Source organism: Kribbella sp. NPDC020701, assembly GCF_055562215.1.
In genome coordinates this window covers 415,443-472,060 of sequence record NZ_JBVHFT010000002.1, presented here as the reverse complement: position 1 = coordinate 472,060, position 56,618 = coordinate 415,443, and the positions used below count along the sequence as shown (strand labels likewise).

Here is a 56,618-nt window from a genome sequence, read left to right as displayed (position 1 = left end):
TCCACATGACGCCACCCTCGAGCAGGCCGAGCAGCAGCAGGGAGCCGCCGACCGCGAGCAGGACCGCGCCGCTGTAGTCGATCTGGTGGCTGGTCTTCTGGACGACGTTCTCCTGGAAGCGGCGGACCAGCACCCAGGCGGCCGCCATCCCGAGCGGGATGTTCACGAAGAAGATCCAGCGCCAGGAGATGTAGTCGGAGAACACGCCGCCCAGCGTCGGGCCGACGAACGACGAGATGCCCCAGACGCTGGCGATGTAGCCCTGCACCTTGGCCCGCTCCGCGACCGTGTAGATGTCGCCGACGATCGTCATCCCGATCGGCTGGATCGCACCCGCGCCGAGTCCCTGGACCAGCCGGAACGCGATCAGCGCCGGCATGCTCCACGCGAACCCGCACAGCACCGAGCCGAGGATGAACAGCCCGACGCCGAGCAGCATGATCGGCTTCCGGCCGCGCAGGTCGGCGAGCTTGCCGTAGATCGGTACCGAGACCGCCTGGGCCAGCAGGTAGATCGAGAACAGCCAGGGGAACTGGGTGAACCCGCCGAGGTCGTCAACGATCGACGGTACGGCGGTGGCCAGGATGGTGGCGTCGATCGCGACCAGCCCGATACTCAGCATCACCGCGAGCAGGATCGGCCCTCGCTCCGACCGGAGCCCCACACTCGCCCGGTCGATCCGCTCAGTCGTCATATCAGTGATCAATGTATGTGATCTGACAACAATTCCCCCAGCCCGCGATCCACCAGGCGGACCACCGCCACCTCCCGGGACCGGACACCCCTTCTGGTGGGCTTGGACAGGTTATTGCTTGTTCGCGCCCGCCACTTCCTGTTCAAGGTCCCGGCAGGTGGCCGGTTGTCCACGCTCCCGGGAGGTGGCCGGTTGTCCACAGTCCGGCAGGGTGGCCGGGTGTCCACGGTCCCGGCAGGGTGCCCGGTTGTCCACGGTCCCGGCAGGGTGCCCGGTTGTCCACGGTCCCGGCAGGGTGGCCGGGTGTCCACGGTCCCGGGAGGTGGCCCGGTCAGCGGGGCGCGCGCAGGCGGGCACGATGGGCTAGGGGACCACTACGCTCCGGGGGTGAGGATTCGGGATGGGATGGTGCGGGCCGTCGTGCTCGTGGTGACCGTGTCGCTCACCCTGGTGTTGCTGCCGATCGCCATCAACGTCGGCACCGGCGGCACAGCGCCGGCGTTCCTCGAGCCGTACGCCGGCTGGACCTGGCCGCTGATCGGACTCCTCTGGCTCGTCGCGATCGTCACCGCCCTCTTCGAGTTCCGCAGCCGTCGCCTGCCGACCGTCTCCGGCCGAAGTGCCGACCAGCCGCGCAACCGGCCGAATGCCCTGGCCCGCATCGACCGCTACCTGTCCCAGCGTCACGCCGGCTCGCTCGCGTCGCGCACCCGCATCGCGCTCGCCCTCGACGAACGCCCGGAAGCGGTGATGCGCCCGTACGACCTGCTCGTGCAACCGCTCGACAGCACTCCGCGCCAAGTGCCCGACGAGACCGACATCGCCGCCGTTTTCGACGAACTCCAGGACTCCATGCTGATCCTGGGCGCACCAGGTGCCGGCAAGACCACTCTGCTGCTGGAGCTCGCCCGCAACCTGTCCGAGCAGGCACACGCCGACGAGAGCAAGCCGATCCCCGTCCTCGTCGACCTGGCCGGCTGGACCGCTCAACCGTCCCGCAAAGATGACGACGATCCGGCCGACAGTCCCATCCTGGCCGGCTTCGTCGGTTGGCTCCTGTTCGAGCTGAGCACTCGTTACGGCATCCCCGCCGCCGTCGGTCGCATCTGGCTGCGCCGCGGCCGCCTCGCTCTCCTCCTCGACGGCCTCGACGAGATCGCCAAGCCGAACCGCTCCAAGCTCGCACCCGTCCTCGAAGAGCTCCGCCGTCGCTATCTGATCGGCAAGCTCGCAGTCACCTGCCGAACCCAGGACTACGAGCTCCTCCCCGACCAGCTCAGCCTGTACGGCGCTGTGCACATCAGACCGCTCACCAGACAGCAGGTGCTCGACTACTTCGCCGCAGTCGGACCAGAGCTGGACGGAGCCCGCGCAGCGATCGAGCAGGACGATGCCCTCTGGGACCTGGTCAACTCACCGCTGATGCTGAACGTGATGGTCCTCGCTTACCGAGGCCGAGCCCCGGAGGAGCTTGTCGCCGGTGGCGTCGCGGACCTGCGCCGCGAACTGTTCGACACCTACATCTGCGAGGTCCTGGCCCGGGACCGCTCGACCGCTCGCCAGTACGACACCAAGACCGCGGTTCGCCGCCTGTGGTGCCTCGCGTGGTGGACCCGCAGTCGCGCCGGCGACCGGACCGTCGTACCCAGGTGGCTCACCCCGAACGGCTGGTACGGACTGCCGCTGCATGAGGTCGACGACCTCGCGCACACGGTCTGCCTACCCGCACTCTTCGCTGCCCTCGCCGCGGGCATGACCCTCGTGGCACTTGCGCAGTACGGCGTACTCGCCGGACTGGCCGTGGCCGGAGCCGCACTGCTCCTGGTCCACCTACGGCCGCATCCCTGGCAGAAGCTCGACGGTCCCAGACCGGAGTGGGTGCCGCTCCTGGCAATCACCTTTCTCGCAGGTACGGCGACCACCGTCATCCTCACGGTCGCCGCGCTGGGTCTGGTCGAGCTACTCCCGGCCTGGTTAGCGCTCGGTATCGAGGCGGCCGCGATCGCGGCGTCGTACGTAGTCGAACTGATCGTCTTCCATGACAACCGGCGCCGGCTGCTGCTCGCGGTCCGGATGGTCGTGGTCGTCGCCGCCAGTTGGCTGACGCTCAGCCTCGGTGACGAGCGTGGCAGCTTCGCAGCCGGGCTCGCGATCGGACTGCTCGTTGCTCAAGGCATCCGGATGGTGAAGTCGCTGCCGACCGACCATCTGGTGAGCTCCACGACCGGACAGGGCTGGCGGATGGACCCGTGGGTTCTGGGCGGCAGCGCGGCCGCATTCCTGGCGGCACTGGCTCTCGGCGCGGACCTGGCCTCACCCAAGCTCGAAGCGGTCGCCGGCGTGATCGTCGGTGCCGTCGCCGCGAAGGCCTGGCGACGTCGGCCGCCGGTGTTCGCCGGCCCCATGTCCCGGCTGCTCCACGACTTCCTGCTGCGCTGGACCGGCTACCTGCCTTGGCGCCGCCGGGCGTTCCTCCGGTACGCCGCCGACCGGTATGTGCTCGCCCGCACCGGGCGTGGTGAGTACTCCTTCATCCACCTGCTCGTCCGCGACCACCTGGCCGAATGCTCACCCGATCACCTGGCCGCGAAGGTCGACCGCCGCATCGCCGAGCGCGCAGCGAGTCGAGAAGGCACCGCACTGCGTCGAGCGTGAGGTCACTCCGGGGCGGGGTCGGTCAGGGCGTAGGCGATCAGGCTGCTGGTCAACGCCAGTGCGATGAGTGGGCTGAGCGCGAGGCGCAGGGAGGTGTGTTCGGCGATCGTGCCGAGGATGGGCGTGGCGACGCCGCCGATGCTCACGGCGAGGCCGAGTGTCATCCCGCCGGCGGTGCCGACGCGGCCGGGCAGGAAGTCCTGGCCGAGCGTGACGTGCAGCGAGAACGGGATCGACATCGCGATCGCGGTGACGGCGAGGAAGCCGAAGAACGCCGGCCCGGGCACGAACACCAGACCTGCGATAGCGGGTACGGCGACGGCGTACGACGTGCGCAGTGTCCGGACCCGCCCGTGGCGGGTGGCGAACCGGCCGCCGAGCAACGTGCCGAACGCACCGGCCGCGAAGAGGACGAACAGCGCCACCCCGCCGGTCGTGGTCCCGCCGCCGACCCGCTGACCGGCGTACAGGGCGATGAAGGTGCCGAGGCCGACGAAGACGATCGACCGGCAGACCATGATCGCCGACAACCGGAGGAACGACGACCAGTCGTCGGCGCCGGCCGCCGGAGGTTGGTTGCTGGAGGCAACCAGGCGGGCGTACCGAAGTGCGAGCCGGGTGATCGCTGCCCCGACGAGCGCGGGGACGATGAGCAGCGGTGTCAGCGACAGCCCGCCGGTCGCGATGATCGGCGTGACCAGCACGGGCGCCAGCGCGAACCCGACGTTCCCGCCGACCGAGAACCAGCTCATCCCGGCATGGCTGCCGCCGCTCACCGCGCGCGCCATCCGCGCGGCCTCCGGGTGGTACGCCGCCACGCCGAGCCCGGACAGCGCCGCGGCCAGCCAACTGAGCCAGTACGTCGGCCCGACCCCGAGCAGCGCGATGCCCAGCCCCGCGGTCGTCATCGCGACCGGGATCAGCCAGGTCAGCGGCCGCCGATCGGTCAGTACGCCGAACACCGGCTGGACCACCGAGGACAGCAAGGTCGCGGCCAAGGTGATCCCGGACACCGCGACGTACCCGAGCCCGCGCTCGGCGACCAGGAACGGCACCAGCGCCGGCACACAGCCTTGGTACACATCCACGCACGCGTGCCCGATCGCCATCAGCCCGATCGGTCGAAGTCTCCGCACACCGTCGATCGTCGCGGCCGGTCGGGCTGTCCGGCTTCCGATAAAATGCCAACGTATGCCGGAAACCCGCCAACGTCCCGCGAACACCGGCTTCCAGCCGATCCCGGCCGGAGGCGGCATCGAGGCGCACTGGCACGACCGGCACCAGATCGTGTACGCCGGTCGCGGCGTCCTCTCCGTCACCACCGACGCCGGCAGCTGGATAGCCCCCGCAACCCGAGCGATCTGGGTCCCCGCCGGCACCCTCCACCAACACCGCGCCTACGGCGAAACCGCCCTACACACCGTCGGCCTGACCGAAAACCCCCTCAACCTGAACACCCCGTCAGCCCTCGTGGTCAGCCCGCTCCTCAGAGAGCTGATCCTCACCTGCACATCAGGTGAAGACGGGGACCGAGGAGACGAGGACGAGCACCGCGTCGGCGAGGCGGGCGCCGCCGAGCGGCGGCGGCTGCACGCCGTGCTGCTCGATCAGTTGCGGCGGTCGCCTCAGCGGCCTACGTATTTGCCGACACCCAACGACCCACGGCTGGCCTCCGTCTGCGACCTTCTACGCGACGACCCTGCGGACACCAGGACTCTGACAGTGCTCGGCCGTGAGGTTGGGGCGAGTGAGCGCACCCTGAGCCGCCTGTGCAAAGCGGACCTCGGCATGACCTTCCCCCAATGGCGCACGCAGCTCAGACTTCACCACGCGCTGCGGCTACTGGCCGAGGGACACCAAGTGACCCGGGTAGCTCACCAATGCGGCTGGGCGTCGACCAGTGCGTTCATCGACACCTTCCGGCGGGCCTTCGGTCACACACCCGGCTCCCGCAGGGCCTGATCGAGGATGCGGCTCCACTGCCGCACGATGCCCCGCCGACGCGCACTGTCATCCGTCAGCAGGTCAGCCAGCCCCAGCCCACGCGCCATATCCAGCACGCCCTGCACCGTCTCCCGTACTCCAGGCGTCTGCTCACTCACCTCGAGCACCTCCAGCAGCGCCCGGTGCGCTTGACGTCCCACATGCGCTTCGAGCCGGACGATCTGCTTCCGCAGCGCCTCCTCGGTCGACGCCGCGACCCACAGGTGCAACGCGGCCCGGAACAACGGCCCGGTATACACGTCCGCCAGCATCCCGACGATCGCCTCAGTCCGCCCAGGCCCGATCGGCAACCGTCCAGCCTGCGCACGGATCTCCGCCAGCCGCACCTCGGTCATGTACTCGACCGCCGCCGCGAACAGATCCGCCCGTGTCGGGAAGTGATGCTGAGCCGCACCCCGCGACACCCCGGCCCGGGTCGCCACGACACTCACCGTCGTCGCGGCGTACCCGACCTCGGCCAGCGACTCGACCGCCGCCTCGAGCAACCGCTGCCGGGTCGCCCGACTACGGTCCTGCTGAGGTGCCTTGAGGCCGTGAGCGAGCGCAGCGAGTTCACCCATCGAACACCTCACTCACGGGCGGACTCGCGGGCTCGCAGCTCACGCCGGAGGATCTTGCCCGACGCGGCCTTCGGCACAGCGTCGATGAATTCCACCTGCCGCACCTTCTTGTACGGCGCCACCCGCGCGGCGACGTACTCCATCACGTCCTCAGCGGTCAGCGAGGCACCCGGCATCGGCACCACGAACGCCTTCGGCACCTCGTTGCCCTCGGCATTCACGCCGATGACCGCCGCGTCCGCGATCCGGTCGTCGGTCAGCAGCACCGCCTCCAGCTCGGCCGGCGGCACCTGGTAGCCGTGGTACTTGATCAGTTCCTTCACGCGGTCGACGACGTACAGGTAGCCGCGCTCGTCGACCCGGCCGATGTCGCCGGTGTGCAACCAGCTGTCCGGGTCGACGGTCGCGTCGGTCTCGGCCGGGCGGCCCAGGTAGCCCTTCATCACCTGCGGGCCGCGGATCCAGATCTCCCCGGTCTCCTCGTCGCCGACATCGTTGCCATCGGCACCGACCAGGCGCATCTCGGTCGATGGGAAGAGCTTGCCGACAGCACCCGCCGGCGGGTCCACGTCATCCTGCGGTACGGCGTGCGTACCCGGCGACAGCTCCGTCATCCCGTACGCCTGCAGCACCGCGTGCAGCCCGAGCCGCTTCGCGCACGCCTCGGCCAGGTCACCGTCCAGCGGGGCCGCCGCCGACGTCACGTGCTTCAGCGCGGACAGGTCGACCCCGTCCACGGCCGGGTGCTTCGCCAGCGCCAGTACCACTGGCGGGGCGACGAACGCCCGGGTGATCTTCTGCTCGTCGAGCGTGGTGAGGAACTGCTGCAGGTCGAACTTCGGCAGCACCACCACGGTCGCGCCGAGCCGCAGCGGCAGGTTCATCAGTACCGACAGGCCGTAGATGTGAAAGAACGGCAGGATCGCGATGATCCGCTCATCCTGCCCGAGCGTGATCATCACCTCGGCCTGCGAGATGTTGGTCGCGATGTTCCGGTGCGTCAGCATCACGCCCTTGGCCGCGCCGGTGGTCCCGCTGGAGTACGGGAGTACGGCGACGTCCTCGGCCGGATCGATCGTGACCTCCGGCTCGGGACCGGTCGACGCGAGCAGTTCCAGCACCGAGCGGTAGCCCTCGGCCTGGTCGCAGACGAAGATCTCGGTGACGTCGGTGCCCTCGACGGCCGCGGTCGCGACCGGCAGGAACAGCGAGATCGTCACCAGCAGCTTCGCTTTCGAATCGGCCAGTTGCTTGTGCAGCTCGCCGGCGGTGTAGAGCGCGTTCACCGTGGTGACCGTCGCGCCGGCGCGGGTGGCGCCGTAGAAGACCGCCGGATAGAGGATCGTGTTCGGGCTGTGCAGCGCGATCACGTCGCCGTGCCGGATGCCGAGCTCGGCGAGCCCGGCCGCGATCCGGCGGGTCATGCCGTCCAGCTGGGCGTAGCTGATCTCCTTCCCCGTCACACCGTCGACCATGGCCGGCCGGTCGCCGTACTCCTGGGCCCGGCCCAGCACGGCGTCGTGGATCGGTACGTCGAGGATCTCGACGGGCGGGAACTGGCTGGTGATGATCATTGGCCTTCACCCTCTCTGCGCTGGTGGCAGGAACTTTGGCCTACTGGGGAGTATTTGTGGAAGACCTCAGTACGACTTGGGCAGTCCGAGGCTGTGCTGGGCGACGAAGTTCAGGATCATCTCCCGGCTCACCGGCGCGATCCGGGTCGCCCGCGCGGCCGCGACCAGGGAGGCGACCCCGTACTCCTTCGTCATTCCGTTGCCGCCGAGCGACTGGACCGCCTGGTCGGTGGCCCGGACCGCCACTTCGCCGGCCGCGTACTTCGCCATGTTCGCGGCTTCACCCGCGGCCAGGTCATCGCCCGTGTCGTAGAGCGCGGCGGCCTTCTGCATCATCAGCCTGGCCAGTTCGAGCTCGATCTTGATCTGCGCGAGCGGGTGCGCGATGCCTTGATGGGCGCCGATCGGCGTCTTCCAGACCTGACGATCCTTGACGTAGGCGGTCGCCTTGCCGAGTGCGTGCCGCGCGATCCCGACCGCGAATGCGGACGCCATGATCCGCTCCGGGTTGAGCCCGGCGAACAGCTGCATCAGCGCCGCGTCCTCGGACCCGACGAGCGCTTCGCGCGGCAGTTGAACGTCGTCCAGGAACAGAGCGAACTGCTTGTCCGGGCTGATCAGGTCCATCTCGATCTGCTGGTACTCCACTCCGGGAGCGTCCACGGGGACGATGAACAGGGCCGGCTTGAGCTTGCCGGTCCGCGCGTCCTCGGACCGGCCGACCACGAGCACCGCCTGCGCGACGTCGAGCCCGGAGATGAAGACCTTCCGCCCGGTCAGCGACCAGCCTTCCTCGGTCCGCCGGGCGGTCGTGGTGATCTCGTGCGAGTTCGAGCCGGCGTCAGGCTCGGTGATCGCGAACGCCATGATCGTCGTACCGTCGGCGAGGCCTGGCAGCCAGCGCTGCTTCTGCTCGTCGGTGCCGAAGCGGGCGATCACGGTGCCGCAGATCGACGGCGAGACCACCATCATCAGCAACGGGCAGCCGGCCGCACCGAGCTCCTCGAGCACGATCGACAGGTCGGCCATGCCGCCGCCTCCGCCGCCGTACTCCTCGGGAAGGTTCACGCCGAGGTAGCCGAGCTTGCCGGCCTCCAGCCAGAGCTCAGTCGTATGCCCGCCGCTGCGTGCCTGCTGGTTGAACCAGTCGTAGCCGTACTTCTTGCCCAGTTCGCCCACGGCCTTCCGCAGCGCCTGGCGTTCCTCAGACTCGATGAAGCTCATGCTTCCTCCCCAACGACCGCCAGTACGGCGCCGACCTCGACCTGTTGACCTGCTTCGACCCTGAGCTCACTGAGCACACCGTCGGCCGGCGCGGCGATGGTGTGCTCCATCTTCATCGCCTCCAGCCACAGCAACGGCTGCCCCTGTTCGACCACGTCACCGACCTGTACGCCGACTCGGATAACGATCCCCGGCATCGGAGCGAGCAACGACCCCGCCGAAACCTGCTGCGCCGGATCCGTGAACCGCTCCACCGGGGTGAGGCTGACGCTCCCGAGCGACGAGTCCACACACACCAGTCCGTCGTACGCCGCCACCTCGAAGGTTCGCCGTACGCCGCCAACCTCGAGCACCACGCGATCCGGTGCACTGTCGACCAACTGCACGTTGCCTTCAGCAACCAACCCGTCCCGGGTCAGCCGATACTCGACGTCGTACGTCGTCACCCCGGCCCGGTAGTTTTTCCGCTGCGGCTGAGACGCGAGGTTCCGCCACCCACTCGGCACCCGCACCCGGGCCTCCACCTGCCGCCCAGCCGCATCCGCCAACGCCGCCGCCAGCGCGGAGAGCCTCGCCGTGGCGTCGTCCGCGAGCGGTTCGGCGAGCGTGCTCAGCCCGTGCCGGTCGAAGAACGCGGTGTCCGTGTCACCGGCGAGGAACGCGGGATGTTGGAGGATCCGGACCAGCAGATCCCGGTTGGTCAGCACGCCGTGGATGCGAGCCCGCTGGAGCTCCGCCGCCAGCTTCCGCGCCACCGCGCGCCGATCCGGTCCGGCGACAATCACCTTGGCCAGCATCGCGTCGTAGTACGGCGAAACGTCAGCCCCGTCCTCAACCCCAGAGTCCACCCGCACTCGAACCGGTCCCCCGCCCCCCACCCGCTCGCTTTGCGGAACATTCCGGTCGCCAGGCGCAAACTTTGTTCCGGAAACCAGCCCGAAGCTGTGGAGGCGACCGGTCTGGGGGCGCCAATCGTTCGCGGGGTCCTCGGCATACAGCCGGACCTCGATGGCGTGACCACGTGTTGGAGGTGGCTCGGGCGGCAGTTGCTCGCCGGCCGCGACCGCGAACTGGCGCTCTACCAGGTCGAGGCCGGTGGTCTCTTCCGTGACGGGGTGTTCGACCTGGAGGCGTGTGTTCATCTCCAGGAAGTAGAAGTTGCCGGCCCCGTCCGCGAGGAACTCGACCGTGCCGGCGCCGACGTAGTTGATCGCGGCGGCTGCCTTCCGCGCGGCGTCGAACAACGCGGCCCGCATGGACGGGATGCGCTCGACGAGCGGGGACGGCGCCTCCTCGATCACCTTCTGGTGGCGGCGCTGGATGGAGCACTCGCGTTCGCCGACGGCCCAGATCGTGCCGTGCTCGTCGGCCATGATCTGCACCTCGACGTGCCGTCCGGCCGCGAGGTACCGCTCGCAGAAGACCGTCCCGTCGCCGAAGGCGGACAACGCCTCGGCGGAGGCTGCCTCGATCTCAGCGGGCAGATCCTCCAGGCGCGCGACCACCCGCATCCCGCGCCCACCCCCACCGGCCGACGCCTTCACCAGCACCGGCAGGTCCTCCGCCGAAACCTCCGCCGGCGTGAGCTCGGCGAGCACCGGCACCCCGGCGGCCGACATCAGCTTCTTCGCCTCGATCTTCGACCCCATCGAGGAGATCGCGTCCACCGGCGGCCCGATCCAGGTCAGCCCCGCGTCGATCACGGCTTGCGCGAACCCGGCGTTCTCCGACAGGAATCCATAGCCGGGATGCACGGCGTCCGCACCGGCACGCAGAGCCGCTTCAACGATCAGTTCACCACGGAGGTAGGTCTCGCCGGGCGTGTTCCCGGGCAGATGTACGGCCGCGTCCGCCTCAGCCACATGGGGCGATCCCGCGTCGGCGGTCGAGTGAATGGCGACAGTGGAGAGTCCAAGCGAGCGGGCGGTACGAAAGACCCGCCGAGCGATCTCGCCCCGGTTCGCCACCAGCACTGAGGTAAGCACGGACATCACATCCTGAAGACGCCGAAGGATGTCGTGCCTTCGACCGGGGCGGAGTGGATGGCGGACAGGCAGATGCCCAGGACTGTTCGAGTGTCTCGGGGATCGATGACGCCGTCGTCGTACAAGCGGCCGGAGAGGAACATCGGCAGCGACTCGGCCTCGATCTGGCCCTCGACGTACGCGCGCATCTGGGCGTCGGCGTTCTCGTCGTACGGCTGGCCTTTCGCCTCCGCGGCAGCGCGAGCGACGATCGACAGCACCCCGGCGAGCTGCTGCGGTCCCATCACCGCCGACTTCGCCGACGGCCACGCGAACAGGAACCGGGGATCGAAGGCACGACCACACATCCCGTAGTGCCCGGCGCCGTACGACGCTCCCATCAGCACCGAGATGTGCGGCACCCGAGAGTTGGAGACCGCGTTGATCATCTGCGCGCCGTGCTTGATGATCCCGCGCTGCTCGTACTCCTGCCCGACCATGTAGCCGGTGGTGTTGTGCAGGAAGATCAGCGGCGTGTTCGCCCGGTTCGCCAGCTGGATGAACTGGGCCGCCTTCTGCGACTCCTCGCTGAACAGCACGCCACGTGCGTTCGCCAGAATGCCGACCGGGTACCCATGCAGCGAGGCCCACCCGGTCGCCAGCGACGATCCGTACAGCGGCTTGAACTCGTCGAACACCGACCCGTCCACCACCCGGGCGATCACGTCCCGCGGATCGAACGGGATCTTCAGGTCCCCGGGCACGATGTCGAGCAGCTCATCGGAGTCGTAGAGAGGTTCGTCGTACGACGAAGCCGGCGACGGACCCAGCTTGCGCCAGTTCAGCCGCGACACGGTCTGCCGCCCGAGCCGGATCGCGTCCTGCTCGTCCACCGCGAAGTAGTCCGCGAGCCCGGACGTACGGGCGTGCATCGAAGCACCACCGAGGGACTCGTCGTCGGCGTCCTCGCCGGTCGCCATCTTCACCAGCGGCGGACCGGCCAGGAACACCTTCGCGCCACCGTCGACCATCACCACGTAGTCGCTCATGCCCGGGATGTACGCGCCACCCGCGGTCGAGTTGCCGAACACCAGCGCGATCGTCGGGATCCCCTCGGCCGACATCCGGGTGAGATCGCGGAACATCGCGCCGCCGGGGATGAAGATCTCCTTCTGCGTCGGCAGATCCGCGCCGCCGGACTCGACCAGGCTGATCACCGGCAACCGGTTCGCCCGCGCGATCTCGTCCGCCCGCAACGCCTTGCGCAGGGTCCACGGGTTGCTCGCGCCACCCTTCACGGTCGGGTCGTTCGCGCTGATCAGGCACTCGACCCCGCTGACCACACCGATCCCGGTCACCAGGCTCGCGCCGACAGTGAAGTCCGATCCCCAGCCCGCGAGCGGCGACAGCTCGAGGAACGGTGAGTCCGGGTCGAGCAGCAACTCGATCCGCTCCCGAGCCAGCAACTTGCCGCGCTTGTGGTGCCGGTCGACGTACTTCTCGCCGCCGCCCGCCAGCGCCTTCGCATGCTCGGCGTCCAGCGCGGTCAGCTTCTCCAGCATCGCCTCGCGATTACTCATGTGGTGTACCCCAGTCGTTTCGAGGCCAGGCCGGTCAGGATCTCGGTGGTGCCGCCGCCGATCGCGAGGATCTTCTGGTCGCGGTACTGGCGTTCCACCTCGGCCTCCCGCATGTACCCGAGACCGCCGTGCAGCTGGAGCGCCTGGTCGCAGACCCATTGCCCGGCCTCGACCGCGGTGTTCTTGGCGAAGCACACCTCCGCGATCACGTCCGCACCTTCCATGGACTGCTGAGCCACGTGCCGCACGTAGACCCGGGCGACATCGATCCGCCGCGCCATCTCGGTGAGCGTGTGCTGCGCGGTCTGCCGCGAGATCAGCGGCCGGCCGAACGTCTCGCGGGCCCGGCACCACTCCACCGTGAGATCGAGTGCTCGCTGCGCACCGGCGTACGCCTGGACTGCCAGCGTGAGCCGCTCGGCGACGAAGTTCACCGCGAGCTGGACGAAGCCCGAGCCTTGGGCCCCGACGAGGTTCTCCACAGGCACGCGTACGTCGGTGAACGACAGCTCGGCCGTGTCCGAACACAGCCAGCCCATCTTGTCGAGCTTGCGGGAGACCTCGAAGCCAGGCGTGCCCTTCTCGATCACCAGCAAGCTGATCCCGTGGGCGCCCGGCCCGTCGGTGCGGACGGCGGTGGTGACGAAGTCCGCGCGGCATCCGGAGGTGATGTAGGTCTTCGCACCGTTCACGACAAACACGTCACCGTCGCGGCGCGCCGTCGTACGCAGCGAGGCGACATCCGACCCGCCGTCGGGTTCGGTGATCGCCAGCGCGCCGATCAGCTCGCCGTCGAGAGTCGGCCGAACCCACCGGTCGAGCTGTTGTTGATTGCCCGCAGCAACGATATGGGGTACGGCGATTCCGCAGGTCAGCAGCGAGGCGACCAGCCCGCCGGACCCACCGGCGTAGTGCATCTCCTCGACCACGGCCAGCGCATCGAGCAGCGAACCACCACCGCCACCGACCGCCTCCGGGAACGCAACACCGAGCAGCCCGAGCTGACCAGCCTTCTTGTGCAGCTCGCGGGGAAGCTCACCGTCGCGCTCCCACTGATCCAGGTGCGGCAGTACTTCGGCCGCCATGAACCGGCGGACGGATTCCCGGAAGTCGTTCACAACAGCACCTCCGGTACGTCGATGTACCGGGACCGGAGCCACTCGCCGACCGCCTTCGCCTGCGGATCGAATCGTGCCTGCGCTGCGACCCCCTCACCCAGCAACCCCTCGACGACGAAGTTCACCGCCCACAGGTTCGGCAGGACGTATCGCGTCACGGTCAGCGGCAGCGTCTCCGGGAGCAGCTCCTGGAACAGCTCGACCGTGAAAGCGTGCGCAAGCCAGCGCCACGTCTTCTCCTCTCGCACCCACACGCCGACGTTCGCATCGCCGCCCTTGTCACCGGACCGCGCGCCTGCGATCCGGCCGAGCGGGACCTCACGCGTCCGCGGCCGCCCGCTGGACGCGAGCTGCGGCAACGGCATCGGCAACGCGATGTCGTCGACCTCCGTGAGCGGTTGCGTCTCGGCCGCGGGCTCGACGACGCTCCGCGTCCCGTCCGGCAGTACGACGACGTGCTCCACCTCGTGGATGTCGACATACCCGGCCCGGAACACGCCATACGGCGAACCGTCGCCGGGCGGCGCGGTCACATGGAAGCCGGGGTAGCTCGCCAGCGCCAGCTCGATCGCCGCGCTGGAGAACGCCCGGCCGACGACCTTCGGATCCGGGTCCTTCACCGCGCACCGGAGGAACACGCTGGCCTCCTCCTCGGAAGCCGCGTTCGGCTTCTCGGTCCAGGCCACAGTCCACTTCAACTCGGCCGGTCGCTTCGGCAGGGCCCGCTCGAGTTGCGCCTTGACCAGCTCCGCCTTCTCCTCCAGTTGGAGCCCGGTGAGCACGAAGTCCACCTCGTTGCGGAACCCACCGACGCTGTTCAGCGACACCTTGTACGTCGGTGGCGGCGGCTCGCCGCGGACACCGGAGATCCGGACGCGATCCGGGCCGTCGGCGTCGAGCTCGATCGTGTCGAGACGCGTGGTGACGTCCGGACCGGCGTACCGCGCGCCCGTGATCTCGTAGAGGAGTTGGGCCTTGACCGTGTCGACGGTGACCGCGCCGCCGGTGTTGTCGTGCTTGGTGATCACGCTGCTGCCGTCGGCGTGAATCTCCGCGATCGGGAACCCGGGGCGGCCGAGGTCGCGGATCTCGCTGAAGAACGCGTAGTTGCCGCCGGTCGCCTGGCAGCCGCACTCGATCACGTGTCCGGCCGCCACGGCACCGGCGAGTTCGTCGTACTGGGTCCGCTTCCAGCCATGGTGGGCGGCGGCCGGCCCGACGATCACCGAGGCGTCGGTGACGCGGCCGGTGACGACCACATCCGCGCCGGCTTGGAGAGCTTCCGCGATACCCCAAGCGCCGAGGTAGGCGTTGGCGGTGAGCGGTGTGCCGAGGTTCAACTCGGACGCTCGGGCGAGGAGGTCGTCGCCTTCGACGTACGCGATGGTGGGGTGCAGGCCGAGGCGGTCGGCGAGCTCCTGGATTGCCTGTGCGAGGCCGGCCGGGTTCAAGCCGCCGGCGTTGCTGACGATCTTCACGCCACGATCGAGCGCTTCGCCCAGGCCGGTCTCGAGCTGCTTGAGGAAGGTTCGCGCGTACCCGAGTGACGGGTCCTTCAGCCGGTCGCGGCCGAGGATCAGCAGGGTCAGTTCGGCCAGGTAGTCGCCGGTGAGGACGTCGAGCGGCCCGCCCGTGAGCATCTCGCGGACCGCGCTGAACCGGTCGCCGTAGAACCCGGACGCGTTGCCGATGCGGAGGGGCTCGGTCATCCGAACTGCCCGGCTTCGCGGCCCTTCCCCGGCAGCCCGGCGAAGGCCTGGATGATCCCGAGCCACTCCTCGGCGTCCGCGCCTTCCGCGCGTACGGCGAGGTCGTCACGGTGCCGGCGTTGCGTCGCCAGCAAACAGAAGTCGAGCGCCGGAGCGGTCACCCGCTGCGTCGCGTCGTCCGGACCCCAGGTCCAGGTGTCGCCGTCGGGGCCGGTGAGTTCCACGTGGAACGGGTCGGCCGGTGGGGTGCGGTCGTTGAGCAGGTAGGCGAAGTCACGGGTGCGTACGGCGAGATGCGCGACATGCCGCAGCCGGTTGGTCGGCTGGCGCTGCACCCCGAGCGCGTCGAACACGTCCTGGCCGTGTGCCCAGGTCTCCATCAACCGGGCGGTCGCCATCGAGGTCGGACTCATCGGGGGCCCGTACCAGAGCACCTTCTCCTTGTCCGGGACCTTCTTCAGCGCCTCGGCAAGCTCAGTGCGCGTCTCGCGCCAGTACGGCAGCAGTTGGTCGGGCGGCAACGCCGCACCCTCGGCAGCACCCTCATCCACATATCCGGTCGGGTTGGCCGCCGCCTTCTGCAACGAGGCCTTGAACCCCTCCGGATCGGTCGCGGCCAGGTGCGCAGCCTCATCAGTCCACGCCAGATGCGCGATCTGATGCGCGATCGTCCAGCCCTCGGCCGGCGTCGGCGTCGCCCACCCCTCAGCGGCCAGCCCACCCACCAACCGGTCCAACTCAGCACTCTCGGCCCACAGATCAGCCAGCACTTCGTCCAGTTGCACGCTGCACTCCCTCGGTGGGCTCGTGCAGCCGACACTGACACGCCTCGGAAAAAGAATCAAGTGTGCTTGTTTTCATCCGGGTCCTCAGCAAGTGACTGTCATGAAGTGGTCTAGGTCTGTTGGGGTTGATGGGTGTGGAAAGGGTTCACGGGGGGTGGGGTTGGGTGTTAGGGAAGACCAATGCGTGGGTTGTTGCCGGGGAAGGCTGCTGAGATTCGGGCGTTGTTGCTGGGTTTGATCGACAACTTGCCGGAGGGGGCGGCGTTGCCGCCGGAGCGGGAGTTGGCGGTGCGGTGGAACGTGGCGCGGATGACGTTGCGGCGTGCTGTGGACGAGTTGGTGATCGAGGAGTTGCTGGTTCGGCGGCACGGCAGTGGGACGTACACGACGCGGCCGAAGGTGGCGCGGTGGCTGGGGATGATCGGATTCTCCGAGGACATCCGGCGGCGGGGGATGCGGCCGGGGAGCACGATGCTGGAGTTCCGGCAGCAGAAGGCCGAGCGGGCCGTGGCGCGGCGGTTGCGGATTCCGGTTGGCGATCCGATCATCGCGTTCACCCGGCTCCGGCTCGCGGACGATCACCCGATGGTGGTCGAGCGTACGACGATGCCGGCGGCGTACGTCCCCGGTCTCCGGGCGGAGGACCTGAACGGCTCCCTGTACGACCTGCTCAGCAACCGCTACGGCATCGACCTGGTCAGCGGTACGTCGCGACTCGAACCGGTGATGCCCGACGCCAAGACGGCCAACTGGCTCGACATCCCCTCCACCCAGCCGTGTCTCGCCGTGCACGGGATCAGCTTCGACAGCCGCGACCGCGTTCTCGAGTACACCTCCGCCCTCTACCGCGGCGACCGCTACGCCTTCACCGCCGAACTCCGCACCACCCCCATCCCCCGAGCCCGCCCCAAAGGTCTGTAAACCTGACTCGTCACGGTGATTACTGTCCACGCCCGGGTGGTTACTAGGGTGGGCTGACCATGGATCTCAAGAGTCCGATCAGTACTGTCGTGCCGTCGCTGGACGGGCCCGTGCTGCTCGTGCTCGCGCGGAGCGAGGAAGGGCTGTCGGGGCGGCAGATCCACAAGCTGGCCGGGTCGGGGAGTGTCGCGGGCGTGCGGCTGGTGTTGCAGCGGCTGGCGGCGACCGGGCTGGTGCATGTCGACGACCTCGGCAACTCGTTGCTCTATCGCCTCAATCGCAAGCACCTCGTCGCCCCGGCGGTGGAGTTCCTCGCCGACCTGCGCAGTACGTTGATCAGCCGGCTCGCGGACGAGATCGGCGGCTGGCGGATCCCGCCGGTCCACGCGAGTGTGTACGGCGCCGTCGCACGAGGCGACGGTGATCTGGACACGGACGTCGAGCTGCTGCTGATCAGGCCGGACCATTTGGACTCCGGCGACGTGCTGTGGGAGGACCAGGCCGGCCGGCTCATGCAGACCGTGGTCGACCTGACCGGGAACCCGGCGCACGTCTTCGAGCTCAGCCGGACCGAACTCGCCGGCCACCTCACCACCGAGGACCCGATCCTCAACGACTGGGCGCACCCCAGCCTCCCGCTGACCGGCCTCCCCCTCACGACTCTCCTCGCCGAAGCCGGCCACCTAGCCGCCGCAGCCATCAAGTAAGCCGCAGCATCAAGTAACTAGCCGCCGATCAGCGGCGCCATCCATCGGGCGATCAAACTCTCGCGCCGGGTCAGCCGTTCCTCCGTGTCCGCGAACGTCATCGCCCGTAACCCGGCATTGATCCCCAACCACCGCAACGGCTCAGGTTCCCACCGCCGCGACCGATGTCCGACCCACGGCAACCGGACCAACGCCGTGTCCCGCCCGAGGATCAGGTCCGTCAACGTCCGCCCCGCGAGGTTCGCCGTACTCACGCCATCCCCGACGTACCCACCGGCCCACGCCACGCCGGACCCGCGATCCAGCCCGGCCGACGCGCACCAGTCACGCGGTATCCCGAGCGGCCCGCCCCACGCGTGCGTGAACTGGACCCCGGACAGGTCGAACAGCTCGCGCAGCGTCGCCTGCAGCGCCTTGAACACAGCCGGAGACCTGTCGAACGACGGCTTGGTCCGCGATCGGAAGTGGTACGGCGCACCCCGCCCGCCGAACGCCAGCCGCCCGTCCGCCGTCCGCTGCCCGTAGATGATCAGATGCCGGTGATCGCTGAACGTCGGCCGATCCGCCAGCCCGATGCGATCCCACACCTCCGCGGACAGCGGCTCGGTCGCGACCATCAGCGAGTACACCGGCGCCACCGCGCGCGACTCCCCGTCCAGCCCCGGCGTGAACCCTTCGGTCGCCCGGACCACGACGTCCGCCCGCACCACGCCGTACGACGTGATCGCCCGACCGGGCGCGATCGTGTGCACCGGCGTGTGCTCGTGGATCGTCACTCCGAGCCGATCGACGACGCCAGCGAGTCCACGCACCAGCTTGCCCGGATGGATCGCCGCGCAGTGCGGCGTGAAGGTTGCCCCCAGCACCTTTGTGGCCCGCACCCTCGCGGCGACCTCATCAGGCTCCAGGAAGCGAAGATCACCAGGTCCCCAGTCGTGCGCGCGCGCAACCTCGGCCCGGGCCCGCGCGAGCTGGACCGGCGTACGGGCCAGCACGATCGTCCCGCCCTTGTGGTAATCGCAGTCGATCTTCTCCGCGGCGGTCACGAGTCCGACCTCGTTGACGGTCGCCTGCATCGCGCGATGCAGCTCGATCGCCGCGTCCCGGCTCGACCCGGGCAGCGACGCCAACCGCCGCGACGACACCGGGAACAGCGCGGAACACCAACCGCCATTGCGTCCTGACGCCCCGAACCCGGCCGTCTGCGCCTCGAGTACGACGATGCGCAGCGACGGATCGGCCTTCGCCAGGTAGTACGCCGTCCACAGGCCGGTGTACCCGGCGCCGACGATCACTACGTCGGCGTCTCGGTCACCGCCAAGCGCAGGGCGTGCATCGCCAGGCTCAGCGGACCAGAGGTTCAGCGCACACCCCAGGAATAGGTCTGTTTCACCAGCTTCAGATAGACGAACGTCTCCGTCGCCTTCACGCCCTCGATCTGGCGGACCCGCTCGGACAGCACCTGCAGCAGGTGCTCGTCGCTCTCGCACAGCACCTCGGCCAGGATGTCGAACGAGCCGGCCGTGATCACGACGTACTCGACCTCGTCCATCTTCGCCAGCTCGTCGGCGATCGGCTCCAGCGCGCCCTCGGCCTTGATCCCGATCATCGCCTGCCGGTCGAAACCGAGCTCGAGCGGATCGGTCACGGCGACCACCTGCATCACGCCGGCCTCGGTCAGCCGCTGCACCCGCTGCCGGACCGCCGCCTCGGACAGGCCGACGGCCTTGCCGATCGCCGCGTACGAGCGCCGCCCGTCGAGCTGCAGCTGCTCGATGATCGCCTTCGAGGTGTCATCCAGCAGGGTCTGGTTCTTGTCGGAGTTCCCCGTTCGCACTGCCACGCGGAGATCCTGTCAGTGTCACCGGGGGTAAGCAAGTCGTCGTAGCGGAATTCGTTGCGAAATGGCCGAGTAACTTCGGAATCCCTTGTCTATATCGGTCCGGTTTGACAGTATCGCCCGCGAAAGACGCTTTCTAGGGGGGTCCAATGAGTCCTCGTCACCAGCCTGTTCTCGGACGCCGAGCGGTCCTGAAGGGGATGTCGCTGTCCGCTCTCGGGCTGGGCGGGGCTCTCGCCGGCTGCGGGATCCCCGCCGCCAAGCAGAGCGCGGGCGACTGCATCAGCACCGATGAGTCGGCGCAACAGAAGACGCTGAACTTCTCGAACTGGCCGAGCTACATGGACGAGTCCGACGAGAAGGTCAACGGCAAGACGGTGCTGCCGACGCTGGAGGAGTTCCAGACCCGGACCGGCATCAAGGTCACCTACACCACCGACGTCAACGACAACGCCGAGTTCTACGCCAAGGTGCGCGACCAGCTCGGCAGTTGCCAGTCCTGCGGCCGGGACATCTTCGTGCTGACCGACTGGATGGCCGCCCGGATGATCGGGCTCGGCTGGATCCAGAAGCTCGACCACGCGAAGATTCCGAACGTCGACCAGCAGTTGCTGGCCAAGCTCAAGGCGCCGAGCTGGGACCCGAACCGCGATTACAGCGTCCCATGGCAGAGCGGTCTGACCGGGATTGCGTACAACGCGAAGGTCACCAAGCCAGTGGGCAGCTTCGCGGACCTGCTCAGCCGGGAGGACCTGAAGGGCCGGATCACGTTGCTGTCGGAGATGCCGGACACCATGTCCTTCATGCTCAAGCTGGTCGGCGCCGACCCGGAGAAGTTCAACGACGCGGAGTGGAGCAAGGCGCTGCAGAAGCTCGAGGACGTCGTCGGCACCGGGCAGATCCGCCGCTTCACCGGAAACGACTACGTGCAGGACCTGAACGCCGGCAACATCGCCGCCTGCGAGGCCTGGTCCGGTGACGTGATCGCGATGCAGGCCGACAACCCCGACATCAAGTTCGTGGTGCCCGAAGAGGGCCTGAATCTGTGGTCGGACAACATGCTGGTGCCGAACAAAGCGACCCACAAGGGCAACGCCGAGGCCTTGATGAACTACTACTACGAGCCCGAGGTCGCCGCGACGCTGGCCGACTGGGTGAACTACATCTGCCCGGTCACGGGGGCCAAGAAGGCGATGGAGACGGTCGACCCCGACGTGGTCGACGACCCGCTGATCTTCCCCGACGAGGAGATGCTGTCCAAGACCACCGCGTTCATGCCACTGGACACGGCCAAGGCGGCCCTCTACGAAACCGACTTCAACCTCGCGATCGGGGGCTGACATGACCACGCCTGAGACCTCTTCGACCCCGCCGCCCGGGTCGGACGACCTCGTCCTCACCGGCATCAGCAAGGAATTCGGCGCCCAGCGGGCCGTCGACGACCTCGACCTGACCGTGCCGGCCGGGACGTTCTTCGCACTGCTCGGCCCGTCCGGGTGCGGCAAGACCACCACGTTGCGGATGGTCGCCGGGCTGGAGGAGCCGAGCGCCGGGAAGATCCGCCTGGGTGAGCGGGACATCACCGGACTGCGCCCGTACAAGCGTCCGGTCAACACGGTGTTCCAGAACTACGCGCTGTTCCCGCATCTCGACATTTTCGAGAACGTCGCGTTCGGACTGAAGCGACGCGGCGTCAAGGACTTCAAGCCGAAGGTCGACGAGATGCTCGGCCTGGTCGAGCTCGGCGGGTTCGGCAAGCGCAAGCCGGGTCAGTTGTCCGGTGGCCAGCAGCAACGAGTCGCGCTGGCCCGGGCGCTGATCAACCGTCCGCAGGTGCTGCTGCTGGACGAGCCGCTCGGCGCGCTCGACCTCAAGCTGCGCCGGCAGATGCAGCTGGAGCTGAAGCGGATCCAGACCGAGGTCGGCATCACGTTCGTGCACGTCACCCACGATCAGGAGGAGGCCATGACGATGGCCGACACCATCGCGGTGATGAACGCGGGCGTGATCGAGCAGATGGGTAGTCCGACCGAGCTCTACGACCTGCCCGCCACGACGTTCGTGGCGAACTTCCTCGGCCAGTCCAACCTGATCCGGGCCTCGATCATCGGCCAGGCCGACCAGAACCTGGTGGTTGACGTGCACGGCCGCAAGGTGACTGTGCCGCTGCCCAGGTGCCGGGTGACCGAGGGCGATGTCTGGATGGGCATCAGACCCGAGAAGGTCTTCCTGGCGCGAACGGGCACCGAGCAGAGCAACGGGTCGAACCAGCTCCGCGGCGCGGTCGTGACCGATGTGAGTTACGTCGGCGTCAGTACGCAGTACCTGGCGAAGCTGCCGTGGGATCAGGAGCTGACGATCTTCGAGCAGAACACCGGCGCCCGCGACACGTTCGCGGTCGGGGACGCGGTCGACCTGCACTGGCAGCCGTCGCACACGTTCGTGCTGGACGCGGATCAGGATGCGCAGGCGGGGGTCGAGAAGGTCGACGACGCGGGTGGTGCCGGATGAGCGCGGTCGGCCAGCTGGGTGCGGCGACCGCGCCTCCGGCCGCCAAGACCGAACGGCCCGGCCGGCGGCTCACGGCGTACCTGCTGCTCCTTCCGGGCGGACTCTGGCTGCTGCTGTTCTTCGTCGTACCGCTGGTGACGTTGCTCGCGGCCAGCCTGTACGACCCGAACGGTTCGATCGAGTCCGGGTTCAAGATGACCTGGCACTTCCAGAACTTCGCCGACGCGATGACGGACTACGCGCGGCCGTTCTTCCGGTCGTTGTGGTACTCGCTGATCACGACCGCGTTCTGCCTGATCCTTGGGTATCCACTGGCGTATGCGATCGCGATGAAGGCCGGCCGGTGGAAGAACCTGATGCTGGCGCTCGTGATTGCGCCGTTCTTCACCAGCTTCCTGATCCGCACCTTGTCGTGGAAGCTGCTGCTGAGCGACAACGGCTTCGTCGTCGACACGCTGAAGTGGCTGCACATCCTCGGCCAGGACGGCCGGCTGCTCGCCACCACGACCGCGGTCGTCACCGGGCTCACGTACAACTTCCTGCCGTTCATGGTGCTGCCGCTGTACGCGAGCCTGGAACGGATCGATCCGAAGTTGATCGAGGCGGGCGGCGATCTGTTCGCCAATCCGTTCACCACGTTCCGGACCGTGACGCTGCCGCTTTCGATGCCGGGTGTGGTCGCGGGCACGCTGCTCACCTTCATCCCGGCGGCCGGCGACTACATCAACGCGCAGCTGCTCGGTACGCCGAAGCAGCGGATGATCGGCAACGACATCCAGCGCCTGTTCGCCGCGGGTGCGTATCCGACCGCGGCCGCGCTGTCGGTCACGCTGATGGCGGCGATCGTCGTACTGGTGCTGGTCTACGTACGACGGGCTGGGACGGAGGAACTGGTATGAGGGCCGGGCGCTGGATCAGGCGGAACCTGGTCATGATGTTCGCGCTGCTCGTGCTGCTGTACCTCTTCGCGCCGATCATGGTCGTGATGCTGATGTCGTTCAACCAGCCGAAGAGCAAGCTGTCGTACACGTTCGACGGGTTCACCTGGGAGAACTGGCAGCATCCGTGCCGGCCGTTCGGGCTGTGCGACGCGGTCAGCACCAGTCTGCGGATCGGCCTGCTCGCGACCGTGATCGCCACCGTGCTCGGCACGCTGATGGCGTTCGCGATGGTGCGGCACCGCTTCCGCGGGCGGTCCGGCACGAACCTGTTCATCTTCCTGCCGATGGCCACGCCGGAGATCGTGCTCGGGTCGTCGCTGCTGGCGCTGTTCGTCTCCGGCGGGCTCGGCGGCCGGCTCGGGTTCTGGACGGTGCTGATCGCGCACGTGATGTTCTGTCTGTCGTTCGTCGTCGTCACAGTGAAGGCGCGGCTGACCGGGATGGACTACCGGCTCGAACAGGCCGCGATGGATCTGTACGCGAACGAGTGGCAGACGTTCTGGCGGATCACGTTCCCCCTGGTTCTGCCGGGCATCGTGGCCGCGGCGCTGCTGAGTTTCTCGCTGTCCTTCGACGACTTCATCATCACGAACCTGAACGCCGGCACCACGGTGACGTTCCCGATGTTCGTCTGGGGTTCGGCACAACGTGACATCCCGCCGCAGATCAACGTCGTCGGTACGGCGATGTTCCTGCTGGCGCTCGTCCTCGTACTAGGCGGCGAACTCGCCCGGCGCCGACGGGTCCGATGAAACTGGCGGCACTCGCAGACGCCGAGCCGCGGGTGTTCTGGCTCGACGACAAGTCCGCGCCGGACGCCGCGCCGGCACTCCTCGGACCGACCTCGGCCGACCTGGTGGTGGTCGGCGGTGGGTACACCGGTCTGTGGACAGCGTTGCGGGCGAAGGAACGCTACCCTTCGCTCGATGTCGTACTGCTCGAGAGCGACACCTGTGGATCCGCCGCCAGCGGACGCAACGGCGGCTTCTGCGACGCCAGCCTCACCCACGGCTTCGGCAACGGCCGGGCCCGCTGGCCGGACGAAGTCGATCAGCTCGAGCAACTGGGCGCCGACAACCTCGATGCCATTGGTGACACCATCGAGCGGTTCGGCATTGATTGCGATTGGCAACGAACTGGCGAGCTCACTGTTGCCACAGCACCGCACCACCTGGACGAACTGGCCGAGGAGGCCGAGGAGCGTCCCGGCGTCACGCTCCTGGACCAGGAGGCCGCCCGCGCCGAGCTGAACTCACCGACCTACCTCGGCGCGTTGTCCGACCCTCACCGGACCGCCTTGGTCGAGCCGGCCCGCCTGGCCTGGGGATTACGCCGGGCTTGCCTGGAACTCGGCGTACGCATCCACGAACACAGCCGTGTGACTCGGATGCACAGCAAGCAAGTGTCGACGGAAACCGGCAACGTACGCGCGGATCGGATCGCGCTGGCCACGAACGCCTTCCCCCCGCTGCTGCGGCGCTTGCGTTTGTACACCGTGCCCGTCTACGACCTCGTCCTGCTCACAGAACCGTTGTCAGCCGCGCATCTGGCCTCGATCGGCTGGCGACATCGCCAAGGTGTGGGCGACGCGTCGAACCTCTTCCACTACTACCGCCTGACCCGAGACGACCGGATCCTGTGGGGCGGCTACCTGCCGCTGTACCACTTCGGCAGCCGCATCGATCCAGCCTTCGAACAACGTCACTCGATCCACGCAATGCTCGGCCGGCACTTCTTCACGACGTTCCCCCAGTTGGAGGGCCTGCACTTCACCCACCGCTGGGGCGGCGTGATCGACACCAGCACCCGCTTCTGCGCGTTCTTCGGCACGGCCCACTCCGGCCACATCGGCTACGCCCTCGGCTACACCGGCCTGGGCGTAGGCGCCACCCGCTTCGGCGCCGACGTCATGCTCGACCTCCTGTACGCCGAAGACACCGAACGCACCAGCCTCCGCATGGTCCGCGAACGCCCCCTCCCCTTCCCACCCGAACCCCTCCGCACAGCCGGCATCCACCTGACCCGCTGGTCCATGTCCCGAGCCGACACCCACAACGGCAAACGAAACCTCTGGCTCCGCACGCTCGACCGAATGGGCCTGGGCTTCGACTTCTAACCGCCGCCCACCCACGCAGCCACCCCTCCGTCGCGCCTGCTACGCACGCTCCCACCCACCCGAGGTCTCCGTGCGGGCTGCCACCCTCGCCCCTGCCCGCTTGCTGCGCGCCCGCTCAACTTCCGGGCCGGCGCGGTATCGCAAGGCACCCGCCATCACGCGAACCGCCAAGCCCGCTCGCGAGCCCGCTACGTTGGATCTTCGGAAACAAAGGTTCCTCAGGTGACCGGAATCTTCCGGAAAGCACGGTCGGCCGCGGCGCGAGCAGCCAGTTCGCGGGAGCTGACACACCTACTGGTGGGCTGGCACAAGGAATAACCTGTCCAGGCCCACCAGTTCCCGTTCCAGCCCACCAGTTCCTGTCTAGAGCTTGGACTCGGCCTCGGTGAGGACGGCTCGGATGATTTGTTCCATTTCGTCGAAGTGGGGCTGGTCGCAGATCAGGGGTGGGGAGAGTTGGATGACGGGGTCGCCGCGGTCGTCGGCTCGGCAGTAGAGGCCGGCGTCGAAGAGGGCTTTGGAGAGGAAGCCGCGGAGCAGGCGCTCGGACTCCTCGTCGTTGAAGGTCTCCTTGGTCGCCTTGTCCTTGACCAGTTCGATCCCGTAGAAGTACCCAGCGCCGCGGACGTCACCGACCAAGGGCAGATCGAGCAGCTTCTCGAGCGTCGCCCGGAAATCCCCCTCCCGGCTCCGGACGTGCTCGTTGATGCCTTCGCGCTCGAAAATGTCCAAATTGGTCAGTGCGACCGCGGCGGATACAGGGTGGCCACCGAAGGTGTAGCCGTGGGCGAATGTGGCGTCCCCGTGCAGGAACGGCTCGATCAGCCGGTCGGTCGCGATCATCGCGCCGAGCGGTGAGTAGCCGGAGGTGATGCCCTTCGCGCAGGTGATCATGTCCGGCTGGTAGCCGTACCGTTCGGCGCCGAACATGTGCCCGAGCCGGCCGAACGCGCAGATCACCTCGTCGCTGACGAGCAGTACGTCGTACTCGTCGCAGATCTCGCGGACCCGCTCGAAGTACCCGGGTGGTGGCGGGAAGCAACCGCCCGCGTTCTGCACCGGTTCGAGGAAGACGGCGGCGACGGTGTCGGCGCCCTCGTTCTCGATCGCGACGGCGATCTGGTCGGCGGCCCAGCGACCGAACGCCGTCGGGTCGTCGCCGTGGATCGGGGCGCGGTAGAAGTTCGTGTTCGGCACCCGGAACGTGCTCGGGACCAGGGGCTCGAACGGCGCCTTCAGCTCGGGCAGACCGGTGATCGACAGCGCGCCCTGGGTGGTGCCGTGGTACGCGATCGCGCGGCTGATCACCTTGTGCTTGCCGGGCTTGCCGGTGAGCTTGAAGTACTGCTTGGCCAGCTTCCAGGCGGTCTCTACGGCCTCGCCGCCGCCGCTGGTGAAGAACACTCGGTTCAGGTCGCCCGGCGCGTAGCCGGCGATGCGCTCGGCCAGCTCGATCGACTTGGGGTGCGCGTAGGACCAGAGCGGGAAGAACGCCAGCTCCGCGGCCTGTTTGGCCGCCGCCTCGGCGAGCTCCGTCCGGCCATGGCCGAGCTGGCTGACGAACAGGCCGGCCAGACCGTCCAGGTACCGCTTGCCGCGGGCGTCGTAGATGTAGACGCCGTCGCCGCGGACGATGACCGGCACCTCACCGGACTGGTAGCTCGAAAGCCTCGTGAAGTGCATCCACAGGTGATCGCGGGCCGACTGCTGCAGGTGGGCGAAGTCGGCGTCGTCGAGCGTGTCGGACGGCATGGGGTATCCCTCGTCTCAGGCTGGCCGTTGCCCGACATCGTGCCTGGAAAAATGCGTTCAGGCAAGTGATTTCGTGCCGGCCGAGCCGTTAGTGTGTCGATGTCAGCAGCTCATGGCACCATTTGGTGCGGAATCAGTCGACCGGGGCGGTGGGCGTGGCCAGCAACAAGCACCGCGGGGAGGTCGGCGGAGTGGACACGCTGTTCGTCAACGGCTCGGTCTTCGACGGGTCGCGGTACCGGAGAAGCTTGGCCGTCGCCGTCAGCTCCGGCCGGATCGCCGCGATCGGAGCCGACCTCACCGACCTGCGTGGCCCGCACACCGAGGTGGTCGACCTGGCCGGCGGGCTCCTGCTCCCCGGCTTCGTCGACGCCCACGTCCACCCGGTCCAGGGCGGTCTCGAACGCGCCCGCTGCGACCTCGCACCGGCGTCAGGACTACCGGCGTACCAGGAGAAGATCGCGCGGTACGCCGCTACGCACCCGGACGTCCCGTGGATCCTCGGCGGCGGCTGGCATCAGCCCGATTTCCCGGACGCCGCACCGGCCGCGGCCGACCTCGACCCGGTCACCGACGACCGGCCGGCCTTCCTGGTGAACGCCGACCACCACGGCGCCTGGGTCAACTCACGGGCGCTCGCCCTGGCGGGAGTCGACGCCCGTACGCCGGACCCCGCCGACGGACGCATCGAGCGCGGACCCGACGGATCGCCGACCGGGACACTGCACGAGGGCGCGATGGATCTCGTCGGCCGCCTGGTCCCGCCGACGACCCACGTCGAGATGGTCGCCGCCCTGCTGGACGCCCAGGCCTACCTCCACTCGCTCGGCGTGACCGGCTGGCAGGACGCGATTCTCGGTACGTACGCCAACATCGACGACGCGACTCCGGCGTACGTCGAACTCGCGCGCGAAGGCCGCCTGACCGCACGGGTCGTCGGCGCGCTGTGGTGGCAACGCGAGCGTGGCGCCGAGCAGATCCCGGAGCTGGTGGAACGACGGGACGCGGTCAAGTTCCCGCGGTTTCGCGCGGACAGCGTCAAGGTCATGCAGGACGGCGTCGCGGAGAACTTCTCCGCCGGGATGCTCGAGCCGTACTTCGACGGCTGTGGCTGCCGGACCGCGAACGCGGGCCTGTCGTTCGTGGATCCGGTCGAGCTACGCCATCACGTCCGCCGGCTCGACGCCGAAGGGTTCCAGGTCCATCTGCACGCGATCGGTGACCGGGCGGTCCGGGAAGCGCTGGACGCGTTCGAGGCGGCTCTGGCCGAGAACGGCGACAGCGACCTGCGCCACCACATCGCTCATCTTCAGGTGATCCACCCCGACGACATCGGTCGATTCGCGCAGCTCAGAGTCACAGCGAACCTGCAGGCGTTGTGGGCGATGTACGACCCGCAAATGGTCGACCTGACCATCCCGTTCCTCGGGCCGGAGCGGACGGGGTGGCAGTACCCGTTCGGAGACCTGGCCCGGTCGAGTGCCCGGCTCGCGGCCGGCTCGGACTGGCCGGTGTCGAGTCCGGACCCGTTGGCCGCCGTACACGTCGCCGTGAATCGTCGGCAGGACCAGGGCATGGATGTCTTCTTGCCCGAACAGGCGCTGGACCTGGCCACGGCGCTGGCGGCGTACACGTCGGGAAGTGCGTGGCTGAACCACGCCGACGACACCGGGCGAATCGAGATCGGGGCGTTCGCGGATCTGGCGGTACTCGATCGCGACCCGTTCGCCGGACCGCCCGACGAGATCGCAGAAACCCGGGTGCGGGCCACCTACGTCGAGGGCGAGTGCGTCTTCGGCGATCAGTCGAGCAGATAAGGACCGTCATGGAGCAGAGCCTCACCAACATCGTCGACGGCAAGCCGGTGGGCGCACTCAGTGGAGCGATGTACGACGTGATCGCGCCGGCGACCGGTGAGGTCTATACCCGGGCACCGCTGTCCGGCCGGGAAGACGTCGACCAGGCGATGACCGCGGCCGCGCGAGCTTTCGAGACCTGGCGCGACACCACTCCCGCCGAACGGCAGCTCGCGTTGCTGCGCATCGCGGACGCGATGGAGCGGCGCGCGGACGAGTTCATTGCGGTCGAGAGCCAGAACACCGGCAAGCCGCTGTCCATCACCACCACCGATGAGGTGCCGCCGTGTGTGGACCAGTTGCGGTTCTTCGCCGGTGCTGCCCGGGTGCTGGAGGGCAGGTCGGCGGGCGAGTACATGGCCGGTCACACGTCGTGGATCCGGCGTGAGCCGATCGGCGTGGTCGGTCAGGTAGCGCCGTGGAACTACCCGCTGATGATGGCGGTCTGGAAGATCGCGCCGGCCCTCGCCGCCGGCAACACGGTCGTGCTCAAGCCGAGCGACACCACTCCGGCATCGACCGTCCTGCTCGCCGAACTGTGCAACGAGTTCCTGCCGCCCGGCGTACTCAACGTGGTCTGCGGGGACCGCGACACCGGCCGCGCGCTGGTCGACCACGAGATCCCGCAGTTGGTCGCGATCACCGGCTCGGTCCGGGCCGGGATGGAGGTCGCGTCGAGCGCGGCCCGGCAGCTCAAGCGGACCCATCTCGAACTGGGTGGTAAGGCGCCCGTGGTCGTTTTCGACGACGCTGACCTGGAGAAGGCCGCGCAGGTGATCGCGGACGCGGGGTACTTCAACGCCGGCCAGGACTGCACCGCGGCGACCCGGGTGCTGGCCGGTCCACGCATCCACGACGACTTCGTCGACGCGCTGACCGATCGGGCCAACCACACCCACACGGGCATGCCTGACGATCCGAACGCCGCGTACGGCGCTTTGAACAACGAAGCCCAGTTGCACCGGGTCAGCGGCTTCATCCGCAACCTGCCCGACCACGCGACCGTCCGCACCGGGGGTGCTGCCGTCGGTGAACGCGGCTACTTCTACGCGCCCACAGTGGTCTCGGGACTCCGGCAGAACGACGACGCCATCCAGCAGGAGATCTTCGGCCCGGTGATCACGGTCCAGCGGTTCACCGACGAGGACGAGGCGCTGCGCTGGGCCAACGGCGTCGAGTACGGCTTGGCCTCATCCGTCTTCACTCGCGATCACGGCCGTGCCATGCGGATGGCCCGCCGGCTCGACTTCGGGTGCGTGTGGATCAACACCCACATCCCGATCGTCGCCGAAATGCCCCACGGCGGGTTCAAGCACTCCGGCTACGGCAAGGACCTCTCCATGTACGGCCTGGAGGACTACACCCGCATCAAACACGTCATGTCCGACATCGAGGACTGATCACCTCGAGTGGTCAGCGGTAGTCGTCGAGCTTGTTCGCCACCGCGTCGAAGACCGCGCGCTCATGGTCCTTCGGCGCGTAGACGACCAGTTCGTCGAACCCGATGCCCTGATAGCGCTCGACCAGCAGGGCGAACCCGTCCACCGACGCCCACGGATCGATCTGCCCGTACGCGAGCAGCAACCGCCGGATCGTCCGCCCCTCGAGGGCCGCGTCCAGGGCTTGCACACGCTCGACCGATTTCGCGTAGAACTCTTCCTCGTTCGCCGCGCCCGGGAACGTCACCCACCCATCACCGTGCGCCGCGACGACCGCTAGCGCGCGGGGAGCGTTCGCGGCGATGATCAACGGCAGCCGTTCCTGCACCGTCCCGGGCGTCATCGCGGCCAGCGAGTACGGGTAGTACGGCCCGTCGTGGTCGGCGACGTCCCCCGACAACAGCCGATCCACGGCCGCCACGAACTCGGCCAGCCGGTCGGTCCGCTCCCGCGCGCTCCAGATCGGCGTACCGGCCATGCCGTGATCGGTCGGCCAGACGCCGGACCCGATGCCCAGGTCGAACCGGCCGGCCGAGATGTGGTCGAGGGTGGTCGCCTGCTTGGCCAGTACGGTCGGTTGCCGGAACACCATGTTCGCGATCAGCAGCCCGACCCGGATCCGCCGCGTCGTCGCCGCCCAGCCGGCGATGATGGTCGGCCCGTCGTGCACCGCGATGGCGGGATCACGCGGGTTGCGCAGGTTGTCGCCGGTCCACAGCCCGTCGAAGCCGGCCTGCTCCGCGATCGTCGCCCAGGACGACGCATCGTCCCAGCCGGCCGGATTGACCTGGAGCCCAAAGCGCATAGCGTTCCCTCCCGAGGATCTCCGGCCAGCCTGCCATACCGGCCGAGTGGTCTACTGAAGGTGCTTTACCGCCCGCGTCTCCTCGGCAACAGTGAATGCTGCACTATTCCTGGTCGACTACTCACACTGGATCACTGCATGACCCGCATCGCCATCGACGGCGGACAGTCCGCCCTCAGACTCCGAGTCCTCCCATCGCGTCGTACTGGCGACGGACCCGGCTACACCCACGGTCCGGACGCTCCGCGCCACATGCTGGCTGCCATTGGCGCCGCGGCGGCCGAGGCGGAGGTGAGCGGGCCGGTCGAGGTGGTTGCCCTCGGCTTGACCGGTTATCCGCCCGCGCCTGGTGCGGCTGAGGTCTTCGCTGCGGAGGTCGGCGAGTTGCTCGACGCCGACGAGGTACGGCTGACCCAGGACATGGTGACGGCGCACGCCGGCGCGCTGCCCGGCGGGTACGGCGTAGTGGTTGCCGCAGGCACCGGATTGGTCTGCCTCGCAGTGGATCGGGACGGCACTTGGCGCAAGCTGGACGGACACGGGTACCTGTTCGGCGACGCGGGCAGCGCGTTCGCGATCGGCCGGGCCGGTCTGGTCGCTGTGCAGCGTGCGCGGGACGGACGCGGTCCGGTGACCAAGCTCGCGGAGACCACGCTCGATCCGGTTACCCTCTACCGCTCCTCGACGCTGGTCGACGACGTCGCCCGTTTCGCTCCCGAGGTACTGCGATGTGCCACGGAAGGTGACCCGGTTGCCACCGATCTCGTCGTACGCGCGGCCGGGGACATCGCGGAGACGATTGAGGCCGCGGTGGCGCAGTTGGCGGGCGAGGGACCCGTTCCGGTCGCCTGCGTCGGCGGGCTGTTCGCGGGCGCGGGTGAGCAACTGCTGGCCCCCGTACGCGCGGCCTTGACGCCGCGGGCGCAGTTGACGCCGGCCGCCGGGAACTCGCTCGACGGTGCGGAGCGACTCGCGACCGGGCCTGTCGGACCGTACGCCGACCTGATTGTGCTGCACCACCGATGAGATCCCTTGCCCGCGGCTCTCTCGTGGTCTCCTGCCAGGCGGGCCTCGGGAACCCGTTCTTCTCGCCCGCCGCGATGGCGCTGATGGCCCAGGCCGCCGAGGCCGGTGGTGCCGGTGCCATCCGGGCCAACGGACCGGACGACATCGCCGCGATCCGGGCCGTGACCAGCTTGCCGATCATCGGCCTGCACAAGCTCGGTGATCCGGCCGGCGTCTTCATCACCCCGACGTACGAGTCCGCCGTCGACCTCGTCGTGGCCGGCGCCGACCTGATCGCCCTGGACGGCACGCTCAGACCACGACCCGACGGGCAGCGGCTGGACCAGCAGATCCACCGGATCCACGACGAACTCGGCGTACCCGTCCTGGCCGATGTGGACACCTTCGACGCCGGCCTGGCCGCCCGGGCCGCAGGCGCCGACCTGGTCGCGACCACCCTGTCCGGCTATACCAATGGCCGTACGCCGACCGAACCCGACGTCGACCTGGTCCGCCAACTCGCCACCAAGCTCGACTGCCCCATCGTCGCCGAAGGCAGAATCCGCACTCCCGAACACATCCGCGCCGTCTGCGAAGCCGGCGCCCACGCCGTAGTCGTGGGCAACGCCATCACCAACCCGATGGACATCACCGCCCGGTTGGCGGGCGCAATTCCGGCTCCGTAGACCCGGAGGAGTGGTCTAGCCGACTTTGTCGATGTTGCCACTGGCCAGGCCCGGACTGGTTAGTATCGGAATTCCAGTTCCTGGGCCTGTGGAACGAGTACCTGCTTGTCGTGGTACTGAACACCGACGAGAAGCGTTACCTGGTGACTCAGGGGCTGGCGAATATCGCGGTCACGCCGGGGTACCACTGGGACTTCTCGGGGCTGTTGGCCGGATTGACCATTTCAATACTTCCGGTGCTGGCGGTTGACCGAGCGTTCCACCGTCAGATCAGTACCGGTACGACCGCTGGAGCCCGCAAGTGACCGTTCTCCTCCTGGCCGCGACTGGAGCCGTTACGTGACCGACCTCCTCCTGGCCGCGACGTCCCTGGACGTCACCCCGCCCCCCGGCCACCGAATGGACGGCTATGCCGCCCGAGCCGGTGGCGCGACCGGTACTGCGGACCCACTCCGGGCCACCATCATCTGGCTGAGTACGGCGGACGCCCCTGGGGTGCTGTGGCTAACCCTGGACGCGATTGCCGTCGGCAAGGAGCTCACCGCCGAACTGTCCGCGGCAGCGGGCGCCGCGGCCGGCATCCCACCGTCACACGTGGTGGTGTCCGCCTCACACACGCACTCCGGCCCGTCCGGCTGGACCGGGCAGATTCACCCGGTCATTCCGGCGGAGCGAGAGTGTGACATCGTCCACGCACTGCAGTCCTCGGTCCGGGGCGCCAGGCTGGAGCACCAGCCGGTGACAGCGACGTGGCGGTCGATCGAGGTGATCGGGGTCGGCACCAACCGGCATAGTCGCAGCGGTCCGCACGACAACACGGCCGGCATCCTCGCGCTGCATGGTACGGACGGCTCGCTTGAGGCGGTCCTGCTGGACTTCGCCTGCCACCCGACCACCTACGGTCCGGAGAACCTGCAATACTCCGCCGACTGGCCGGGTGCCGCCCGTGCCGCACTGGCTCCGGCGGTGGTCGGGTTCCTGCAGGGCGCCGCCGGTGACGTGAGTCCACGGTTCACCCGTCAGGGCCGCGGTGCCGCCGAGGTCGCCAGGCTGGGGGGTCTGATGGCCGGACGCGTCCGCGAGGCGCTGGCCGGGCCGGGCCTGGAGCTACCGCAGTCGGCACCGGCCATTCGCCGTACGACGCTCGACCTGCCGGTCCGCGCCATCCCATCGGCCGACGAGGCCGCGGAGCTCGTAGCCGTCGCGGAGGACCGGCTGAACGGCAGCGACGACCCATCCGGCCGCATCTCCCAATCCCGCCTCGAAGGCGCCCGCGGCCAAGCCCTGATGGCGTCCGCTTCCTTGCCGGAGTCTCTCGAGCTGCCCGTCAGCGTCGTCACCATGGGCGACGTCTGCTGGGTCAACCTCCCCGTCGAACTCTTCGCCGCCCACGGCGCCCGCCTCCAAGCCGACAGCACCCACCCCATCACCCGAGTCATCGGCTACACCGACGGCTACTACGGCTACGCAGTAGACCCCCCAGCCGCCGAATCCGGCGCCTACGAAGCCCTAATCACCTACTTCGACCAACCCACCACCACCCAACTCCTATCCCGAACAACCACCTTCATGAACAGCTAGGTTTCCCCGCGTGCCACGCAGGCACTCCTCCGTCGCACCCGCTACGCGCGCTCCCACCACCCCTCGCGTCCTGCGGCGGCTCGGGTCTTCGGAAACAAAACTGCGCCAGGTGACCAGAATCCTCCGGAAAGCGGCGCGGTCGTGGCGCACCGACCGACAGCTCACGGGGGTTCGAACACCACCTGGTGGGCTGAGACAGGCAATAACCTGTCCCGGGCCACCGGTTCCCGTCCTAGCCCACGAGTTCCACGCCCAGCCCACCACGTGCTGGCCGACCCCACAGGTTCCTGGCCGACCCCACCACGTGCTGTGTGAGCCCACAGGTTCCTGGCCGACCCCACAGGTTCCTGGCCGAGCTCACCAGGTGCTGTTTGAGCCCACCGGGTCCTGTCCCAGCACCCTGGACGAGCCGCCCGCTGGGGCGGCGCTGCTCAGATCACCCCGGCCCGGCTGCTACCGGCATGCAGCTAGAGCGCGAGTTCTGGTTGGAGCTTCTTGGCTGGCCAGACCCTTTGCTTGCGGGCGGCGAGGGTCGACGCGGCGAGGGCTACGGCGAACCAGGCGGCGAGGGCGAGGAGGTCGCGGCCGAGGGAGGTGCCGGGGCCGCCGTACATGAGGTGGCGGACGCCGTCGATGGCGTAGCTCATGGGGAGGGCGTGGTGGAAGAAGTAGAGCGGCTCGGGGATGGTCTGCCACGGGAACGTACCGCCGGCGCTGACCAGTTGGACCACCATCAGGACCAGGCCGAGGAACTTCCCGACCGCGCCGAACCACGCGGACAACGCGTGCAGGATCGCGACGAAGGTGAATGACGTCAGGATCAGGAACCCGACCGTCAGCCACGGGTGGGCCGCGTCGATGCCGAGGCCGATGCTCACCGCGGTGAAGACGAGCGCCGCCTGGATCGCCCCGAAGAGGGCCGGAGGCAACCAACCGCCCAGCGCGACCCGGAACGGCGACTGCAGCGCGGCCAGCGCCCGCGGGGACAGCGGCCGGACCAAAAGGAAGAGTACGTACGCACCGATCCAGCAGGCCAGGCTGAGGAAGAACGGAGCCAGCCCGGCGCCATAGCTGTCCGCCGTCGCCTGGGAGACGTTCTGCAGCGTCACGGGTGCGCCGAGTGTCTCAGCCACCGCCTTGCGTTGGTCGGCGGACGGATTGGGGATCTGCTTGACGCCGTTGGCCAGTCCAGTGTTCAGCTGGGTCGCACCGGTCTTCAGCTGGGTGACTCCGGTGGCGAGAGTGTTCACACCGGTCAGCAGCTGCCCCTGTCCGGTCACTGCCTGCTTCTCACCGGTCGCGAGCTGCTGAGCGCCGGTCTGCAGGCTGGTGAGGCCGGTCTTCAGCTGTCCCGCTCCCGTGTTCAGTTGGTGCGCGCCGTTGGCTGCCGTACTGATCCCGTTCGTGAGTGCCGGTGTTGCCTTGGCCAGCGCCGCCGCGCCATTGGACACCTTCCGGGCGCCCGTGGCCAGCTGGTTGAGCTGCTTGGACGTCGACTGGACCTGCGTGTTTGCACGGACGACCGGTGCGCGCAGCTTGGCGGTCTCGGCCAGCACCTGGTTGATCTGATGCTGGCTGAAGCCGTCGGCCTTCAGTCGCGCCGCGAGACCGGAGTCAAGAGTGCTCAGATCCTTCACCAGCGTGCTGGAAGCGGTCGCGACCTGACGGCCGACTCCGGCGATCTGTTCGTTCCCGTCGGCCACTTGATCGGCGCCGGTGGCAAGCGTCCTGGTCTGCTTCGGCAGAGTCGCAGTCTTCCGCTTGAGCGTGCCCAGTCCGTCGTCCAGTTGGCCGGCGCCGGTCTGCAGCTTGGCCGCACCCTGTTGCGCCTGCGTGGCACCGGTGGCCAGCTTGGAGGCGCCGGCGGACAGCTGCTTCTGCGCGGTGTTGAGCTGGCTCGCGCCGGTCTGGAGCTTGGTGACACCGGTGGCTGCGCTGGTCAGACCGCTCTGGAGCTGAGCGGCGCCCGCGGATGCGTGGCTGATCTGCGTGTGGATCGTGCTGTACCCGGCCAGCAGCTTGCTCGCCGCGGTCTCGCTCACCTGCGACGCGACGGTCTTGGTCACCTGGGCGACGACCTGGTTCGCGATGGTGTGAGCGATGTAGTTGTTGGCGTCGTTGGTGAGCAGCTCGAGCTGCGCCTGCCGCGGCGTGAAGTCGGCGCTCGACGCGAGGTCGGCGGAGAACGACTTCGGCAACACCAATGCGAACTCGTACTTGCCGTCCGACACTCCGGCGGTCGCGTCCGCGCGGTCGACGCGGTGCCAGTCGAAGCTCTTCGACTTCACCAGCTCGTCCGCTACCTGCGGTCCGACGTTGAGCTTCTCGCCGGTGGAGAGCGTCGTACCGGTGTCCTCCACGACGACCGCGGTCGGGATCTTGTCGAGGCGCCCGTACGGGTCGTGGTTGGCGTAGAGGTAGAGGCCGCCGTACAGCACCGGCACGAGCAGCAGTGCGACCACGGCCAGCTTGGGCAACCGCCCAGCGGTCAGCCTCCGCAGCTCACTCAAGGCCATCCTGATCGCGGTCACGCCTTCTGCTCCTCAACGACTGGTACGACGTCCTCCGCAGCTGGTACGACGTCAACCGGTACGACGTCCTCCGGCGAGTCGGCTGTCTCGATCGGGGTAATGGGTTCAACTGGTGCGATGGGCGCCACCTGCACAGGCTCTGGTTGATCCTGTGAGCCCAGCTGTGCGGCCGGCACACCGAGCAGCCGTGCGGACGCATCAGCGCAGGTGATGATCACGCCGTACCCACGGGACGCCAGGTCGCGACCGAGTGCGTACCACTCATGCGGATCGCCACCGTGCCGGTCCGGCATCGTCAGAATGACCAGCTTCACGTCCCGCCGTGCCACCGTCAGCTCGGCAAGCAGCCTGGTCCGTGCGGCGACCGGGAGATGCTCGAACCGCTTGCCCGCGTGCTCCGCCGCGTCATGCTCGGTCAGCCACTCGACCACGGCCTTCCGGCCGGCCTTGCGACCCGCGATCGCCAGCTCCTCACCCACCACGGTCTGAACGGGCAGCGCGTCGTCCGGCTCAGTGATCCCAGGTGCGTCGACCACAGCGATCTTCTGACGCAGCAGTGCCGCGTCCGCCTTCCCGTCGAGCCGGACTGAGCCAGTGTCGGGCTTGAGACGCCCAGACAGCCCGAGCGCGGCCGCGACGTGCCCCGGACCCGGGTAGCCCGCCAGCAGCACGACCTGATGGTCGGCGACCCGCACCGACGTGGTGTCCAGCATCGGTGCGTGTGGCCCACGCACGCTGATCCCGGTGGCCTCGAGCTGCATCCCAGTTCCCCGTTCAATACGGTTGTGTATTCAATACGGAACTGTATCCTACCGGTATGGAAACGCCCAAGCGCCGCCGCTCCAACACCCGGGCCCGCCTGCTCGAAGGCGCCCTCGAGGTCTTCGCCGAGCGTGGATTCCACGGGGCCTCGGTGGAGGACATCTGCGACCGGGCCGGCTTCACGCGCGGCGCGTTCTACTCGAACTTCGCGTCCAAGGACGAGTTGGTACTCGCGCTCTTCCAGGCAACCACCGACCGCCTGCTGGAGCAGATCGCCGCGCTGCTGCCGGAGCTCGCGAATCAGCCGGGCACTCTGCTGGACGCCGTACTGGGACTGCTCGACGAGGCGGCGCCGGACCAGAAGCAGTGGCACCTGATCTCGACCGAGTTCACGCTGCACGCGCTCCGGCATCCGGAGGCGGCGCGGGCGCTCAATGAGCAGCGCGCGATGTTCCGGGCGAGCCTGACGCGGTTGGTCGAAGAGATCTCCGAGACCAGCGGGGTGACCTTCAGCGTTCCGCCGGAACAGTTCGTCCGGCTGGTGATCGCGTTGCACGAGGGCGCGCGCTCACAGAGTCTGCTCGAGCCTCGGAAAGTCCCGGCGGGGTCGCTCGAGCACACCTTCCTGCCGATGGTCCTCGCGGCGGTCAGTCGACCTTCACGCTGACAGTGTGCAGGCCGGTCGAGCCGTTCGGCGCGGGTGGTGCCGAGGCCTCGATCTGCGCGTTGCCCTTGTCGTCGAACGCCCGTACCTGCAGGAGATGCGTGCCTCGCGACGCATCCCAGGTCCAGTGCCACTGCCGCCAGGTGTCGATCGACGCGTCGGTCGCCAGTGTCGCTTGTTGCCAAGGGCCCCCATCGACGCGCACCTCGACCTTGGACACGCCGACGTGCTGGTCCCACGCGACCCCGGCCACGGTCACCGGACCCGCCGTCACCTTCTTCCCGAACGGTACGTCGATCCGCGACGACAACTTGATCGGCCCGAGCTCCGACCACCCGCGCGGCGTCCAGTACGCCTCGAACTGGTCGAACCGGGTCACCTCGATGTCCACCAGCCACTTCGTCGCCGACACGTAGCCGTACAGCCCGGGTACGACGATCCGCACCGGGAAGCCGTGCTCGACTGGCAACGGCTGACCGTTCATCGCGAATGCGAGCATCGCCTGGCGGTCATCGAGCAGCGTGCTCAGCGGCGTACCGGCGGTGAATCCGTCCTTCGACATCGACTGGATCGCATCGGCGTCCTTGGACGGACCGGCCTCCTCGAGCAGGTCCTTGAGGAGTACGCCGGACCAGAGAGCGTTCCCGATCAGGTCGCCGCCGACCTCGTTGCTCACGCACGTGAGCGTGACCCACTTGTGCACCACCTGGCGCTTGAGCAGGTCGTCGAAGCTGAACTGGAGCTCGCGATCGACCATGCCGTGGATGCGCAGTTTCCAGTCCGACGGCAGGATCTGCGGCACGGACAGCGCGGTGTCGATGCGGTAGAAGTCGTCGTTCGGCGTGGCCCACGGCGTCGCACCCTCGGCTTGCACACCGGCCGGCGGTTCGAGGGTGGGCGGCTGGGGGAGCTGCAGGTCCTTCCGTGCGTCCGCGACCGCGGCACGGTTCCCGCTGACCACCCGGCCGAGCAGGCCTACTGCCGCCGACCCGAGCGCGACGCCGGCCGACAACTGCAGGAACCCCCGGCGGCTGGTGCCGTCCTCGGGGAAGTCGATGAGTGGCTCGAGTCGTTTGCTGAACAGCCGCAGGACCAGCAAGGCCGTGATCCCGGCGACCGCCGACGGCAGGAACCCGGTCTGCCCCGCGTCCGCCCGGGTCATCGCGGCCACCACAGCCGACCCGGCCAGTACGACGACGATCAGAGCGCCGGCCCAATAGCGCCGTACGGCGAGAACCCCGCTGAGTGCTGCGAGCAGGAGCAGGACGACCAGGATCCCGGTCCGCAGAGCCGTCTTGTCATGCGTCCCGAACCACGAGATCGCCAGATCCTTCAACCACGGCGGCACCCGATCGATGAACGCCGACCCGATCGCCACCACGGGCGTCTGCGACGTACCGACAAGTCCCGCCACGACACTTCCCGCCGCCAGCCCAGCCACCGCCGCAAGCACGCCACCCAAGGCGCCGCGCCACCGCGTCACCTGCCGGGACCGTCCGGCCGTCCCGCCGCCGTCCGCCTCGCCAAGACCAGGACCGCCTGGGAACTTCGTCCGCGCCTCGTCGGCTGGTTGTTTCACCTCTCAACCATTACGCGGCGGGGCGCCCGACACCAGTCGAGCGCCCCATCCGTTAGTCGCGGGTAATGCTTATCCAGTTGTGAGTGGCTGATTCAGATCCGGTCAGGTGTGATCGGCCCCAGACCCGGCCGGCCGTTCGGCCAGCGGCGGGCGTTGTCCCGAACCCGTCGGAGCTTGCCGAGTACGGCGTCCCGATCGTCGGCCAGCTGGGACATCCAGAGGCTGTCGATCTCCAGGAGGTGGTCCGGCAGTGCTTCGCGCAACCGCCGCTTCCCCTCCTCGGTCAGCACCGCGAACGAACCGCGGGCGTCATCGGGACACGGCTCCCGGCGCACAAGGCCGAGGTTCTCGGCACGGTCGACGAGCCGGGTGATGCCGCCGGTGGTGACGGTCAACTCCCGGGCGAGGGACGTGAGACGCTGCTTCTCTCCGTGGCTACGGGCAAGCCGCAGCAACAGTTCGAACATTGCCATTTGCAGACCACTGCGCTTCAGGGAATGACGCATCAGGTGATCGAGTTCGGCCGCTGCTTCACGCAGCAGGCCGTACGCGCTGATCACGTCGCTTTCCCAGGGTTCGGCGGCGCGAGTGGGTTCTGCATCGGCGAGCGCTAGGGGCGAGCAAAGCGAAGGCGCGATGGTCATGCGCGGACTCTATTAGCTGACTAGGTCACTTCGCTACACGGGGTGACCTTTCGGCTACAGATCGACCCCCAACCGCAAGCCTCCCGAGCGTAACCCACGTACCTCAACCCCCAACCAGGCTGTCGAAAACACGCCTCAGGACCTGCGCCGTACAAGCCGGACCCAGCCACCAAACTGATGAGCCTGTGATCCGGTCTAGTGCGGTGCGACTGGAGCGCCTACCACCCACCGCTCGGCCCCGCCGGTTCCGGAATGCGCTCCCGCGCCGCGGATCCGCTCGCCGACCTGGCGCTCGCCGACGGGGAGCCCGCCGGGCCCGAACCCGACGAACGCGAGCCCGACGTACCCGCGGAACCCGATCCGGAGGACCGCGCTCCGGAGGACCTGGACCCGCCGCGTGACATCGGCCCGAACGACGAGGTTGGCGTGACCGACCCACCGCCCGCCTCGCCGGCCGAGTGAGCGGCTGCCCCGGCAACACCGCCGGCCAGCTTGCGAGCGCCATTGACCGCCGCACCGGCCGCGGCCACACCCGCACCCGCCGGGCCGGCGGCAATCGCGCCGGACGCACCGCCACCACCACCCGACGCACCACCGCCGGAGCCACCCGATCCACCGAATCGACCCATCGCCGACCGTCCGATGTTGACCGCACCGGTCGCCATGCCGCCCGGGTCTGCGGCCGCGGCGCCCATGCCGGCGCTACCGCCTGCGACCGCTGCGGTCACTGGGACCATGAAGCGCAGCAGCGCCGGCAGGGCGAAGATCGCGAGGAACAGCATCATGAGGCCGGTGGCGGTCTGCACGAAGGTGTTGCTGGACTGCCCGACGTCGAGCTCGTTCATCCGCATCGCTGCGGCGTAGATGAGTGCCGCGGCCGGCTTGTACGCGAGGAACGCCAGGGCCCAACCGCAGTACTTCTTGAACCAGGACCGGCCGATCTCGGTATTGGTCGCGGCGGCCGCCAGCGGGAACGTGCCTGCCAGCAAGATCAGCATCGCCGATCGGATCACCATCAGCACGACCTGGATCAGTCCCGCGATGACGACGAACACCCCGATCAGCATCGTCATCAGGCTGGCTGCCTGATCGCCTGTCAACATCCCCGCGCTGCCGCGCAACACCAGGGCGCCCATCGCCGGCCCGAGAGTGGTGGCGTCCGGATGCACCGAGGTGATGATGCCCTCGGCGAGCTCGTCCGACCACTGGGTGAGCAACTGCAGGGTCGCCGCACCGGCCGCACTGACGGCGACGAACAAGAGTGTTGCCTTGAGCAACTGTTGGATCGGTTGGGCACGCTGCTCCCAGGCAGTCCGGATGGCCGCCACCAGCACCGCCATGGTGAAGATGGCCCCCGCCACCCACAGCACGTTGCTCTGCAGGAACTCCACGATCGCGCTGTTCGCCGGAGTCTGGGTGTCGGCGCCGACGACCAGCGTCGGCGAGGGCTCCTTGATCCAGAACGTCGCCACGCCGTTCATCGCGTCCAGTGCGGAGGTGCCGATCGCCTTCGTCAACTCCTTGAGGCCGTTGGCGGCGACAGTCCCAAAGCCGTTGGCGATGTGACAGGTCATCTCAGTTGGTCCACACATCAGACACCACTCCAAGCGACGAAATCGTCGAGATCACTGTGTTGGGAGAAGGGCGCGCCGACCGGGTTGCCGGGCAGCGGGGGTTGCACCCGCCAGTCGCCGGCGTGCCAGACGAGCGTGAGGGTGAGGCTCATGTACGCCGACTCGACCGGGGTCGCGAGCATGATGGTGGCCCGGTCGTGCTCGGCGTCGAGGATCCGGAAGCCGGCCACCTGGGTCACGGACGAGTCGGTCGACGGACTCTCCTTGCGCAACTCCTGGATCAGCGCGTCGGTGTTTGCCCCGGGGATCATCAGCTTCTGGACGGTCGGGATGGCTTGCCGCTGATCCGCGAGCGCGGCCACGGCGTTGTAGGCGGCGAAGAGCGCGCCCGTCGGCGAGTGAGCGAAGCATCGCCGGAACCCGTCGGTGTCGGTCTTGGCCGGTCCGAAGGCGTCCGATCGAGGTACGGCGGTTCGCCGACTGATCTCCCAGTTGCCGGTCACCGGTGCCTGGCTCGGGACAGCCTGATCGCCATCCGTCAGACCACAACTGCTCCCGCCGGCGCCCGAACCCGTCCCGGGCTCAGTACCAGCCGGCACGGCAGCCTTCTCACCAGTGCCGGAGCCGGAGCTGGAGCCAGAGCCGGACCCCGAGCCGGAGCCGGACGCCGAGCCGGAGCCGGACCCCGAGCCGGAGCCGGACCCCGAGCCGGACCCCGACGTACCCGCGGGACCGCCGTTCGTCGAGGAGTGCGTCGTACGTCCGGATGCGTCGGCGCGATCCGCGCTCCGGCCGCTGACGAGGAGCAGGACGCCGCACACCAGCACGGCGCCGATGACGATGCACGCCGCCACGAACCCCGGCCCGAAAGGTGACTTCTCGTCGCTCTCACTCATCCCGCTCCCCGTTCTGTCGGCTGAAAACCCCACGACGACAAGGTTGGCAAAAATCCGCCGACCGCCGCGGAAGTTATCCACAGGCCCTTCGCCCCGCCGTAAATCGTTGTCGGTGGGGTGCGGGAGGGTGGAAGCATGACGACTATGGGGCTTGAGCGGATCGCGTTGATCTCGGATGTGCATGGCAATCTGACCGCGCTGGAGGCGGTGCTGGCGGATATCGAGCGGCGGGGGATCGAGCGGATCTTCAACCTCGGCGACTACGTCGGCAAGGGGCCGCGCGGGCAGGCGGCGGTGGATCGGTGCCGTGAGGTGTGTGAGGTGAACATCCGCGGCAACTGGGACGACCTCCTGCCGGATCCGGATCGCGAGCACGACAGTGAAGGCCTGCGCTGGTGGAAGAAGGAGCTGCGTGAGGACCAGTGGGCCTGGCTCCGCGGACTGCCCTTCTGTCACGACTTCCTGCTCAGCGGTCGGCAGATCCGGCTGTTCCACGCGTCGTCGACGAGTGTTCACCGGCGGGTCCGGTTCGACCACGACGAAGCGGAGTACGTCGAGATGTTCGCGAACACCGAGGCCACCGGTGACGGTCCGATCCCGAGCGTCGTCGGGTACGCCGACACCCACGATCCGTTCTACGAGGTCGACCTCGGCCGCACCCTGTTCAACATCGGCTCGGTCGGCAACAGCCTCGACGACCCGACCCCGGTCTACACGATCCTCGAAGGCGTCCCGGACTCACCCGATCCGGCGCTGTTCTCGATCCAGTTCGTCCGCGTCCCGTACGACGCCCACGCCGAGCTGGCGATCGCCCGTGACCTGGGCATGCCCGAGCTCGACGGGTACGAAGCCGAGATCATTCGCGGTCTCTACCGCGGGAACTTCTACGCCGACGAGCCGCACACCTACCACCGCCGTACGTCGTGATCCGCGGTTTCCCCAGGTTTGTCCACAGGTGTGGATTAGGTGCCGTCAGCAACAATCCGCACGTTGTTCACGGTCCCGTCACTTGACCAGCAACGCCTCGGAGCCTACGGGTTTGTAGCCGGCGGCCAGGAACGTGCGGAACGAGGCCGCGTTGCCGGGGGTGACCTGGGCCCAGATGTGGGCGTCCGCGGGGATGAGGGCGCGGGCGGCGGTGGCGAGGCGGCGGCCGTGGCCTTTGCCACGGGACTGTTCGGGGACCTCGAGTGCGCACTCGAGGCGGCCGGCCAGACCTCGCCCGGTGAGCACGAGTCCGCCGTACTGGTCGCCGTACACGTGGACGTCGCCGCGGTAGCGCCACGCGCGTTCGACGCGGGGGTGGTCGTCGTGGTCGGTGAGTTCGGTCAGGCCGGTGGTCGCCGCGGTGCGGTCAGCGGGATCGGTGAGCGCCGGCGCGAGCAGCATCGCGTCGAGGGCGTTCACGCGACGGCCGGTCGCCTCTTCGAGCGCCGCGAGGAACGGCGGGTTCGTCGGTGCGGAGAGGTCGCCCGGTGGGACGCGTTCGGCAACCCAGGCCGGGGTGACGTCCGCGGCGATCACGATGTGGGCGGTGAACGCGACCACGCAGGACTCGCGGTCCGAAGGCGCCGGGACGACGGTGATGCTGAGGTCCGGGGGCGGGAAGACGCCGCGTTCGACGGCACGCAGAATGTCAGCAAGAGTTGTCATCACGAGCCATTCTCGCGGAGACCCCGCGCTACGCTCACGCACGGAGGCGATACATGCGGAAGCCCCAGCTGGTGAAGGCCGAGGGACTGCCTGACCGGGTGACGATCTACGAGGTCGGCCCGCGCGACGGTCTGCAGAACGAGTCGGCGATCGTCGACGTCGCGGTGAAGGCCGAGTTCATCAACAGGCTGGTGGACGCCGGCCTGACGACCGTCGAGACCACCAGCTTCGTGCACCCGAAATGGGTCCCGCAGCTCGCCGACGCGGCCGAGTTGCTCGAACGGCTCGACCTGCCGGCCGCCGCACGCGCGCCTGTCCTCGTGCCGAACGAACGTGGCCTGGACCGTGCCCTCGCCGCCGGCGTCCGTGAGATCGCGATCTTCGCCAGCGCGACCGAGACCTTCGCGTCCAAGAACCTGAACTCCACGCTGGACGACCAGTTCACGATGTTCACCCCGACGATCCAGCGCGCGCTGGCCGAAGGGCTGACCGTCCGCGGGTACGTTTCGATGTGTTACGGCGACCCCTGGGAGGGCGACGTACCGATCGATCAGGTGGTGAAGGTCGGTGCGCAACTGGTCGAGCTCGGCTGCCACGAGCTCTCCCTCGGCGACACGATCGGCGTCGCGACACCAGGCCAGGTGACCGCGCTGATCGCCGCCTTCGCGGCCGCCGGGGTAGGCACCGACAAGCTCGCCGTCCACTTCCACGACACCTACGGCCAGGCCCTCGCCAACACCATCACCGCACTACAAGCCGGCGTCACGACGGTCGACAGCTCCGCAGGCGGCCTCGGCGGTTGCCCGTACGCCGAAAGTGCCACCGGCAACCTCGCCACCGAGGACCTCCTCTGGCAACTCGACGGCCTAGGCATCGAAACCGGCGTAGACCTGCAAAAACTAGTCACCACCAGCACCTGGATGGCCCAACAACTAGCCAAACCATCCCCCAGCCGAGTAGTCCAAGCCCTAGCCGGCTGAAACTGTCGGTGGGGGTGGGGAGGATGGGTGGGTGAGTACGCACCGGGGTGAGCTCGGGGAGTTTTTGAAGGCGCGGCGGGCTCGGGTGGCGCCCGAGGATGTCGGCCTGCCTGCCGGCGGGCGACGGCGTACGCCGGGGTTGCGGCGGGAAGAGTTGGCGCAGCTCGCCGGGGTCGGCGTGACTTGGTACACGTGGCTCGAGCAGGGGCGGCCGATCAACGCGAGCGGGCAGGTGCTCGACGCGGTCGCTGTGGCTCTGCGGCTGAGCTCGATCGAGCGCGAGCACCTGTACCGCTTGGCCGAGGCGACTCCGGCGCGGCCACCGCGGGCGAGCGTGTGTGCGAACGAGGCAGTGTTCGCCGAGATCCTCGACTCACTCGACCCGCTGCCGGCGGTGATCACGAACACCCGATTCGACATCGTCCGTACGAACGCGGCGTTCGCGGACCTCTTCCACGACTGGCACGAGCTGCCCTGCATCCACAAGAACCTGCTCTGGTGCATCGTCACCGAGCCGACCGCCCGCAAGCAGTTGCTCAACTACGACACCGAGCTCCCGTACCTCGTCGGCCGCCTGCGATCGGCGTACGGCGAACACGTCGGCGACGCGGAGTGGGAGACGGACCTGGAGCGGCTGCGGGCGTTGAGTCCTGAGTTCGCTGAGCTGTGGTCGCGCCACGAGGTCGCCGCCTGCACACCGCGGCCGCGGCAGGTCGTCCACCCGGTGGCCGGCGAGCTCCACCTCACGGTCACCGAGTTCGCGCTCCCCGCGCATCCAGACCTGCTCCTCTTCATCGAGACGCCCGCCGATGAGGAAACCCGCAAGCGTCTCCCCCTGACAAGACGCACCCTGGCGCCGGCCGACGCCTGACGCTCAGCGCGATTCCGGCGGTCCGCGCGTCGGCGCCCGGTAGCTGGGATCGTGCTGGAGGCCTCACCCACCAGCAGTGCCTCAGGGCGTATCAGGGCTCGATCGGGCGGCGGATGCGGCGTACGAGGCTCTTGTCGGCGTACTGACCGACGCGGTACGTCGACCAGCCGTCGACGCCGCCGCCGACCACGCCACCGAGCAGCGGGATGCGACGGGTGACCGTGAGCGCCATCTTCTTGCCGCTGATCCGCGCGATCAGCTCGCCGACCACCTCGCCGGAGACCTGGCGATCCAGCTCCGGGTCGAACACCGGGGCGGTCGCGATCGCCATCGGGGACGACACCAGGCTGGACTTCTTGATCCGGTCGGCGATGCCCTCCTCGCCGAGCAAGCAGGTGATGACCGCGGTGCGGACGCGCGGGTCGTCCAGGTCGTAGCCGCGCAGGTGCGCGATCGCGGCGACCATCCGCGCCTGGACGATCGCGATGCCGGTCAGGTTCGCGGGCAGTGAGACCGGGAGGGTGACAAGGCCGCCGAGTCCGGTGGCGAATCCCTGGACCCCAGCCAGCCGGATGTGCTGGTCGATCACCGCATCGACGGCGAGCTGCGCGTCGCCCTCGCACCGGATCAGCTTGCTCTCCGCGACCTGCTCGGCGCCGGGGAACCGCTGGTATCCGTCGATCGCGACTTCGAGAATCTGGCGCAGCACACCCGCCGCGGCCTGCGGGGCGAACCGCTGTGCGGCGGGCGCAAGACTGCTGGCGACGAACCTGGCTACTCCGGCCACGGTGCTCCTTCCCGCCCTCCCCCGCGTCCGGAAGCCTGGGCGTGCTTCAACTCTACGTGGCTTCCGGTACCCCGCCACTCGGGACAAACCCCTGGTGTCCCCTGGTGGTCCCCTCGACGACGGGCTGCCGGGCGTGGTCCAGGATGGTGGTGTGCCTGTCGAGCCTGCTGCTTCTGTGTGGGAGTTTCCGCCGGTCGGGGTTGCCGGGGCGAGTGACGTGGTCGCGGGCGGTGCGGACCTGGCGCCGGGGACCGTGCTGGCGGCGTACCGGCGGGGTCTGTTCCCGATGCCGGACCATCGCGGCTCGGTGCTGTGGTGGTCGCCGGTCGATCGAGGGGTGATCGAGGTGGCGGGGTATCGGCCGTCACGGACGGTACGGCGGGCGCGGAGCAAGTTCGAGATCCGGGTCAACACGGCGTTCGACCAGGTCATCCGCGCGTGTGCCGATCCGCGCCGGCCCGGCTCATGGATCGACCGGGACATCATCGCGTCGTACACCGAACTCCACCGGCTCGGCTGGGTGCACTCGGTCGAGGCCTGGGACGGTGATGAACTGGCGGGCGGTCTGTACGGCGTCGCGATCGGCGGGCTGTTCGCCGGTGAGTCCATGTTCCATCACAAGACGGATGGCTCGAAGGCTGCTGTCGCGGGGTTGATCGAGCTGCTGGACGACGAGTACGCCGCCGACCGCGTCCTCGACATCCAATGGGTTACCGACCATCTGGCGACCCTCGGCGCGATCGCGATCCCCCGCGACGACTACGTCCGCCGGATCACGCGCGCGGTCGACATCCCACTGCCCAAGGCCTTCAGCTGAGACCGACGAAGGTGGCCATTTGTTTGGTAGCGGACGCGAAGAATTCGTCCGCTGGGTCCATCGACCCGACCAGCTGACCGAACAACTCGAAGTTGATCATCCCGAACAGCTGCGTCCACACGATTACCATCCGCAACAGCACCCTCGGCGGGACGCCAGGCGCCAAACCGACCAGCACGTTCACCTGGCTCGCCAAGACGCCGTCCGGCTCGGGAGCATCGTCAGGCGGCACCAGCCGGCCCTCCGCGTCGGCTTGCTGCAGAAGGCCGAGGATCAGCATCGGCACCCGAACAGCAGGCTGCACCGTCGCCTGCGGCGCCTGGTAGCCCAGCACCGGCGACCCATAGATCAGCGCGTACTCCTGCGGATTCGCCCGAGCCCAGTCCCGAACAGCCGCAAACACAGCCCCCCATGTCTCCAACACATCCCAAGCCCCCGCCACCGGCGCAGCCTGCCGATCCCTCGCAACCGCCTCCCGCGCCACCTCCGCACCCCGCGGCTCCCGCGCCGCCTCCGCACCCTGCGGCTCCAACGCCACCTCCGCACCCCGCGGGTTCGACGCCACCTCCGCCGACTCCGCGTCCGCCGACCCCGTGTCCGCCGACCCCGTGTCCGCCGACCCCGCGTTCGCCGGGCCTGCGTCCGGTGTCTCCGGTGAGCGGACTGCGAACGCTGCGCCGGACTTCACGGCGGCTGCCTCGGCTGCTTCGCCCAAGGCGTCGTACGCGTCGATGATCAGCACCGTGAGCAGGTCATCGCGGCTCGGGAAGTACCGATAGATCGCCGACGACACCATCCCGAGCTCCCGGGAGACGGCGCGCAGCGACAACCCCTGTGCCCCGACCGTCGCGAGTTGCCGCCGGGCGACCGCCTTGATCTCGTCGGTCAGCTCGGCCCGGGCTCGCTCGCGTGCGGTGCGTCCAGCGTTCATGGCGTCAGTGTGCCACAAAATCGAGAGCAGTGCTCTTGACAGTGAGCACTGCTCCGGTGTTCACTGATCACAACAGAGAGCACCGCTCTCGCGGATCAGGAGAGGTACGACGATGCCGGAGTACAAGCAGACCTACGACAGCAAGCGCGTGATCACCGCGGCCGAGGGCAGCATGCGGGTCTTCAACCGGATCGTCGCCCGTCTCACCAAGCTCGGCCTGAGCCTGATGGGTAGCCGGGTCCTCTCGGTCCGCGGCCGCAAGACCGGCGAGTGGCGCAGCACCCCGGTCAACCTCCTGGTCCTCGACGGCCAGCGCTACCTGGTCGCGCCCCGAGGCCACACCCAGTGGGTGAAGAACCTCCGCGCCACCAACGAGGCCCGCCTACAACTCGGCCGCAAGGTCGAGACCTTCCGCGCCGAAGAGATCGCCGACGCCGACAAGACCCCGATGCTCCGCCTCTACCTCAAGAAGTGGGCCTGGGAAGTCGGCACCTTCTTCAGCGGCGACGTCACCAAAGACTCGCCCGACGAGGTCCTCCACCACATCGCCCCCGGAGTCCCCGTCTTCCGAATCCACCCCGCCTAATCCGCTCACCGCCGGGCCCAACCCGGCCACCGCCCCGGCAACCCGCCCACAGCCCCGCCTGATCAGGTCGAGTGGGAGATCACGATCTTGCCGAAGCCGCCGCCGTCGAAGTAGTAGCGGAAGGCGGCGGCGGTTTCGTCGAAGGGGAAGACCCGGTCGATGACCGGGTGCAGCTCAGCTTGGGCGATCGCCTCGTTCATTGCCTCGAAGTGTGCTCGGTGGCCGAGGGCGATCGGGCGAAGGGTCGCGGCGGACGTGAAGAGGAGCCGGGCGTCGATCGGGTCGGCGCCGCCCAGTGAACCGACGAAAGCGATCTCGCCCCCGGTAGCGACGGCACGCAGCGATTCGTTCAGAGAGCCGGCGACGTCCACGACATGATCGACGCCGCGGCCGTCGGTCAGTTCACGTACCTGCTTCGCCCAGTCCTGGGTGATGGTGTGGTTGATGACGGCATCGGCACCGAGCTCGGTCAGCCGCGCCGCCTTCTCGTCGCTCCCGGCGGTCGCGATCACCCGAGCCCCGAGCACCTTGGCCAACTGCAACGCGAACAACGACACCCCACCCGAGCCCAGAGTCAGAACCTGCTCGCCAGGTACCAGCCCCTGCCCGCCGACCAACGCGTTCCACGCGGTCACCGCCACACATGGCAGCGTCGCCGCCTCCTCGTACGTCAGATGCTCGGGAATCGGTACGACGCCTTCCTGATCGAGTACGGCGTACTCGGTCAGCAGCCCATCGAGCGAACCACCCAACTGATCCGCGCGCGCAAGGTCGAATTGCCCGTCGAACCACCGCTGAAACACAACCCCCATCACCCGATCCCCGACCTGGAACCGGTCGACCGCAGACCCCGCCGCGACCACCTCGCCAGCTCCATCGGACGCCGCGATGATGTCGTCGCCCACCGGCAGCGGATAGCGGCCCCGCAGAATATTCAGCTCACGCGAGCTAAGCGAGTTAGCTCGCATCCGCACCAGCACCTCAGTCGAACCAGGCTCCGGCACAGCATGTTCACGCAACCGCAGACTCTCAAGCCCGCCGCCGTACCGCAGGTGATAACTCTTCATCGTCTCCACACCCCAACGGTGCTTCCGCGACCCACCCACCCTCAATTCCCGCCCGGGAATCGCGTCGTAGCTCATGGCGCGTTCAAGGAACCGGCAATCGTGCAATGCCGCGTTGCACAAATGCGGATCGGGCCGGCCAGTCCGCACATGTGCATGAGGGTTTTGCGAGGGGAGTGCAGGTCGCGCCGGGAGGTACTTGAGGCGGTGCGCCGTCGGTCGACGACGTTTGGGGGGATGCTGCGAAGATGGCTGGATGATTAGTGGGGAGTTGTTGACGGCGGCGCCGAAGGTTCTGCTGCATGACCATTTGGATGGTGGGTTGCGGCCGGGGACGGTGGTGGAGTTGGCGCGGGAGATTGGGCATCGGTTGCCGCGGACTGATGCGGGGGAGCTCGGGGAGTGGTTTGTCGAGTCGGCGGATTCGGGGTCGCTCGAGCGGTACCTGGAGACGTTTGAACACACGGTTGCGGTGATGCAGAACGCTGAGGCGATCAAGCGGGTGGCCAGCGAGTGTGTGCAGGATCTGGCTGCGGATGGGGTGGTGTACGCCGAGGTGCGGTATGCCCCGGAGCAGCACCTGACTGCTGGGCTGACGCTTGAGCAGGTCGTGGATGCGGTCGGGGAAGGGTTCGAGCACGGGATGGCGGTCGCGGAGCGGCCGATCGTGGCTCGGCAGTTGCTGACGGCGATGCGGCACAAGGCTCGGTCCCGGGAGATCGCGGAGTTGGCGGTCGCGTACCGGGATGCGGGGGTGGTCGGGTTCGACATCGCCGGCGCGGAGGCGGGGTACCCGCCCACCAGGCACCTGGACGCGTTCGAGTACCTGCAGCGCGAGAACGCGCACTTCACCATCCACGCGGGCGAGGCGTTCGGCCTGCCGTCGATCTGGCAGGCGATCCAGTGGTGTGGCGCCGACCGGCTCGGCCACGGCGTACGGATCATCGACGACATCACCTATGACGCGGCTGGTGAGAAGGCCGAGCTCGGGCTGCTGGCGGCGTACGTGCGGGACCGGCGGATTCCGCTGGAGATGTGCCCGAGTTCCAATCTGCAGACCGGTGCGGCCGAGTCGATTGCGGATCACCCGATCGGGATGCTCACCAAGCTGCGCTTCCGGGTGACAGTCAATACCGACAATCGCTTGATGAGCGGTACCTCGATGAGTCGCGAGCTGACCCTTCTCGCGGACGCGTTCGACTACGGTCTGGCCGACTTCCGGTGGTTCGCCATCAACGCGATGAAGTCCGCCTTCATCCCCTTCGACGAGCGCCTTGCGCTGATTGATGGAGTAATCAAGCCCTGGTACGCCGAAGCCCTCGCCGGGTGACGTCGGCGAGGGCTATCGGGGTCAGACGGAGCGTTGGTAGGTGCGGAAGGCTCGGGTTGAGAGCCAGCCGACGAGGAGGGTGAAGGCGAGTAGGTAGGCGCTGTGGCGTAGCACCGACGACCAGTCCGGGTCGGCGGCCAGGGCTTGGCGGGCGGCGATCGCCGCCCAGTCGACCGGGTTGAAGCGAGCGGCCACGTTCACCCAGTGCGGCGCCACCGCCGGGTCGATCATGATCGACGACATGAAGGTGAGCGGCAGCGAGACGAACTGCGAGATCCCGATCAGAGCCTCCTGCTGCCGGGTCAGCAGCGCGACCGCGTTCGACAGCGAGCCGAACGCGATCCCGACCAGCATCGACACCCCGATCGTCACCAGGTAACCGGCCGCACCGCCGTGGTACCGCGCGCCGGCGGCGATGCCGATCACGAACACCAGGATGGTCTGGATCAGTGTCGTGGTCGCGTTGCTGATCAGCTGCCCGGCCATCAGCCCGCCGCGGCTGACCGGCGACGCGAGCATCCGATCCATCACTCCGCGTTCCATGTCGGCGATGAACGTCGTACCGTTCCAGCCGCTGGTCATCAGCGCGGTCATCATCACGATGCCGGGGGTGAGGAACGCGATGTACGACGAGTCGCTGAAGCCCGGGATGTTCACGACGCCCTTGAACAGCTGACCGAACAGCAGCAACCAGATCGCCGGCTGGATGAGCGTGAACGCGATCAACGCCGGCTGCCGGTACGACGCCCGCAGCCACCGGCCCGTGATCAGGCGAGTGTGGGCAAGGAACCCGGTACGGCGCGGAGCCGTGGCCGGAAGGGTTGCAGTGAGAGTGGTCATCACGCCGCCTCTTCCTCAACCCGGAACGAACGGCCCGTATACCGCAGATAGACGTCATCCAGCGACGGCCGTGACACGGTCACCGCGGTGACCGGAACCGCCTTGTCCTCAAGGGCTCCCAGTACGGCGGGAACCGCGGTCGCACCGTGGTCGACCCGAGCCCGCAGTACGTTGCCCTCGACAACGATCGCACCGACACCGGGCAGCTGGCCGAGCAACGTACGGACGGTGCCGTCGAGGTCCGGCGAGACCAGTTCGACCTGCACGGAGTCGCCGCGCAGCTCGGCCTTCAGCGCCTCCGGCGTGCCCTCGGCAACGATCCTGCCGTGGTCGACGATGGCGAGCTGATCGGCCAGCCGGTCCGCCTCCTCCAGGTAGTGCGTGGTGAGCAACACGGTCAGGCCTTCGTCGCCGGACAACCGGCCGACCTCGTTCCACAGGTCGGCGCGCGCCTCCGGGTCGAGGCCGGTGGTCGGTTCGTCGAGGAACAGCACCCGCGGCCGGTGGACCAGGCCGAGGGCGACGTCGAGTTTGCGCTGCATCCCACCGGAGTAGGTCTTCACCGGACGGTCGCCGGCCTCGGTCAGGTCGAACCGCGCCAGCAGTTCGGCGGCCCGGCGTACCGCGGAAGGCCGGGACAGGCCGTAGATCCGGCCGCTGAGCACGAGGTTCTCCACGCCGGTCGCCATCGGGTCGGAGCTGGACTTCTGCGGTACGTAGCCGATCGAACGCCGTACTTGGTCCGGCGAGCGGTCGACGTCGTACCCGGCGACGCGCGCTGTACCGGAGTCGGCCCGGGACAGCGTGGTGAGGATCTTGACGGTGGTCGACTTGCCGGCGCCGTTCGGACCGAGGAGGCCGAGAACGACGCCGTCGGGGACGCTGAAGGTGAGACCGTCGAGCGCGCGGAGGGGTGGGTTCTTGCGGCCGGCCGGGTACGTCTTGACCAGGTCGACCGCTTCGAGGGCATGCGTAGCCATCACGTGACTCCCTTGTGTGTGCTGGGAGCCGGACCGAGCTGGCTATCCTGATGAATGCGCCTTGGGTGCCAGGTCTTCGGACCGACTCGAGGAACCGCGGCCCTTGACCCTGGTGTTGCCGCACCGTGGGTCGAGGGCCGTCTTTCTATGGGATGGCCTTCATCCAGGCGAAGTCCGTCCCGAAATACTTGACCGGGTCCTTCAGTTGCTCCGCCGGGGTGATGCCCTCCTCGACGAAGACCTTCCAGGCCTGGCGCCAGAACGTGGATCCGCCGAGCGTGCCGGAGCGGATCTCCTCGGCCAGTTGGTGGACGTACGCCGACTCCGCCTGGAGCAGGGCCAGCCGGAACTCCGACTCGACCCAGAAGATCCGGGGGAACTCGATCGACGCCATCTGGTCGTGCATCGCGGTGATCTCCGCGATCTCCGCGTCGACTGCCGTGAGCCGCTGGTCCAGCAGTTCGACCACGCGATCGGGCGGCAGACCGGGGAGGTAGGCGAGGCCGGCCTCGAGCGGGTGGAACTCGCGCGACGGCGTACCGAGCAGCTCGGTCAGCCAGTCGGAGAACTCCTCCTGACCGGTCCTCGTGAGCTGGTAGACCGTCCGCTCCGGGCGGTTGCCCTCCCGGATCGTCTCCAGCGCCTCGACGAACCCGTGCTTCTCCAGCGCCGCGACGACGGAGTAGAGCGAGCCGTAGTTCAGCTTGATGCTCTGGTCCTTGCCGCGGGACCGGAGCAGCGTGGAGATCTCGTACGGGTGCATCGGCCGCTCGACGAGGCTCCCGAGCACCGCGAACGCCAGGGGATTCCCGACCTTTCGCCTGGCCATGGCACCCTCCTCGATCTCTAATACTCGAAATCGAGTATTAGACCCTGGGTATCCGATGTCAAGTAGTCAGCCAGGCGACCGCGCGGAACCCGAGCCGCCGTAGCGGCTGGACGGCGGTGAGGACCCGATAGAGCGGCTGTTCGACGTACTTCGTCAGCAGCCAGGCCAGCGTGATCACGCCGGCCACGGCGCCGGCGATCTGCAGGACCCGGCCCGCTCCGAGCGCCATCAGGTGGTAGGCGATCAGATAGCCGACCTCCTGGTTGAGGAGGTAGATGCCGAAGGAGATCTTCGCCAGGAACTGGATCGGCCGGCGAATCGGAGCCAGCAGCGCCCAGTCCGGCCCTCGGGCGGCCAGTGCGACGACGACCAGCAGCACTCCGATGCCCAACGACGACGGCACGTCAGCAGTGTGCGCGTGTTGCGCGAAGACGGTCGCGACGAGGAGAGAGCCGAGGTGCAGTACGCCGATCCGGCGCTCCGACCACAGCCAGATCGCGATGCCGATGGCGAACAGCTGCAGTCGGTGCAGTCCGAGTCCGTTCCAGGCCTGTTGGACCCAGAACGGGCTGTGCAGGATCCGGTCGTGCCACTGCACCACCACCGGCGCCAGCGTCATGACCCACAGCAGCACTGTGATCCGCTGACCCGAGCCCATGCCGCGCGGCCAGAGCAGACCGGCGGCGATGAACGCCATCAGCTGCAGCGGCAGCGTCCAGTACGAACCGTCGATCAGATGCACGGTCGGGTCGAACGAGCTGCTCAGCGTGAGATTGCCCCACAGGTCGTGTGGGGTGGGGAGAACCCAGTTGTCAGGCCCGAACAGCACCAGGACCGAGTAGGTGAACAGCACAGCGGCCAGGTACGGCGGGAGCGCCCGGCAGATCCGGCGCCACAGCCACCGCGAGGTCGATCCCTTCCGGATCGTGACGCAGATGAAGTACGCACTGATCACGAGCAGGATGCTGGCGCCGACCTGGAACGGATAGCTGCCCAGGGGTGCGCCGAGCTCGGGATGCAGCACCGGGCCCTGGTACGTCGTGTGGCAGAACATCCCTGCCAGGACGGCGAGCACGCGGACGACGTCCCAGCTCAGACGGCGTGAAGTACTGGCCCCGGGCGGGGTCGGCGTTGCCACAGTCGCTCCAACTTCTCTCGGCTCGCCGATCTCTTCGGCCGTTACCCCCCTGTGACACTTCGAAGGACACTACTAGGAGCCCACGGGGTCATCGCAAATCCTGTGGGCGATGTCACGCTGTGGTCGACCGGCTACACGCCGTGAATCAGCTGGCGGTCTGGAACGTACGGCGGTAGTCCTGCGGCGGCACACCGACCACCCGGCGGAAGTGGTGGCGCAGCAGGGCCGCAGTGCCGAATCCTGACTCGGCCGCGATTTGTTCGATGCCCATCCGGGTCTGCTCGAGCAGGGTCCGGGCGCGCAGGACGCGTTGCGTGGTGACCCACTTCAACGGCGTCGTCCCGGTCTCGGCGACGAACCGGCGAGCGAAGGTCCGCTCCGACATCTGAGCCCGCCGGGCCAGTGCGGGCACGGTGTGCTCGATGGTCAGGTTGTCGACCATCCAGTCGAGCACCGGCTGCAGGCTCTCGCCGGACGACTCCGGCACCGGGACGTCGACATACTGCCGTTGGCCGCCGTCGCGCTGTGGCGGAACCACCATCCGGCGGGCGATCCGGGTGGCTACCGCGCTGCCGAGCTCGCGCCGGACCAGGTGCAGACAGGCGTCGATCCCAGCCGCCGTACCGGCGCTGGTGATGATGTTGCCGTCGTCGACGAACAGCACGTCCGCGTCCAGCTTGGCCAGCGGGTACTGCTCCTGGAACAGCTTCTCGTAGCGCCAGTGCGTCGTACACGGCCGTCCGTCCAGCAGGCCGGCCTTGCCGAGCACGAACGCGCCCGAGCACACCGTCAGCAGGATCGCCCCACGGGCCTCGGCCCGGCGGAGTGCGTCGAGGATGCGCTCGTCGTACTCCTCCCGCCAGGTCGTCGCCGGCAGTGCGACCAGGTCGGCGTCCTCGAGCTCCTCCAGCCCGTACGGCGCGATCACCGCGGAGTGACTACTACTCCGCAGGGGCTGCCCGGGCTTGGTCGAACACACTTTGAAGTCGAACGCGGGCACGCCGTCATCGGTCCGGTCGATCCCGAACACCTCGGACACCACGCCGAACTCGAACATGGCGACGTCCTCCATCAGGACGACCGCGATCTTTCGGAGCATGCAGCCAGTATGGCAGTAATTTGTGGGAGTATGTCA

The 56,618-nt window shown here is 68.3% G+C and carries 50 protein-coding genes (1 of these 50 only partly in view); 21 read left to right on the top strand and 29 right to left on the bottom strand.

Annotation, left to right across the window (positions count from 1 at the left end; translation table 11 throughout):
* Positions 1 to 694, bottom strand: partial view of an MDR family MFS transporter gene (locus ACZ3HV_RS05765; RefSeq protein ID WP_465681297.1) — the start only. The gene continues 761 nt to the left of window position 1, outside the view; the window shows 694 of its 1,455 coding nt (coding positions 1-694); the start codon lies at positions 692 to 694; its stop codon lies beyond the left edge, outside the window.
* Between the two features lie 387 nt (positions 695 to 1,081).
* Between ACZ3HV_RS05765 and ACZ3HV_RS05760 the strand changes: the two genes are divergently transcribed.
* Positions 1,082 to 3,349: an NACHT domain-containing protein gene (locus ACZ3HV_RS05760; RefSeq protein WP_465681295.1), complete on the top strand. Its 2,268-nt coding sequence runs from the start codon at positions 1,082 to 1,084 to the stop codon at positions 3,347 to 3,349.
* Between the two features lie 2 nt (positions 3,350 to 3,351).
* Here ACZ3HV_RS05760 and ACZ3HV_RS05755 read toward each other — a convergent pair whose 3' ends face one another.
* Positions 3,352 to 4,485, bottom strand: a complete 1,134-nt coding sequence (locus ACZ3HV_RS05755; protein ID WP_465681293.1) for an MFS transporter — start codon at positions 4,483 to 4,485, stop codon at positions 3,352 to 3,354.
* Between the two features lie 55 nt (positions 4,486 to 4,540).
* On the opposite strand from ACZ3HV_RS05755, the gene ACZ3HV_RS05750 reads away from it, so the two are divergent.
* Positions 4,541 to 5,311, top strand: coding sequence for an AraC family transcriptional regulator (locus ACZ3HV_RS05750; protein WP_465681291.1), 771 nt, complete (start codon positions 4,541 to 4,543; stop codon positions 5,309 to 5,311).
* Here the strand turns inward: ACZ3HV_RS05750 and ACZ3HV_RS05745 are convergent.
* From ACZ3HV_RS05745 to ACZ3HV_RS05710, 8 genes are all read right to left on the bottom strand, one after another.
* Complete coding sequence (locus ACZ3HV_RS05745) at positions 5,284 to 5,913, bottom strand: TetR/AcrR family transcriptional regulator (RefSeq protein WP_360368543.1); 630 nt, start codon at positions 5,911 to 5,913, stop codon at positions 5,284 to 5,286. The two genes, ACZ3HV_RS05750 and ACZ3HV_RS05745, sit on opposite strands and share 28 nt — an antisense overlap.
* An 8-nt stretch (positions 5,914 to 5,921) precedes the next feature.
* Positions 5,922 to 7,487 carry an AMP-binding protein gene (locus ACZ3HV_RS05740; RefSeq protein ID WP_465681289.1) on the bottom strand — a complete coding sequence of 522 codons (1,566 nt, stop codon included), beginning with the start codon at positions 7,485 to 7,487 and terminating at the stop codon, positions 5,922 to 5,924.
* A gap of 66 nt (positions 7,488 to 7,553) precedes the next feature.
* On the bottom strand, positions 7,554 to 8,711 hold the full coding sequence (locus ACZ3HV_RS05735) for an acyl-CoA dehydrogenase family protein (protein ID WP_465681287.1): 1,158 nt from the start codon (positions 8,709 to 8,711) through the stop codon (positions 7,554 to 7,556).
* Positions 8,708 to 10,702, bottom strand: coding sequence for an acetyl/propionyl/methylcrotonyl-CoA carboxylase subunit alpha (locus ACZ3HV_RS05730; protein WP_465681285.1), 1,995 nt, complete (start codon positions 10,700 to 10,702; stop codon positions 8,708 to 8,710). Before ACZ3HV_RS05730 ends, ACZ3HV_RS05735 begins: the two co-directional genes overlap by 4 nt.
* Entirely contained in the window at positions 10,702 to 12,255 is a 1,554-nt protein-coding gene (locus ACZ3HV_RS05725; protein ID WP_465681283.1) for an acyl-CoA carboxylase subunit beta, read from the bottom strand. The genes ACZ3HV_RS05730 and ACZ3HV_RS05725 overlap by 1 nt, the downstream gene beginning before the upstream one ends.
* Complete coding sequence (locus tag ACZ3HV_RS05720; RefSeq protein WP_465681281.1) at positions 12,252 to 13,373, bottom strand: acyl-CoA dehydrogenase family protein; 1,122 nt, start codon at positions 13,371 to 13,373, stop codon at positions 12,252 to 12,254. The genes ACZ3HV_RS05725 and ACZ3HV_RS05720 overlap by 4 nt, the downstream gene beginning before the upstream one ends.
* On the bottom strand, positions 13,370 to 15,082 hold the full coding sequence (locus ACZ3HV_RS05715; RefSeq protein ID WP_465681279.1) for an acyclic terpene utilization AtuA family protein: 1,713 nt from the start codon (positions 15,080 to 15,082) through the stop codon (positions 13,370 to 13,372). Before ACZ3HV_RS05715 ends, ACZ3HV_RS05720 begins: the two co-directional genes overlap by 4 nt.
* On the bottom strand, positions 15,079 to 15,867 hold the full coding sequence (locus ACZ3HV_RS05710) for a TIGR03084 family metal-binding protein (RefSeq protein ID WP_465681277.1): 789 nt from the start codon (positions 15,865 to 15,867) through the stop codon (positions 15,079 to 15,081). Before ACZ3HV_RS05710 ends, ACZ3HV_RS05715 begins: the two co-directional genes overlap by 4 nt.
* A gap of 180 nt (positions 15,868 to 16,047) precedes the next feature.
* On the opposite strand from ACZ3HV_RS05710, the gene ACZ3HV_RS05705 reads away from it, so the two are divergent.
* Positions 16,048 to 16,788, top strand: coding sequence for a GntR family transcriptional regulator (locus ACZ3HV_RS05705; protein WP_465681275.1), 741 nt, complete (start codon positions 16,048 to 16,050; stop codon positions 16,786 to 16,788).
* Positions 16,789 to 16,847: 59 nt separating this feature from the next.
* Entirely contained in the window at positions 16,848 to 17,495 is a 648-nt protein-coding gene (locus tag ACZ3HV_RS05700) for a hypothetical protein (protein WP_465681273.1), read from the top strand.
* Between the two features lie 17 nt (positions 17,496 to 17,512).
* Here ACZ3HV_RS05700 and ACZ3HV_RS05695 read toward each other — a convergent pair whose 3' ends face one another.
* Together ACZ3HV_RS05695 and ACZ3HV_RS05690 are read right to left on the bottom strand one after the other, a co-directional pair.
* Positions 17,513 to 18,790: an NAD(P)/FAD-dependent oxidoreductase gene (locus ACZ3HV_RS05695; protein ID WP_465681271.1), complete on the bottom strand. Its 1,278-nt coding sequence runs from the start codon at positions 18,788 to 18,790 to the stop codon at positions 17,513 to 17,515.
* Positions 18,791 to 18,855: 65 nt separating this feature from the next.
* Complete coding sequence (locus ACZ3HV_RS05690) at positions 18,856 to 19,338, bottom strand: Lrp/AsnC family transcriptional regulator (RefSeq protein WP_465681269.1); 483 nt, start codon at positions 19,336 to 19,338, stop codon at positions 18,856 to 18,858.
* Between the two features lie 146 nt (positions 19,339 to 19,484).
* Between ACZ3HV_RS05690 and ACZ3HV_RS05685 the strand changes: the two genes are divergently transcribed.
* Genes ACZ3HV_RS05685 through ACZ3HV_RS05665 form a run of 5 tightly spaced genes read left to right on the top strand, consistent with a single transcriptional unit; the run spans position 19,485 to position 24,903 of the window.
* Positions 19,485 to 20,675, top strand: coding sequence for a polyamine ABC transporter substrate-binding protein (locus ACZ3HV_RS05685; protein ID WP_465681267.1), 1,191 nt, complete (start codon positions 19,485 to 19,487; stop codon positions 20,673 to 20,675).
* A gap of 1 nt (position 20,676) precedes the next feature.
* Complete coding sequence (locus ACZ3HV_RS05680) at positions 20,677 to 21,846, top strand: ABC transporter ATP-binding protein (protein ID WP_465681265.1); 1,170 nt, start codon at positions 20,677 to 20,679, stop codon at positions 21,844 to 21,846.
* Positions 21,843 to 22,745, top strand: coding sequence for an ABC transporter permease (locus ACZ3HV_RS05675; protein WP_465681263.1), 903 nt, complete (start codon positions 21,843 to 21,845; stop codon positions 22,743 to 22,745). Before ACZ3HV_RS05680 ends, ACZ3HV_RS05675 begins: the two co-directional genes overlap by 4 nt.
* Positions 22,742 to 23,539, top strand: a complete 798-nt coding sequence (locus ACZ3HV_RS05670; protein WP_465681262.1) for an ABC transporter permease — start codon at positions 22,742 to 22,744, stop codon at positions 23,537 to 23,539. Before ACZ3HV_RS05675 ends, ACZ3HV_RS05670 begins: the two co-directional genes overlap by 4 nt.
* On the top strand, positions 23,536 to 24,903 hold the full coding sequence (locus tag ACZ3HV_RS05665) for an NAD(P)/FAD-dependent oxidoreductase (RefSeq protein WP_465681260.1): 1,368 nt from the start codon (positions 23,536 to 23,538) through the stop codon (positions 24,901 to 24,903). Before ACZ3HV_RS05670 ends, ACZ3HV_RS05665 begins: the two co-directional genes overlap by 4 nt.
* Before the next feature lie 363 nt (positions 24,904 to 25,266).
* Here the strand turns inward: ACZ3HV_RS05665 and ACZ3HV_RS05660 are convergent, their stop codons facing one another.
* The gene (locus ACZ3HV_RS05660) at positions 25,267 to 26,655 is read right to left on the bottom strand and encodes an aspartate aminotransferase family protein (protein ID WP_465681258.1); all 1,389 of its coding nucleotides are present in this window, start codon (positions 26,653 to 26,655) and stop codon (positions 25,267 to 25,269) included.
* 155 nt (positions 26,656 to 26,810) lie between these two features.
* Between ACZ3HV_RS05660 and ACZ3HV_RS05655 the strand changes: the two genes are divergently transcribed.
* Together ACZ3HV_RS05655 and ACZ3HV_RS05650 are read left to right on the top strand one after the other, a co-directional pair.
* On the top strand, positions 26,811 to 28,472 hold the full coding sequence (locus ACZ3HV_RS05655; protein WP_465681256.1) for an amidohydrolase: 1,662 nt from the start codon (positions 26,811 to 26,813) through the stop codon (positions 28,470 to 28,472).
* 8 nt (positions 28,473 to 28,480) lie between these two features.
* Positions 28,481 to 29,911, top strand: coding sequence for a gamma-aminobutyraldehyde dehydrogenase (locus ACZ3HV_RS05650; protein ID WP_465681254.1), 1,431 nt, complete (start codon positions 28,481 to 28,483; stop codon positions 29,909 to 29,911).
* Between the two features lie 13 nt (positions 29,912 to 29,924).
* Here ACZ3HV_RS05650 and ACZ3HV_RS05645 read toward each other — a convergent pair whose 3' ends face one another.
* The gene (locus ACZ3HV_RS05645) at positions 29,925 to 30,755 is read right to left on the bottom strand and encodes an LLM class flavin-dependent oxidoreductase (RefSeq protein WP_465681252.1); all 831 of its coding nucleotides are present in this window, start codon (positions 30,753 to 30,755) and stop codon (positions 29,925 to 29,927) included.
* A gap of 138 nt (positions 30,756 to 30,893) precedes the next feature.
* On the opposite strand from ACZ3HV_RS05645, the gene ACZ3HV_RS05640 reads away from it, so the two are divergent.
* From ACZ3HV_RS05640 to ACZ3HV_RS05630, 3 genes are all read left to right on the top strand, one after another.
* The gene (locus ACZ3HV_RS05640) at positions 30,894 to 31,781 is read left to right on the top strand and encodes an N-acetylglucosamine kinase (protein ID WP_465681250.1); all 888 of its coding nucleotides are present in this window, start codon (positions 30,894 to 30,896) and stop codon (positions 31,779 to 31,781) included.
* A complete protein-coding gene (locus ACZ3HV_RS05635; protein WP_465681248.1) occupies positions 31,778 to 32,446 on the top strand; it encodes an N-acetylmannosamine-6-phosphate 2-epimerase in 669 nt (222 codons plus the stop codon). The genes ACZ3HV_RS05640 and ACZ3HV_RS05635 overlap by 4 nt, the downstream gene beginning before the upstream one ends.
* Before the next feature lie 339 nt (positions 32,447 to 32,785).
* Complete coding sequence (locus ACZ3HV_RS05630) at positions 32,786 to 34,027, top strand: hypothetical protein (RefSeq protein WP_465681246.1); 1,242 nt, start codon at positions 32,786 to 32,788, stop codon at positions 34,025 to 34,027.
* A gap of 467 nt (positions 34,028 to 34,494) precedes the next feature.
* Here the strand turns inward: ACZ3HV_RS05630 and ACZ3HV_RS05625 are convergent, their stop codons facing one another.
* Positions 34,495 to 36,558, bottom strand: a complete 2,064-nt coding sequence (locus tag ACZ3HV_RS05625; RefSeq protein WP_465681244.1) for a YhgE/Pip family protein — start codon at positions 36,556 to 36,558, stop codon at positions 34,495 to 34,497.
* On the bottom strand, positions 36,555 to 37,319 hold the full coding sequence (locus ACZ3HV_RS05620; RefSeq protein WP_465681242.1) for an ATP-binding cassette domain-containing protein: 765 nt from the start codon (positions 37,317 to 37,319) through the stop codon (positions 36,555 to 36,557). The genes ACZ3HV_RS05625 and ACZ3HV_RS05620 overlap by 4 nt, the downstream gene beginning before the upstream one ends.
* Positions 37,320 to 37,375: 56 nt before the next feature.
* Here ACZ3HV_RS05620 and ACZ3HV_RS05615 point away from each other — a divergent pair, with 56 nt between their 5' ends.
* Positions 37,376 to 37,987 carry a TetR/AcrR family transcriptional regulator gene (locus tag ACZ3HV_RS05615; RefSeq protein WP_360368622.1) on the top strand — a complete coding sequence of 204 codons (612 nt, stop codon included), beginning with the start codon at positions 37,376 to 37,378 and terminating at the stop codon, positions 37,985 to 37,987.
* On the opposite strand, the gene ACZ3HV_RS05610 is transcribed toward ACZ3HV_RS05615, so the two are convergent.
* From ACZ3HV_RS05610 to ACZ3HV_RS05595, 4 genes are all read right to left on the bottom strand, one after another.
* Complete coding sequence (locus tag ACZ3HV_RS05610; RefSeq protein ID WP_465681239.1) at positions 37,968 to 39,563, bottom strand: molybdopterin-dependent oxidoreductase; 1,596 nt, start codon at positions 39,561 to 39,563, stop codon at positions 37,968 to 37,970. The genes ACZ3HV_RS05615 and ACZ3HV_RS05610 overlap by 20 nt on opposite strands.
* A 92-nt stretch (positions 39,564 to 39,655) precedes the next feature.
* Positions 39,656 to 40,207, bottom strand: coding sequence for a MarR family winged helix-turn-helix transcriptional regulator (locus ACZ3HV_RS05605; RefSeq protein WP_452246767.1), 552 nt, complete (start codon positions 40,205 to 40,207; stop codon positions 39,656 to 39,658).
* Between the two features lie 218 nt (positions 40,208 to 40,425).
* Complete coding sequence (locus ACZ3HV_RS05600; RefSeq protein ID WP_465681237.1) at positions 40,426 to 41,781, bottom strand: hypothetical protein; 1,356 nt, start codon at positions 41,779 to 41,781, stop codon at positions 40,426 to 40,428.
* A 17-nt stretch (positions 41,782 to 41,798) separates the two neighbouring features.
* Entirely contained in the window at positions 41,799 to 42,677 is an 879-nt protein-coding gene (locus ACZ3HV_RS05595; protein ID WP_465681235.1) for a DUF8175 domain-containg protein, read from the bottom strand.
* A gap of 135 nt (positions 42,678 to 42,812) precedes the next feature.
* Between ACZ3HV_RS05595 and ACZ3HV_RS05590 the strand changes: the two genes are divergently transcribed.
* Positions 42,813 to 43,604 carry a metallophosphoesterase family protein gene (locus ACZ3HV_RS05590; protein ID WP_465681233.1) on the top strand — a complete coding sequence of 264 codons (792 nt, stop codon included), beginning with the start codon at positions 42,813 to 42,815 and terminating at the stop codon, positions 43,602 to 43,604.
* 78 nt (positions 43,605 to 43,682) lie between these two features.
* On the opposite strand, the gene ACZ3HV_RS05585 is transcribed toward ACZ3HV_RS05590, so the two are convergent.
* A complete protein-coding gene (locus ACZ3HV_RS05585) occupies positions 43,683 to 44,330 on the bottom strand; it encodes a GNAT family N-acetyltransferase (RefSeq protein ID WP_465681231.1) in 648 nt (215 codons plus the stop codon).
* Between the two features lie 53 nt (positions 44,331 to 44,383).
* Between ACZ3HV_RS05585 and ACZ3HV_RS05580 the strand changes: the two genes are divergently transcribed.
* Complete coding sequence (locus ACZ3HV_RS05580; RefSeq protein WP_465681229.1) at positions 44,384 to 45,310, top strand: hydroxymethylglutaryl-CoA lyase; 927 nt, start codon at positions 44,384 to 44,386, stop codon at positions 45,308 to 45,310.
* Positions 45,311 to 45,341: 31 nt separating this feature from the next.
* The gene (locus ACZ3HV_RS05575; RefSeq protein WP_465681227.1) at positions 45,342 to 46,181 is read left to right on the top strand and encodes a helix-turn-helix transcriptional regulator; all 840 of its coding nucleotides are present in this window, start codon (positions 45,342 to 45,344) and stop codon (positions 46,179 to 46,181) included.
* Between the two features lie 91 nt (positions 46,182 to 46,272).
* Here the strand turns inward: ACZ3HV_RS05575 and ACZ3HV_RS05570 are convergent, their stop codons facing one another.
* Complete coding sequence (locus tag ACZ3HV_RS05570) at positions 46,273 to 46,968, bottom strand: EcsC family protein (RefSeq protein WP_360368649.1); 696 nt, start codon at positions 46,966 to 46,968, stop codon at positions 46,273 to 46,275.
* Between the two features lie 151 nt (positions 46,969 to 47,119).
* On the opposite strand from ACZ3HV_RS05570, the gene aat reads away from it, so the two are divergent.
* Positions 47,120 to 47,785 carry a leucyl/phenylalanyl-tRNA--protein transferase gene (gene aat / locus ACZ3HV_RS05565; protein ID WP_465681225.1) on the top strand — a complete coding sequence of 222 codons (666 nt, stop codon included), beginning with the start codon at positions 47,120 to 47,122 and terminating at the stop codon, positions 47,783 to 47,785.
* Here the strand turns inward: aat and ACZ3HV_RS05560 are convergent.
* A complete protein-coding gene (locus tag ACZ3HV_RS05560) occupies positions 47,778 to 48,716 on the bottom strand; it encodes a TetR/AcrR family transcriptional regulator (protein WP_465681223.1) in 939 nt (312 codons plus the stop codon). The two genes, aat and ACZ3HV_RS05560, sit on opposite strands and share 8 nt — an antisense overlap.
* A 112-nt stretch (positions 48,717 to 48,828) precedes the next feature.
* Here ACZ3HV_RS05560 and ACZ3HV_RS05555 point away from each other — a divergent pair, with 112 nt between their 5' ends.
* Complete coding sequence (locus ACZ3HV_RS05555; protein WP_465681221.1) at positions 48,829 to 49,302, top strand: nitroreductase family deazaflavin-dependent oxidoreductase; 474 nt, start codon at positions 48,829 to 48,831, stop codon at positions 49,300 to 49,302.
* Positions 49,303 to 49,364: 62 nt separating this feature from the next.
* Here ACZ3HV_RS05555 and ACZ3HV_RS05550 read toward each other — a convergent pair whose 3' ends face one another.
* Complete coding sequence (locus tag ACZ3HV_RS05550; RefSeq protein WP_465681219.1) at positions 49,365 to 50,369, bottom strand: zinc-dependent alcohol dehydrogenase family protein; 1,005 nt, start codon at positions 50,367 to 50,369, stop codon at positions 49,365 to 49,367.
* Between the two features lie 253 nt (positions 50,370 to 50,622).
* Between ACZ3HV_RS05550 and ACZ3HV_RS05545 the strand changes: the two genes are divergently transcribed.
* On the top strand, positions 50,623 to 51,696 hold the full coding sequence (locus ACZ3HV_RS05545) for an adenosine deaminase (RefSeq protein WP_465681217.1): 1,074 nt from the start codon (positions 50,623 to 50,625) through the stop codon (positions 51,694 to 51,696).
* A gap of 21 nt (positions 51,697 to 51,717) precedes the next feature.
* On the opposite strand, the gene ACZ3HV_RS05540 is transcribed toward ACZ3HV_RS05545, so the two are convergent.
* The 5 genes from ACZ3HV_RS05540 to ACZ3HV_RS05520 all read right to left on the bottom strand — a co-directional run bounded on the left by ACZ3HV_RS05540 (position 51,718) and on the right by ACZ3HV_RS05520 (position 56,582).
* Positions 51,718 to 52,536: an ABC transporter permease gene (locus tag ACZ3HV_RS05540; protein ID WP_465681215.1), complete on the bottom strand. Its 819-nt coding sequence runs from the start codon at positions 52,534 to 52,536 to the stop codon at positions 51,718 to 51,720.
* Positions 52,536 to 53,516, bottom strand: coding sequence for an ATP-binding cassette domain-containing protein (locus ACZ3HV_RS05535; RefSeq protein ID WP_465681213.1), 981 nt, complete (start codon positions 53,514 to 53,516; stop codon positions 52,536 to 52,538). The genes ACZ3HV_RS05540 and ACZ3HV_RS05535 overlap by 1 nt, the downstream gene beginning before the upstream one ends.
* Positions 53,517 to 53,661: 145 nt before the next feature.
* Complete coding sequence (locus tag ACZ3HV_RS05530; RefSeq protein ID WP_465681212.1) at positions 53,662 to 54,345, bottom strand: PadR family transcriptional regulator; 684 nt, start codon at positions 54,343 to 54,345, stop codon at positions 53,662 to 53,664.
* A 58-nt stretch (positions 54,346 to 54,403) separates the two neighbouring features.
* Positions 54,404 to 55,483 (bottom strand): acyltransferase family protein, encoded by a 1,080-nt coding sequence (locus ACZ3HV_RS05525; protein WP_465681211.1) that lies wholly within the window; start codon positions 55,481 to 55,483, stop codon positions 54,404 to 54,406.
* Positions 55,484 to 55,628: 145 nt separating this feature from the next.
* Positions 55,629 to 56,582: a GlxA family transcriptional regulator gene (locus ACZ3HV_RS05520; RefSeq protein WP_465681209.1), complete on the bottom strand. Its 954-nt coding sequence runs from the start codon at positions 56,580 to 56,582 to the stop codon at positions 55,629 to 55,631.
* Positions 56,583 to 56,618 lie beyond the last annotated feature (36 nt).

Excerpts from the sequence above, each read along its gene's own strand:
- ACZ3HV_RS05750 (WP_465681291.1), top strand. The coding sequence starts at position 4,541 with ATGCCGGAAACCCGCCAACGTCCCGCGAACACCGGCTTCCAGCCGATC.
- ACZ3HV_RS05745 (WP_360368543.1), bottom strand. The coding sequence starts at position 5,913 with ATGGGTGAACTCGCTGCGCTCGCTCACGGCCTCAAGGCACCTCAGCAG.
- ACZ3HV_RS05740 (WP_465681289.1), bottom strand. The coding sequence starts at position 7,487 with ATGATCATCACCAGCCAGTTCCCGCCCGTCGAGATCCTCGACGTACCG.
- ACZ3HV_RS05735 (WP_465681287.1), bottom strand. The coding sequence starts at position 8,711 with ATGAGCTTCATCGAGTCTGAGGAACGCCAGGCGCTGCGGAAGGCCGTG.
- ACZ3HV_RS05730 (WP_465681285.1), bottom strand. The coding sequence starts at position 10,702 with ATGTCCGTGCTTACCTCAGTGCTGGTGGCGAACCGGGGCGAGATCGCT.
- ACZ3HV_RS05725 (WP_465681283.1), bottom strand. The coding sequence starts at position 12,255 with ATGAGTAATCGCGAGGCGATGCTGGAGAAGCTGACCGCGCTGGACGCC.
- ACZ3HV_RS05715 (WP_465681279.1), bottom strand. The coding sequence starts at position 15,082 with ATGACCGAGCCCCTCCGCATCGGCAACGCGTCCGGGTTCTACGGCGAC.
- ACZ3HV_RS05705 (WP_465681275.1), top strand. The coding sequence starts at position 16,048 with ATGCGTGGGTTGTTGCCGGGGAAGGCTGCTGAGATTCGGGCGTTGTTG.
- ACZ3HV_RS05700 (WP_465681273.1), top strand. The coding sequence starts at position 16,848 with ATGGATCTCAAGAGTCCGATCAGTACTGTCGTGCCGTCGCTGGACGGG.
- ACZ3HV_RS05685 (WP_465681267.1), top strand. The coding sequence starts at position 19,485 with ATGAGTCCTCGTCACCAGCCTGTTCTCGGACGCCGAGCGGTCCTGAAG.
- ACZ3HV_RS05680 (WP_465681265.1), top strand. The coding sequence starts at position 20,677 with ATGACCACGCCTGAGACCTCTTCGACCCCGCCGCCCGGGTCGGACGAC.
- ACZ3HV_RS05675 (WP_465681263.1), top strand. The coding sequence starts at position 21,843 with ATGAGCGCGGTCGGCCAGCTGGGTGCGGCGACCGCGCCTCCGGCCGCC.
- ACZ3HV_RS05670 (WP_465681262.1), top strand. The coding sequence starts at position 22,742 with ATGAGGGCCGGGCGCTGGATCAGGCGGAACCTGGTCATGATGTTCGCG.
- ACZ3HV_RS05665 (WP_465681260.1), top strand. The coding sequence starts at position 23,536 with ATGAAACTGGCGGCACTCGCAGACGCCGAGCCGCGGGTGTTCTGGCTC.
- ACZ3HV_RS05660 (WP_465681258.1), bottom strand. The coding sequence starts at position 26,655 with ATGCCGTCCGACACGCTCGACGACGCCGACTTCGCCCACCTGCAGCAG.
- ACZ3HV_RS05650 (WP_465681254.1), top strand. The coding sequence starts at position 28,481 with ATGGAGCAGAGCCTCACCAACATCGTCGACGGCAAGCCGGTGGGCGCA.
- ACZ3HV_RS05645 (WP_465681252.1), bottom strand. The coding sequence starts at position 30,755 with ATGCGCTTTGGGCTCCAGGTCAATCCGGCCGGCTGGGACGATGCGTCG.
- ACZ3HV_RS05640 (WP_465681250.1), top strand. The coding sequence starts at position 30,894 with ATGACCCGCATCGCCATCGACGGCGGACAGTCCGCCCTCAGACTCCGA.
- ACZ3HV_RS05635 (WP_465681248.1), top strand. The coding sequence starts at position 31,778 with ATGAGATCCCTTGCCCGCGGCTCTCTCGTGGTCTCCTGCCAGGCGGGC.
- ACZ3HV_RS05620 (WP_465681242.1), bottom strand. The coding sequence starts at position 37,319 with ATGCAGCTCGAGGCCACCGGGATCAGCGTGCGTGGGCCACACGCACCG.
- ACZ3HV_RS05615 (WP_360368622.1), top strand. The coding sequence starts at position 37,376 with ATGGAAACGCCCAAGCGCCGCCGCTCCAACACCCGGGCCCGCCTGCTC.
- ACZ3HV_RS05605 (WP_452246767.1), bottom strand. The coding sequence starts at position 40,207 with ATGACCATCGCGCCTTCGCTTTGCTCGCCCCTAGCGCTCGCCGATGCA.
- ACZ3HV_RS05600 (WP_465681237.1), bottom strand. The coding sequence starts at position 41,781 with ATGACCTGTCACATCGCCAACGGCTTTGGGACTGTCGCCGCCAACGGC.
- ACZ3HV_RS05595 (WP_465681235.1), bottom strand. The coding sequence starts at position 42,677 with ATGAGTGAGAGCGACGAGAAGTCACCTTTCGGGCCGGGGTTCGTGGCG.
- ACZ3HV_RS05590 (WP_465681233.1), top strand. The coding sequence starts at position 42,813 with ATGACGACTATGGGGCTTGAGCGGATCGCGTTGATCTCGGATGTGCAT.
- ACZ3HV_RS05585 (WP_465681231.1), bottom strand. The coding sequence starts at position 44,330 with ATGACAACTCTTGCTGACATTCTGCGTGCCGTCGAACGCGGCGTCTTC.
- ACZ3HV_RS05580 (WP_465681229.1), top strand. The coding sequence starts at position 44,384 with ATGCGGAAGCCCCAGCTGGTGAAGGCCGAGGGACTGCCTGACCGGGTG.
- ACZ3HV_RS05560 (WP_465681223.1), bottom strand. The coding sequence starts at position 48,716 with ATGAACGCTGGACGCACCGCACGCGAGCGAGCCCGGGCCGAGCTGACC.
- ACZ3HV_RS05555 (WP_465681221.1), top strand. The coding sequence starts at position 48,829 with ATGCCGGAGTACAAGCAGACCTACGACAGCAAGCGCGTGATCACCGCG.
- ACZ3HV_RS05550 (WP_465681219.1), bottom strand. The coding sequence starts at position 50,369 with ATGAAGAGTTATCACCTGCGGTACGGCGGCGGGCTTGAGAGTCTGCGG.
- ACZ3HV_RS05545 (WP_465681217.1), top strand. The coding sequence starts at position 50,623 with ATGATTAGTGGGGAGTTGTTGACGGCGGCGCCGAAGGTTCTGCTGCAT.
- ACZ3HV_RS05540 (WP_465681215.1), bottom strand. The coding sequence starts at position 52,536 with ATGACCACTCTCACTGCAACCCTTCCGGCCACGGCTCCGCGCCGTACC.
- ACZ3HV_RS05535 (WP_465681213.1), bottom strand. The coding sequence starts at position 53,516 with ATGGCTACGCATGCCCTCGAAGCGGTCGACCTGGTCAAGACGTACCCG.
- ACZ3HV_RS05530 (WP_465681212.1), bottom strand. The coding sequence starts at position 54,345 with ATGGCCAGGCGAAAGGTCGGGAATCCCCTGGCGTTCGCGGTGCTCGGG.
- ACZ3HV_RS05520 (WP_465681209.1), bottom strand. The coding sequence starts at position 56,582 with ATGCTCCGAAAGATCGCGGTCGTCCTGATGGAGGACGTCGCCATGTTC.